Genomic DNA, 57,671 nt, shown 5'->3' with positions numbered 1-57,671 from the left:
CGTGCGCGCGGAGCCCGTCGACGCGGAGTGGACGGCCCAGAGCCCGGCGCGTGCGCGGATGGTGGCCGCGCAGATCCCTCCGATCTCCCTCGCGAGAACGTGCTCGTTCAAACCTGGGATTCTCGGGGCGGGCGCTCGGGTCGAGGTCTATTGGAGACTCCCTGCGGGCTACCAGGTCTCGGACGTGCAGGTCGAGGCGTCGACCAAAGGACTGGGATCCGTGCTCGCCCCGATCACCGGGTTCAGCACCGCGAACAACACTGAGCGTGGATCCGACGGCGTCTACACCACGACCGTGCGCTCCAATCTCCTGGGCGGTCTGTTGGGACTCGGCAGCGAGCTCGAGCTCGCCTTCCTCGTGAAGGATGCGAGCGGGTGGACCTCGCAGACCCGGTCCGTGGCGACGAACGCAGGCCTCCTGGCCGGCATCGGCGGGACCTGCCGGAACCTCGACTGATCCCTCACGGCGGAAGGGACACAGGGCTCGGGCTGGTGCATCCCGGACCGGCCCCGCCGGGCACCCCTCGGGAGCGCTCGTGAAGAGCTCGGACGTGCTCTTCTGCTGCACTATGCGAGCTCGTCGTCAGGAGGTGGAGTCGTCTCCGTGTTCGCCGCGCTCACGCCTCTCACGGCGGATGTCCTCGTCCAGCTTGCGAAGGAAGTCCGGATCCTCGTCGGGAGCGAGTGGACGCGGCCGGGGCGAGCTGCCCGCTCCGCCCTGCCCGGGCTGCCATCCGCGAGGGCCGAACGGACCCGCGGTCCCGTCCTCGCGGTCCTTGCCGACCAGCAGCCAGGTGAGCGGCCCCACCCAGGGCAGCAGCACGATGAGCACGATCCAGGCCCACTTGGGCAGACCGCGCAGCTGCGCGTTCTCGCACTGGACGCAGTCGGCGAGAGCGAAGATCGTCAGCCCGATCGAGGCGATGGCGAGGACACCCTTCAACATCCCCCGAGTCTACGGAACCTCGCGGGCCGGCGGGCCGGGCGCCCTTTTGCGCCTCAGGACGCGAGGACCCGGCGCAGCTCCGCCATCTGCTCGTCGAGCTCCCGCGTGGTCTCGGCGATCTGGGACATGCGCCGGGAGTGCACCTCGGGCACGTCGCCGTCGAACTTGTAGCGCAGCGAGTGCTCGGTGCTCGCCCAGAAGTCCATGGCGATGGTGCGCAGCTGGATCTCGACGGGGATCTCGACGGTGCGGTCGGCGAGGAACACGGGGACCTGGACGATCAGGTGCAGGGAGCGGTAGCCGTTGGGCTTGGGATCGGCGATGTAGTCCTTGACCTGCAGGACCTCGAGGTCCTCCTGGCGGCGGATCGCGTCGCTCACGAGGTAGACGTCAGCCACGTACGGGCAGGTGATCCGCAGGCCGGCGATGTCGAAGATCTGGGCGCGGATCGCGTCGAGGTCCGCCGGGACGCCGCGGGCGACGATCTTCTGGGTGAGGGACTCGGCGGACTTCAGGCGGGTCTTCACGTGCTCGATGGGGGAGTGGTCGTGCTGGGCGTCGAACTGCTCGCGCAGGATGCCGACCTTCGTGGAGACCTCGTCGAGCCCGAACTTGTACTCCATGAGGAAGCCGCGCATGCGCTGCTGCATGCGGCGCAGCATGGTCTCGGCGTCCGCATGCTCGGCGTCGGGACCGGCCAGGCGGCGCAGGAAGTCCAGCGCCCGGGGGTCGATCCCGTGCCCGGAGAACGACGGGACGGCGTCGGACGCTCGCTCAGCACTCATGCGCCGGATCCTCCCACCGATCTCTGGAGGTTCGGTGCGAGGTCCCGGCACGGAATCCTCACGCGCGCTGTGGTCCGCGACTCGGCCCGCACGGTCCGTCCAGGCGGGCGCACTACCCTGGCACCCATGCGAGACGTCCTGCTCTATACGGTGATCCGGCTGGTGGTGCTGGCCGCTTCCTGGTGGCTGATGGTGCAGATCGGCGTGGGCTTCTACCTCGCCGGGATCATCGCCGTGCTGATCGCGTTCCTGGTCTCGGTGCTGTTCCTTCGCGCGCCCCGCGAGCGGCTCGCGGGGAGGCTGCAGTCGGCCGACGCGCGCCGCCGCGAGCGCCGCGGCCCCGTCCGCGACGAGGACGCCGACGAGGAGGACGCCCTCCTCGACGAGGACGACGACGAGCGCTGAGCGGCGACGCCCCGGGGACCGCTCAGACCGCGAGGCCCACGAGCAGCAGCAGCGAGAAGACGAGCTCGAGCCGACCCGCCTGGGCCAGCACGGGGATGAGCGCGCGCCCCTGGATGCCGGCGAGGACCGTGCGCAGGGGGCCGACGGCGAGCACGAGGGCGAGCAGCACCACGAGCACCGGCGGATGGACCACCATGACCGGCACCATCAGCACGAAGGGGACGGCGAGGCACGCCGTCAGCAGCATGCGCGTGCCCCGGTCCCCGAGGCGCACCGCGAGGGTGTGCTTGCCGGCGACGGCGTCGGTGGGCAGGTCCCGCAGGTTGTTGGTGAGCATGATGACCACGGCCAGCAGACCGATCGCGCAGGCGGCGAGGATCGCCACCCAGCTCACGCGGAGCGTGATCGCATAGGCGGTGCCGCCCACGGCGACCAGCCCGAAGAAGATGAACACGAACAGCTCGCCCAGGCCCAGGTAGCCGTAGGGCCGCTTCCCGCCGGTGTAGAACCAGGCCGCGGCGATGGCGGCGGCCCCCACGACCACGGTCCACCAGATGCCGGCGATCGCGATGAGCACCAGGCCGAGCACGCCGCCGAGCCCGAGCGCGAGGAACGCCGCGCGCTTCACGGTGCCGGGGGCCGCTGATCGGGAGCCGGTGAGCCGGAACGGCCCCACGCGGTCGTCGTCCGTGCCGCGCACGCCGTCCGAGTAGTCGTTGGCATAGTTCACGCCGACCTGCAGGCACAGGGCCACGCCGAGGGCGAGCAGCGCACGCGGGATCACCACGGCGGCGTCGAAGCCGACGTCCCAGAGCGCCGCCCCGGTGCCGGCGGCGACCGGGGAGATCGCGGCGGGCAGGGTGCGGGGGCGCGCGGCCTCGACCCACTGGGCGAACGTGGCCATGATGCTCCTCGAGGCAGGTCTGCGGTGGCGGGACCGCAGTTCACGGCCCCATCAAGGATACGTCCGCCGGGGCGGCGCCCGGGGTGCGCCCCGTGGTGGCGTGGGTCGCGCCGCAGGGCCCCGGGACGTCCTCAGGCGTGCGCGGAGGCCGTGCGGGCCGCCGCGGCGCGGTCGATCTTGCCGATGCCGAGCCTCGGCAGCGCCTCGACGACGTGCACCCGCCGCGGCACGGCGTGGGAGGGGACGCCAGTGGTCCGCAGCGCGGAGCGCACGAGGGCGGGCAGGTCGTCGGGATCGGTCGGTGCACCCTCGGCGGGGACGACGAGCGCTTCGACGCGTCGGCCCCATTCGAGATCCGGCACGCCCACGACGACCCATTCGGCGAGGAGCCCCCGCAGCATCAAGGAGCGGTCGATCGCGCGCTCGACGTCCTGCGGGACGACCTTGAGGCCGCCGGTGGTGATGACGTCGTCCGCGCGGCCCAGGATCCGCAGTCGCCCGTCGTCGATCCGGGCGAGATCGCTGGTGACGAAGGCGCGCTCGCCGTCGGGGCCGACGACGGGGAAGTCCTCCGTCGCCGCGCTGCCGTCCTCGAGCACGTAGCCGTGGGCGAGGGTGGGGGAACGCAGCCGCAGGCGGCCCTCCTCCTCGCCGTCCTCCGCCCCCACCAGCTCGAGCACCACGCCGGGGAGCGGCACGCCGTCGTAGACGCAGCCGCCCGCGGTCTCGGAGGACCCGTACGTGGTGCGCGCGGCGATGCGAGCCCCCTTGGCGCGCGCGAGCAGGTCTGGCGGCGTGGCCGCCCCGCCCACGAGCACCGCGGAGAAGCGTGCGAGCAGGGCGCGCGCTCGCGCCCCGTCGGCCGACGCCTCGCCGAGCAGCCGGGTGAGCTGGGTGGGCACGAGCGAGGTGAAGGCCGGGAGGTCGGCCGCCGCGGCCTCCTCGAGGGCCGGCTCGGCGAGGGCGACGAAGCGGGCGGCGTCGAAGTGGACGGAGAGGTCCGGCAGGGGATCCGGGAGCGGGACGCTGTCGAGTCCCAGCACCTGGGCCGTGCGGTGGGCCCGGGCGATGACCTGGATGCCGGCGATGTGGGTGGGCGGCAGCAGCGGCAGCCAGTGCCCGTGGCCCGCGTGCGCGGTCCGGTCGGCGTCCGTGCCCGGGGTGCCGTCGCCGTCCGCGAAGAGCCGCGCGGTCGCGTCCTGCGAGGCGAGCAGCGAGCGCAGGGGATGGGCGACGGCCTTGGCTCGGCCCGTCGAGCCGGAGGTCGGGACCACCAGCACGGTGTCCTCGAAGCCTGCGGGCATCGCCGTCGGCGGATCGAACGGTCCCAGCCACAGCCGCCCGCGGCCGGCCATGACCTCGCCGATCGCGCGGGCGTGCTCGGCGAGCGAGGCCGCGGATCCCTCGAAAGGGGCGGGACGGATCCAGGGAGCGGACGCTGCCGGAGGGAGCTCGACCACGGCGCTCAGCCCTGCGGGTGGGGGAAGGACGACCAGTCGGGGTCGCGGTGCTCGAGGAAGGCGTCGCGGCCCTCGACCGCCTCGTCCGTCATGTACGCCAGGCGCGTCGCCTCGCCCGAGAAGACCTGCTGGCCCATGAGGCCGTCATCGGCCAGGTTGAAGGCGAACTTGAGCATGCGCACCGCCTGCGGGGACTTCGTGGCGATCGTCGCGGCCATCGCGAGCGCCGCGTCCTCGAGGTCCGTGTGGTCGACGACCCGGTTGACCGCGCCCCAGTCGTAGGCGTCCTGGGCCGAGTACTCCTCGGCGAGGAAGAAGATCTCGCGGGCTCGCTTCTGCCCCACCTGCTTGGCGAGGTACGCGGAGCCGTAGCCGCCGTCGAAGGAGCCCACGTTCGCGTCGGTCTGCATGAAGCGCGCGTGCTCCCGCGAGGCGATCGAGAGGTCGGCGACCACGTGCAGGGAGTGCCCGCCCCCGGCGGCCCAGCCGTTGACCACGGCGATCACGACCTTGCCCATGGTGCGGATCAGGCGCTGGACCTCGAGGATGTGCAGGCGGCCTCCCTGCCCGGCGGTGACGGTCTCCGCGGTCTCGCCGCCCGCGTACTGATAGCCGGAGCGCCCGCGGATGCGCTGGTCCCCGCCCGAGCAGAACGCGAAGCCGCCGTCCTTGGGGGAGGGGCCGTTCCCGGTGAGGAGGATGACGCCGACGCCGGTGTCCAGCCGCGCGTGGTCGAGCGCCCGGTAGAGCTCGTCGACCGTGTGCGGGCGGAAGGCGTTGCGCACCTCGGGCCGGTCGAAGGCGATCCGCACGCACGGCAGGTCCCTCGGCGCCGCGGGATCCGAGCGGTCCACGGCGCGGTGGTAGGTCACGTCCGTGAGCGCGGGACCGGCCAGCTCATCAGGGCCGACGTCCCTCCAGCGCTCGGGATCGAAGGTGTCGGAGACATCGCGGGGCAGCTCGAAGCGGGGCATGCTCGCCAGGGTATCCCCGGCGCGCGCGGGGCTCGGCCCGCTCACGAGTGATCCGGCCGACGAGGAGCGGCCGAGGATCGGACGGGGTTCTCAGGTTTCCTCGGCCCAAGGCAGCAGCACGGTGGGCGGAGCGGGATCGGTCACGAGTCGGCCGTAGGCGAGGACGTCCACGCGCTCGCCGCCGATGAGGAACTTCTCGCGCTCCGTGCCCTCGTGCAGGAAGCCGGCGGCGCGGGCGACGGAGCCGGAGGCGGGATTGTCGATGCGGTGTCCGAGCTCGAGGCGCTCGAGCCCCCACCCGCCCCGGTCGACGGGCCGCAGCGCGCGCTCGGCGAGGGCGGCCGCCGCCCGCGAGGCAAGGCCGCGTCCGCGATGCGCGGGATGCAGCCAGTAGAAGAACCAGCCGTTGCGATTGCCCTCGTCGACGCTCACGGCGACCAGGCCGACCATGCGGCCGTGCGCGCCCTGCACGGCATCCGGCTCGTCGTCGACGATCGCGAAGGCGTGCCGGTCCGTGCCGCGCAGCCAGGTGCAGTACTCCTCGGCCGATGCCGCGTCGTGCACGTCGCCCTGGCGGGACATGTCGGGGGAGGACGTGAAGGCCTCGAGGATCGCCTCGGCGTCGCCCGCTCGCACCGGGCGGAGTCGAGGGCCCGACGGTGCGGGGAGCGGGCGCTCGACGGCGGCCGACGTGGGGTGATGGACCATGCGAGCAGGCTACGGCGTCTCCCCCTGTCGATCGACCCGTCGGCCGGGCAATCCCCTCCGCGCGTCGCCGCACGGATCCACCCGCCGATGGGTAAGGTCCCGCGGGTGACTCACTCCCCATCCTCCACGACATCGACGTCGACCGGCTCGGATGCCCCGGGCCCGCGCGCCCCCGACGCCCCGCACCTCGAGCGCTCGCTCGGCAACCGCCACATCCAGCTGATCGCGATCGGCGGCGCCATCGGCACGGGCCTCTTCATGGGGTCGGGCAAGACGATCTCGGTGGCGGGCCCCTCCGTGCTGCTCGTCTACGTGGTCATCGGCTTCATGCTCTACTTCGTGATGCGCGCGATGGGCGAGATCCTGCTCTCGCGCCGCGAGTACCGGAACTTCGCCGATTTCACCGGCGACCTGCTCGGTCCCTGGGCGGCGTTCTTCACCGGCTGGACCTATTGGTTCTGCTGGGTGGTCACCGCGGTGGCCGACGTCATCGTGATCGCCTCGGTCTACCTCCGGGACCTGGTGCCGATGCTGCCGGGCTGGGCCACACCCGTCCTCGCGATCGTGGTGATCGCCCTGCTCATCGGCCTGAACCTGCCGACGGTGCGCGCCTTCGGCGAGGCCGAGTTCTGGTTCGCCATGGTCAAGATCGTCGCGATCCTCGCGCTCATCGTCCTGGGGCTCGTGCTCGTGCTCACGGGCTTCGAGACCTCGGCCGGCCCCTCGAGCTTCACCCATCTGTGGGCCGACGGCGGCTTCTTCCCGCGCGGCTTCACCGGCTTCGTCGCCGCCTTCCAGATCGCCACCTTCGCCTTCGTGGGCATCGAGCTCGTGGGCACCACGGCCGCCGAGACCCGCGACCCCGAGAAGAACCTGCCGCGCGCGGTGCGCTCGATCCCCGTGCGCATCCTGCTGTTCTACGTGGGCGCCCTCGTGATCCTCATGTCTGTGATGCCGTGGACGGTGTACAGCGCCGACGACTCCCCGTTCATCCAGGTCTTCGCGACCGCGGGGCTGCCCGCGGCCGCCGCGATCGTGAACCTCGTGGTGCTGACCTCCGCCATGTCCTCGGCGAACTCCGGGATCTACTCGACCTCCCGGATGGTGTTCGGCCTCGCCACCCAGAACGACGCGCCGCGCCTGTTCGCACGCGTCTCGCGCCGCCACGTCCCGCAGAACGCCCTGTTCCTCACGGGAGTGATGCTGCTGGCCTCGGTGGTGCTGCTCGTCTTCGGCCTGGGGGAGTCGACCGCGTTCTCCGTGGTCACCACCGTCTCCTCGCTGTGCTTCATGTTCGTGTGGACGATGATCCTGCTGAGCTACCTGGCCTACCGCCGCCGGCGCCCGCAGGACCACGCCGCGAGCCGCTTCCGGATGCCGCTGGGCGGCGTGATGCCCTTCGTCGTGATGGCGTTCTTCGCCTTCCTGCTGTGGGCGTTCACGGGCGCGTCGGACACCCTCGCGGGTCTCCTCGCGACCCCCGTCTGGTTCCTGCTGGTCGCGATCGGCTACGTGCTGATCCGACGGGACGGCGCGCATGCCGCCCAGCGCGAGGAGTTCCGGGCGCGGGCCGCCCGCGAGAAGGACGAGGCGGCCCGCTGGCGGACCGAGCCCGTCGAGCGGGTCTAGCCTGGACGGGCGCGGCGCCGCCGCACCCACCCGTCCCGCAAGGAGCCCCCATGACCACGCTTCACGACTTCACCGTGCGCACCGCCGAGGGCGCCTCCACTGACCTCTCGCAGTACGCGGGGCAGGCCGTCCTCGTGGTGAACGTCGCCTCGAAGTGCGGGCTCACCCCGCAGCTCGACGGCCTCCAGCACCTGCAGGAGCAGTACCGCGAGCAGGGCCTGGTGGTCCTCGGCTTCCCCTGCGACCAGTTCGCCGGCCAGATGCCCGGGAGCGACGAGGACGCCGTCACCTTCTGCCGCACCGCCTACGGCGTCGACTTCCCGATCTTCGCGAAGATCGATGTCAATGGCGAGGACGCCGACCCGCTCTACCGATGGCTGCGCTCGCAGCGCTCCGGCAAGGACGGAGCGGACATCGAGTGGAACTTCGCGAAGTTCCTCATCGGGCCCGACGGCGCGGTCGTGGACCGCTTCGACCCGACCGTCGAGCCCGCCGACCTGCGCGGTCCCATCGACGCCGTGCTGGCCGCGGCGTGAGCCGCATGCGCATCCCCGCCGCCCTGCGCGAGCAGGGCATCGAGGACGCCCGCTGCTGGTCGATCCCGATGACCACCCGCTTCCGCGGGATCACCGTGCGCGACGGCGTGGTGCTGCGCGGTCCCGAGGGCTGGGCCGAGTTCTCCCCGTTCTGGGACTACGACCCGGCGGAATCGGCCGCCTGGCTGCGCTGCGCGCTCGCCGACGCGACCGCGCCGCGCCCTGCGCCCCTGCGCGAGAGCATCGAGGTGAACGTGACGATCCCCGTCGTCCCGCCCGCTCTCGCGCACCATCTGGCGAGGGTGGGCGGCGCCCGGACCGCGAAGGTGAAGGTCGCGGACGTCGCCTCGAGCCTGCCCGAGGACCTCGAGCGCCTGGAGGCCGTGCGCGACGCCCTGGGGCCGGACGCCCGCATCCGCGTGGACGCGAACGCCCGCTGGGACCGCGACGAGGCGATCGCCGCGATCCCGCAGCTGGACCGCGCCGCGGGCGGCCTCGAATACGTCGAGCAGCCCGTCGCCTCGCTCGAGGACCTCGTGGCCGTGCGCCGCGCCGTCGACGTGCCGATCGCGGCCGACGAGCTCGTGCGCCGCGCCGAGGACCCTCTGCGCGTGGCCCGCGCGGGGGCGGCGGACGTGCTCGTGATGAAGGTGCAGCCCCTCGGGGGCGCCGCACGCTGCCTCGAGCTCGCCGCCGAGGCGGACCTCCCCGTGGTCGTCTCGAGCGCCCTGGAGTCGAGCGTCGGACTGAGCGCGGGCCTCGCCTTCGCCGCCGCCCTGCCCGAGCTGACCCACGCCTGCGGGCTCGCGACCGGAGTCCTGCTCACGGGCGACCTCGTCGCCGCACCGCTGCGCGCCGACGGCGGCACGATCCCGGTCGAGCGCCCGCGGCTCGAGCCCGAGCTGCTCGAGTCCCACGGCGCGCCGCGCGAGCTCACCGCCCGTTGGGAGCAGCGCCTCGAGGCGTGCACGCAGCTGCTGTGACCACCGGCGCGAACGGACCCGAGCCGGGATCGGCGCGGGCGCCGGATCATGAGGGCGTATCCGACAGTGGTGATCAGTCGCCGGTGGGGTCAACGCTCGTGAGCTGGTCGATGACCCGGTGGAGACGTTGTGCCCCCGAGAGCCCTCGTGCTGTGACGGCGGCCGCGTCCACGGAGACCTTGCGCATGGCGCTTTCGAACAGGTCCATGTCCAGGGTCTCCACGGCACTGAGGTGATCGACGGTGGCAGCGGTGATCATGGTCCCGAACAGTCCCAGTGCGGCGCTGTTCCCGCTTCCGAGGCGCATGGCTTCCACGGTCGTGCCGGGGTCGGCTCCAGCCCGCTCAGCGAGGTCCAGGATGTCGGCGATCGCGGCTTGGTTGAGCATGAGCAGCGCGTTGTTGCACAGCTTCGCGAGTTGGCCGGCTCCCGTCCCGCCGAGATGGACCATGTTCGTCGAGTAGGAGCGGAGCACTCGTTCTGCGCGCCGCAGCGCATCCTCTGGGCCGCCTGCGAACACGGTGAGGGTGCGGGCGCGTGCAGCCGGGCGCCCGCCGCTGACCGGGGCGTCGAGCGTCTTGACGTCCCGGTCGGCGACACGCTCCTCGATCCGGCGGGCCGCCTCGGGTGTACCGGTGCCGTGGTTGATGAGGATCGTCCCGGGCCGCAACGCCGGCATCATCTGATCGACGAGGGCCAGGACGTCTTCATCGGTGGCGACGCACAGCGCGATGATGTCGCAGGAGGCCGCCAGGTCGGTGACGCCGTTCGCTGCGACATGGGGTGTGTCGTCGAGGGCGTGCAGGCTGATGGGTCGACGTGCCCACACGTGCAGTTCGAAGCCTGCTTCGGCGATGGCTGTGGCCATCGGCAGTCCTTGGTCGCCCAGGCCGATGAACCCGACGACGGACCCGTCCTCGCGGTGGTTCGTCATGCGGCGACGGCCTCCAGCGCGGCGAGAGCGTCGGCGGGCAGACTGAGCGCGGCCGCGGCGAGGTTCTCACGCAGGTGCGTGACCTTCGAGGTCCCGGGGATCACGAGGATGTTCGGGGCCCGGTGCAGGAGCCAGGCGATCGCGACGGCCTTGGGAGTCGTCCCGAGCTTCTGGGCGACCTGGTCCAGTGCGCCGGACTGCAGGGGGCTGAAGCCACCGAGCGGCCAGAACGCCGTGTACGCGATGCCCTGCTCGGCGAGGGACCTGATGAGGTCCTCGTCACCGCGGTGGGCCACGTTGTACCAGTTCTGCACGGTCACGATCGGTGCGATCGCCTGCGCTTCTGCGACCTGCTCAGCGTCCACGACGGAAAGGCCGAGGTGCCGGATCTTGCCTTCCCGGCGCAGCTCGGCCAGCGCCCCGAAGGGCTCGGCCAGCGACCCGGGCACGGGCGAGTGCCCGTCAGGACCGCCCCCGACGCGGAGGTTGACCACGTCGAGGACGTCCACGCCGAGGGTCTCCAGGTTGGATTCGACCTGCTCGCGCAGCTGCTGCGGGCTTCGGGCGTGCGGCCATCCCCCGTTCCCGTCGCGAATGGACCCGACCTTGGTGACGATCTGGATCTCGTCGTACGGGTGGAGTGCCTCTCGGATGATCTCGTTGGTGACGTGCGGGCCGTAGAAGTCGGCGGTGTCGATGTGGTTCGCGCCGGCCTCGACCGCGGCACGCAGGACAGCGACCGCCTCCTCGCGGTTCTTCGGGGGGCCCCACACTCCGGGGCCGGCGAGCTGCATGGCCCCGTACCCCATCCGGGAGAACGGAGTCCCGTCCGCTGTCGTGAAGATCCCTCCGGGTGCGTTGTTCGCAGTCATTTCGCGCTGTGTCCTTTCCGGTCACCCCTGCTGGAGTGCAGGGGACGCGATGACCACTGTTCGCCGATGGTGGGGGGCCCGCCAGGTTCCCCGTGTTCCTGGGAGTATCAGGGCCACCCATCGGCATGACGGTGGTTCCTAGAGTGGCGACATGGCAGACACCGTGAACCTGCTCGGGCAGTACCTGCGTGCCCGACGCGACCTGGTCACTCCAGCGCAGGCGGGGATACCTCAGATCGGGATGCGTCGCGTGCCGGGGCTGCGCCGCGAGGAGGTCGCGATGCTGGCGGGGATCAGCTCGGACTACTACCTCCGGCTCGAGCAGGGCCGTGACCACTCCCCCTCACGGCAGGTCCTGGAGGCTCTGGCCCGCGTGCTGCAGCTCGACGAGGACGGCGCCGTCTATCTGTTGTCCCTTGCGGGGGACCGGCCGCGCCCGACTCGCCGACGCGTCCGCAGGGAGGTCGTGCCGGCGGGGGTGAGCACACTGGTGGACACGATCGGGTTCCCCGCGTTCGTCGAGGGCCGCTACTTCGATGTGCTTGCCGCGAACCCGATGGCCGCGGCCCTCTCACCTCGGCTCACCGTGGGCGCGAACCGTCTGCGGGATGTGTTCCTCGACCCGGCGGAGCGTGACCTCTACCCGGACTGGGACGCGGTCACGAGGCAGCTGATCGCCGGGTTCCGGGAGTCGGTCGGCACGGACGTCGAGAACCAGCGTTTCGTGGAGCTCGTCGGCAGCCTGTCCCTGGCAAGCCCACGGTTCCGTGAGCTCTGGGGCCGGCACGACGTCACGCGCCGCGAGGGTGCCACCATCACTCTCGATCACCCCCAGGTGGGGGCGCTCACGCTGTACAGGGAGAAGCTCCCGATCACGGGGACGGCGGGCCAGATGCTCGTCCTGTACCACCCGGAGCCGGGCGGGAAGGATGCGGATGCTCTGACGCTGCTGTCTGCCTCTGCTCTTCCGGTGCGGGATCCCGCCCACAGCGACAGGTGACCTGTTCAGTGTCTATGCGTGTGGGCGAGATGTGCCAGGGACGTGGGCAGTGGGTGGGACGGCGCTCGAGCGGTGCGTGCCGGGGAATGGTGTGCTGGAGATGGATTCCGCGAGAACTCGCTACTCGATACGACGAACTTGTGGTCGGGTATCGAGCCGGAGATTTCTCGAACTGCGTGGTCGCCCGGCGCAACCATTCCAGAGACACGCCATAGCCTGGGACCATGACCGAGCACCCCGCGCCCGCCCGCCGCCCTCTCCGGGCGAATCCGGAGCCGATGACCATCCCCGTGCCCGCGCCCCTGGGCTCCGGTGCGGTCGAGGAGGCCGTGGCGATCTGGCGCACCCTGGTCGCGCTCGGCGTGCGGCACGCGGCGATCAGCCCGGGCTCGCGCTCGGCGCCGCTCGTCTACGCGCTCGAGGATCCGGAGATCGCGGGCCGTCTCGAGGCGCACGTGCGGATCGACGAGCGCGCCGCCGCGTTCACGGCCCTCGGCATCTCCCGGCGCGATCCGGCATCCCCGGGCGTCGTGGTGACCACCTCGGGCACCGCGACGGCGCATCTGCACGCCGCCGTCCTCGAGGCCCACCACTCCCGCACTCCGCTGATCGTGCTCACCGCCGACCGGCCCATCGAGCTGCGCGACGTCGGCGCGAACCAGGCCACCCACCAGGTCGGCATCTACGGGGACGCGGTGCGCTTCGCGACCGACCTCCCGGCGCCCTCGCGGGACGGGGCGACGGAGGTCGAGCTGCGCACCGCCGTGAGCACCCTCGCGCGGGCCGTCGCCGCCGCGACCGGACCGCATCCCGGCCCCGTCCACGTGAACCTCTGCCTGCGCGATCCGCTCGTGCCCCGCGCCGGGACGGTCGACGGTCCCGCTGCCGCGGCGTCGGGGACGGAGCCGGAGCCGGAGCGCGGCGATCGCCTGGTCGTCACCCGTCGGATCCCTCCTCGCGAGCCCGCACCGGTCGCGCTCACGCCCGATCCGCGCGCCGTCGTCGTCGCCGGGGACGGCGCGGGGCCCGCGGCCCGCGCGTTCGCCGAGGCCCACCGGCTGCCCCTGCTCGCCGAGCCGAGCTCCGGATCCCGCGGCGGACCCAGCATGGTCACGGGCTACCCGCAGCTGCTCGCGCAGGTCATGGCCGACCCCGACCACTCGCTGCGCCCCTCGCAGGCGATCGTCTTCGGTCACCCGACGCTCTCGCGGCCCGTGGTCGGCGCACTGCTGGGCGCCGCCGACGTCGAGACGATCATCGTTGACCCGACCTCCTCCTGGACCGACGCCTCCCGCACCGCCTCCCTCGTGGTGCCCGCCCTCGCCCTGCCCGACGCTGACGACCGCGAGGACAGCGCCCCGCGGCTCGAGGACTGGCGCCGTGAGGGCGCGCTCCTCGTGGAGGCGTCCGAGCCGACGTGGCAGCAGCGCGCGGCGCTCGCCGTCTGGGAGGCGACGGGGGAGGACGACACCCTCGTGCTGGGCTCCTCATCCCTGGTGAGGGATCTCGAGCAGCTCGCCCCGGCCGCACGCGGCAGGGTGCTCGCCGGCCGCGGTCTGGCCGGGATCGACGGGATGGCCTCGACCGCGGGCGGATACGCGCTCGCCGCCGAGCACGCCGATGCAGGGTCCGCCGACGCCGGGCGCGTGCGTCTGCTCGTGGGCGACGTGACGGCGCTGCACGACCTCACGGGCCTGATCGTCGGCCCCCTCGAGCGCCGCCCCGCGCTGGACGTGATCGTGGTCGACGACTCCGGCGGCCGCATCTTCTCCGGGCTCGAGCACTGGCGCGCGCATCCCGAGCTCCTCGAGCGCTTCTTCACGACCCCGCACGGCGCCGACATCGCCGCCGCGGCGCGCGCGCTCGGCGTCGACGCGGTGCGGTGCGAGGGCCCGCAGGCCCTCGAATCCCTGGTCAGTGGCCTCGGGCAGTCGGGCGACGGGCTCCGCATGATCGTCGTCGGCCCCTGAGCACGGTCCCCGGGATCGGCCCCTGAACCCGGACCCCGAGCCGCATCCCGCGCCGCGCCCCGACCCCCGCCGGGCGACGCACGACACAGCAAGCGCACAGCTCGGTCGCAAGGACTTCAAGGCACGGAGGGATGGAATGACTGGCATGTCATCCGAGGAATCGAACGCCCCGCAGGGCACCGGAGCCCAGGACGGGTCCGGCCCCCGCCGCCCGTCCGACGACACCGCAGAGCAGCCGACCGCCACCGATCCCACCGAGCAGCTCGGTCGGGTCGAGGAGACCCAGCGCCTCGACGGCCTCGGGGCCGACGGGTACGGCCCCGCATCGTCGGGCGGCGATCCCTACGGCGGCGCGTCCCCGGCACCCGCCGCCTACGGATGGAGCGATCCGCAGAGCCCTCACAGCGCCCAGAGCGCGCACAGCGCGCAGGGCCCGTCTGCCTCCCCGAGCTGGGGAGCGCCCGCGAACGGCGCGGCCGGCGCTGCGGCGCCCGCCGGCGTCCCCGCCGCGCAGGGCCCGGAGCCCGCGATCCAGGGCTCGGCACCTGCGACCCGGCGCCGCGGTCCGGGCTGGGTGGGCGTCGCGGGCCTGGTGATGGCCGGCATGCTGCTCAGCAGCGGGCTCACCCTGGGCGGCGTCATCGCCTACGACCAGGTCGACGGGCAGGGTGCGCGCTCCGCCTCGTCGTCGACGTCGTCGAGCAGCGCGAAGACGGCGGACGCGAGCCCCGTCGCCCAGGACGGCGACAACCCGAACTGGGAGAACGTCTCGGAGAAGGTCTCGCCGAGCACGGTCGCGATCTCCGTGAGCACGGCCTCGGGGCAGGCCGAGGGGACCGGCGTGATCTACCGCGAGGACGGCACGATCATCACGAACAACCACGTGGTCTCCGGTGCGCAGAAGGTCGAGGTGTCCCTCACCGACGGCCGCACGTACACCGCCCGGGTGATCGGCACCGACGCGACCACCGACCTCGCCGCGATCAAGCTCGAGGACCCCCCGGACGACCTCACCCCGGCCTCCTTCGGGGAGTCCGACGACGTCGCGGTCGGCGAGGACGTGATGGCCGTCGGCACCCCGCTCGGACTCGAGAACACCGTGACCACGGGCATCATCTCCGCCGTGCATCGTCCCGTGACCACGCAGGGCGAGGCTGTCGACGGCTCCGACTCGACCTACTCGTCGGCCCTGCAGACCGATGCCGCGATCAACCCCGGCAACTCCGGCGGCCCGCTGGTGGACGCGAGCGGGGCGGTCGTCGGCATCAACTCCTCGATCGCGACCTTCTCCCAGGAGGGGGAGTCCTCGTCCTCGCAGTCCGGGAGTATCGGCCTGGGATTCGCGATCCCCTCGGACACCGTCACCCTGATCGTCGACCAGCTCATCGAGAGCGGGAGCGCGAAGCACGCCCTGCTGGGCGTCACCGCGCAGGACAGCAGCCAGGAGGTCTCCGGCGCCAGCTACCGCGGGGCGCTCGTGCGCTCGGTCGAGCGCAGCTCGGGGGCCTCGGACGCCGGCCTGAAGGAGGGCGACCTCGTCACCCAGGTCGACGGCGTGCCCGTGAACGGCGCGGCGGCGCTGACCGGCATGGTGCGCGGCCTCGAGGTCGGCTCCTCCCACAAGCTCACGATCGTGCGCGACCAGAAGGAGATCACCAAGGACGTGACCCTCACCGAGGCCGGCTGACCGATGCCGGGGTGACCGCCCGGGACCGAGGCCCGGCGGGCGCTCAGTCCTCGGGGCGGCCGATGGCGCGCAGCACGGGCCGGGACTTCGCGAGCGCCTCGGCGTGCTCGAGCACCGGGTCAGATCCCGCGACGAGACCGCCGCCGGATTGCACGCGCACCCGCGTCGGCGTCTCCAGGTGGGCCATGCGCAGGGCGATCGCCCACTGCCCGTCGCCCTCGGCGTCCATCCAGCCCACGGGGGAGGCGTAGCCGCCGCGGTCCCGGACCTCGAGCTCGGCGATCGCGGCGTCGGCCGCCTCCCGCGGGGTGCCGCTCACGGCGGCCGACGGGTGCAGACGGCCCGCCACGTCCAGGCTCGTGACTCCCTCGCGCAGCTCTCCCGCGACGTCCGAGGCGAGATGCTCGAGGCCGGGAAGGCGCAGCACGAACGGCTCGGCGGAGGCGGTGATCTCCGTGGTGAGGTCCGCCAGGCGCGAGGTCACCGAGTCGATCGCGAAGGCGTGCTCGGCCAGCTCCTTGGCGTCGCTGCGGAAGGCCCGACGGTCCTGCTCGGCGAGCTCCGAGCCCTCGGCGACCGGCCGGCTGCCGGCGAGGACGCGGCTGAAGAGCCGCCCGTGTTCGGTGTCTGCCAGCATCTCCGGGGTCGCGCCGATGACGTCGGACAGGTGGTAGACCCAGGTGGTCGGGTAGGACTCGGCGAGGCGGCTGAGCAGGGTCGCCACCGGCTGCGCCTGCTCGAGGTGCACGGTCGAGGACTCCGAGAGCACGATCTTCTGCGCGCGGCCCTCCTCGATCATCCCGAGCGCGCGGCGCACCAGCTCCTGGTACTCGTCGGGCGTGTGGTCCGGGTCGATCTGCACGCGCGTGCGCTCGGCCCGCGGGGTCGAGGGGAACATGTCCCGCCAGTCCGTCGGGGCGGCGCCGGCCGCGTCCGGCGCGTCCTCCTGCTCGTCGAGCACGTCGACGAGGGTGAGGAACGGATCGTTGTCGAGCACTCCGAGGATCGCGCGCGGCACCAGCAGCGTGGAGGGGCGCGGGGAGCTCGCGGAGTAGGAGAAGCTGCCGAAGGCGATGAGTCCGCTGCCGCGCGTGCCGACCTCGTCGTCGATGCGGGCCGCGGCGGCGAGCTCGCGGAAGCGCGCGGAGGCGTCCTCGAAGCGGTCCGGGCCGCTCGTGGTGCAGGTCCAGGCGGTGCCGATGCCCACCATGCCCTGACCGTGGCGCAGCCAGGCGGCGGTGAGGTCGCGCGGCAGGTGCGCGGGCAGGTCGATCTCGTCCTCGAGGCGCAGGGTGCGCACGCGCAGCGCGGGCGTCGCGGCGGACCCGGCGTGTGCGCGGGGCGCACCCGGCGCGGAGTGCGCGGCGACGGCGGACGGATCGGGGACGGGCTCTGAGGTGGACATCAGCACGATTATGCGACACGGACCCTGCGCGCTGGACTTGCCGCGCTCTGCGGGTCACAGTGGAGCGCGCCCGCGGTGGACGGGGCGACCCGACCGGGACCGGACCAGGACAGAGGTGGACGTGGCAGGCAACGGCGGAGGCGGCGGCAGGGCTCGCGAGGACCGGGCCCGCACGGACCGGGGCGACGTGCGGCTGGACTCCCCGGTGCTCGCGGGGGCGCTCGCGGCGCTCAGCGCGCTCGCCACGGGCCTCGCGATCACCGTGGTCCCGGCGCTCGTCGCCCAGCTCTCCTCCGCCCAGGGATCCCTCGGCGTGCTCGGCGCGATCCTGCTGGCCCTGGACGCGCTCGTCCTGGGGCACGGCGGCAGCCTGCTGCTGCAGGCGGGCTCGGTCACCGGCTCGATCGCCGTGATGCCCTTCGGACTCACGATCGTGCTGCTCGTGGTCGTCGCCCTCGCGGCCCGGCGCGCGGTGCGTCGCCTCCGCCCGATCTCGGCAGACGGCGCCCTGCGGGCTCGAGCCCTGCGCGACGGCGGCATGTGCCTGGGCGCCCTCGTGGTCGTCTACACCGTCGGGCTGGGCGTGCTCGCCGCGATCGCCCGCAGCACGCTCGTGCACGCGGTGGTGCCCTCCGCGGTGGTCTCCGGGGCGCTGGTCTCCGTGGTCGGAGGCATCGCCGGCGCGCTGCTCGCCCTGCGCCGGCGCGGCGGCGGTGGCGTGCCCGAGGTGCGCATCCTCTCGCTCCTCCCCGCCCCCTACGGCTCCGTCGCCCGGGCGGTGCTCCTCGCGCTCGCCGGCCTCGCCGCCTCCGCGGCGCTCGTGTGCACGGCGATGATCGCCGTGCGCTTCGGCGCCGTGGCCTCGCTCCATGAGTCCCTGCACGCGGGCTTCTGGGGATCCGTGGTGCTCCTGCTGCTGCAGCTCGCCCTGTTCCCGCTGATCGTCGTGTGGGTGCTCGTGGTCATTTTCGGCGGCTCGGTCACGCTCGGGGCGGGCAGCGTGATCAGCCTGGCGGGCGCCGAGACCACGGTCATGCCGGCCCTCCCGCTGCTGGGCATCGTGCCGGATCCGGGCACCGCGCCGTGGTGGACGCGCCTGCTGCTCGTGCTGCCCGTGATCGCGGTCGCGCTCGGCGCGATCCGCCTGTGCCGCGACCTGGTGGGGGAGGAGACCGACGGCGCCTCCGCGGAGCCGGTGCTGCGCGAGCGCGTGATCGCCCTCGTCGCCTACGCGGTCGCCCTGCTGCTGCTCGTGCTGCTCGTCGCGGGCCTCGCCACCGGCGGCATCGGCGACGGCTCGCTGGAGGCGCTGGGGCCGCGGATCGGCTCCCTGCTGCTGCCGCTGCTGGGGATCGTCGTGGTGCCCACCGCCGCCGTCGCCGCGGTATGCCTCACGCCGGCCCTGCCCTGGGCGCGCGCCCGGTGGGCGGGGCTGCGCGGTCGCGTCGAGGCGGCCGAGTCCCGCGAGAACGGGAGCGAGAGCTCCCATGAGCACCGGGCCGAGGGATCCCGCGGGAGCTCCCGCGCGGATCGCGCCGACGACGAGTCCGCCGGCGTCCGGGATGCCGACGCCGCGGTCAGGACCCCGTCAGATCCTCCATCCAGCTGAGCACCGAGCTCTGCACCTCGTCCCGGCACGCGTCCTGCGCCTGCTGGGTGAGCGCCTCGTCCCGGCACTGCTCGAGCTGCGACATCGGGCCGTAGAAGATCGCCCCGGTCACCGAGCCGAGCACGATCATGAACACCGCGGGGACGCCCACCACCGCGGACACCACGGCCATCGCCGGCCGGCGATCCTTCCAGGCGGCGATCACGAGCCGTACCAGCAGCACGCCCGTGACGATCCCCGCGACGCCGGCGAGCAGCGACCACGGCAGCGGCAGCATCATCAGCACCCACGAGGCCAGCAGGGACACGAGCAGCCGGGTCAGGATCCGGCGGTAGCGCAGGGTCGACTCGGACGGGGCGGGGGGCTCTGGCGCGGGACTGCTCACCCGACCATTGTGCCCGCTGCGCGCCCTCGCCCCCTGCACATGCCCTCCCGGACGCCCGCGCTCGCCCCGGCCCTCTCCCCGTAGGGTTGCCCCGTGGCTCCAGCACGCATCGTCGTCCTCATCTCCGGCACCGGCAGCAATCTCGCCGCGCTCCTCGCCGCGCAGCAGGAGCGGGAGTGCCCCTTCGAGATCGTCGGCGTGATCGCCGACCGCGCCGCCTCCGGCCTCGCGCATGCGCAGAGCGCGGGCGTGCCGACGGCCGTCGTCCGGAAGGGCGACCACCCTGATCGCGCGGCCTGGGACGAGGCCCTGGCCCGCGAGGTCGCCGCCCTCTCGCCGGATCTCGTGGTGCTCGCCGGCTTCATGAAGCTCATCGGCCCGCCGCTCCTCGAGTCCCGGCCCGGGCGCATCATCAACACGCATCCCGCCCTGCTGCCGTCCTTCCCCGGCGCCCACGGGGTGCGCGACGCCCTCGCCCACGGGGTGAAGGTGAGCGGGGCCAGCGTCATCGAGGTCGACCCGGGCGTCGACACCGGGCGGATCCTCGCCCAGCGCGCCGTGGACGTCCTGCCCGAGGACACCGAGGAGACCCTCCACGAGCGCATCAAGGTCGTCGAGCGCGAGATGCTCGTCGACGTGGTGTGCGAGCTCTCGCGCACGCTCGCCTCCTGACCCCGGCCGCTCCTCCCGTCGGCCCCCGATACACTGTTCCCACACGACTGGCGCAGGTGGGCGGACCACCGGGGAGTGACGATCGTGGGCATCGACCGCCTGGGTGCCCGCATGTGATGGCGGCGACCGCGTCCGCGCGACCGTCGCACCGACCGCACCGCACCGATCCGCGAGGAGAACGCTCCGTGAGCTCCACCGACCGCCGTCCCATCCGCCGCGCCCTGGTCTCCGTCTTCGACAAGACGGGTCTGACGGACCTGGCCCGCGCCCTCTCCGAGGCCGACGTCGAGATCGTCTCGACCGGCTCCACCGCCAGCACCATCCGCGAGGCCGGCTTCGCCGTCACCGACGTCGCCGAGGTGACCGGCAGCCCCGAGATGCTCGACGGGCGCGTGAAGACGCTCCACCCGCGAATCCACGGCGGGATCCTCGCCGACCTGCGGCTCGAGGACCATCGTTCCCAGCTCGAGGACCAGCAGATCCAGCCCTTCGACCTCGTCGTCGTGAACCTGTACCCCTTCGAGGAGACCGTCGCCGCGGGCGGCGCCTTCGACGAGATCATCGAGAAGATCGACATCGGCGGTCCGTCGATGGTGCGCGGCGCGGCGAAGAACTTCGCCTCCGTCGCCGTGGTCGTCGACCCCGAGGACTACGCGCGCGCCGGCCGCGCCGCCACGCGCGGCGGCTTCACCCTCGACGAGCGCCAGGAGCTCGCGACCATCGCCTTCGGCCGCACCAGCGAGTACGACACAGCGATCAGCGACTGGATGCTCGGCCAGCTCGACGGGCCCGACGCCGACGACGCCGCCTCCGCCCTCGGCGCCGGGACCCTCCGCGGGGCCGACGGTGGAGTCTCCGACGCCGTGGACGCCGATCCCGCCGACGACGACTCCGACTCCCCGGCCTATCTCCTGGAGATGGACGACGAGGAGGCCGACGAGGCGGGCCTGCGCACCCTGCGCTACGGCGAGAACCCGCACCAGCGCGCCCGCGTCGCCGTCATCGACGACGAGAACCCCGGCCTGGCCGGTGCCGAGCAGCTCGGCGGCAAGGCCATGAGCTTCAACAACTACGTGGACGCCGACGCCGCCACCCGCGCCGCCTACGACCACGACCAGCCCTGCGTGGTCGTCATGAAGCACAACAACCCCTGCGGCATCGCCGTCGCGACCGAGGACGAGGACCTGGCCGCCGCGCACGCACGCGCCCACGGCACCGACCCGCTGTCCGCCTACGGCGGCGTGATCGCGACCAACCGCCCCGTGACCCTTGCGATGGCCAAGCAGGTCAAGCCCGTGTTCACCGAGGTCATCCTGGCTCCCGCATACGAGGACGAGGCCCTCGAGCTGCTGCGCACGAAGAAGAACCTTCGCATCCTGCGGATCGCCGACCGTCCCCGCGGCGGCGTCGAGATCCGGCAGATCTGGGGCGGCTCCCTGATCCAGGAGTCCGACGCGTACCAGGCGGAGGGCGACGAGGCCGCCGCCTGGACCCTCGCCGCTGGGGAGGCGGCCGACGAGAAGACCCTCGCCGACCTCGTCTTCGCGTGGCGCTCGATGCGCGCGGTGAAGTCCAACGCGATCCTGCTGGCCAAGGACCTCGCGGCCGTCGGCATCGGCATGGGGCAGGTCAACCGCCTCGACTCGTGCCGTCTGGCCGTGCAGCGCGCCAACACGCTGGGAGAGCACCTCGAGGGCGAGCGGGCGCCGGAGCGGGCCCACGGAGCGGTCGCGGCGTCCGACGCCTTTTTCCCCTTCGCCGACGGCGCCCAGATCCTCATCGACGCGGGCGTGAGCGCGATCGTGCAGCCCGGCGGCTCGATCCGCGACGAGGAGGTCATCGAGGCCTGCCGCGCGGCGGGAGTGACCCTCTACCTCACGGAGACCCGCCACTTCGCGCACTGATCCGCACGGGGCCACCGCCTTCGCGCGGTGGCCCCGCCGCGTCCGACTCCGGTCGAGTTCACCCGCCGGACAGATGCGCCGCATACCCTGGGGAGCAAGCCGATCCCGGCCGCCCTGCGAGAGCGTCCGGATGTCCGAAGGAGAGTCGCGTGAAGGTCCCCGACAACCAGAACCTCAGGGAGTACATCGAGCATCTGAGGGACGAGGGGTACACCGTGGCCGACGGGCACACGCCCGATCCGGACCTCATCGACCCGCAGGGCAACCCGGTGTACACCTGGCAGGAGGGGTACCCGTACGACACGCGCATGGACCGCGACGAGTACGAGCTCGAGAAGTACCGCCTGCAGGTCGAGCTGCTGAAGTACCAGTACTGGCTCGAGGACAACGACCAGAAGTCCATCATCATCTTCGAGGGCCGGGACGCCGCCGGCAAGGGCGGCACGATCAAGCGCTTCACCGAGCACCTGAACCCGCGCACCGCGCGCGTGGTCGCGCTGAACAAGCCCAGCGACCGCGAGAAGGGCCAGTGGTACTTCCAGCGCTACATCCAGCACCTCCCCACCGAGGGCGAGATGGTGCTGTTCGACCGCTCCTGGTACAACCGCGCCGGCGTCGAGCGCGTGATGGGCTTCTGCACCGATGAGGAGTACGAGGGGTTCATGAACCAGGCGCCGCTGTTCGAGCGCATGCTCGTGGACTCCGGCATCCACCTCACCAAGCTCTGGTTCTCCGTCTCCCAGCGCGAGCAGCGCACCCGCTTCGCGATCCGTCAGCTGGACCCGGTGCGGCGCTGGAAGCTCTCCCCGATGGACCTGGAGTCGCTGGACCGCTGGGAGGCCTACACGGAGGCCAAGGAGGAGATGTTCCGCCGCACCGACAAGAAGTACGCGCCGTGGACGATCATCCGCTCCAACGACAAGAAGCGCGCGCGCCTCAACGCGATGCGCTACTTCCTCTCCCAGTTCGAGTACGAGGGCAAGGACCACGAGGTCGTGGGGGAGCCCGATCCCAAGCTCGTCATGCGCGGCAAGAAGGAGGAGGCCGACGAGTAGTCGGCGTCCGCCTGCGGCCAGGATGCGCGAGGCCCCGAGGAGCACTGCTCCTCGGGGCCTCGCGCATCCGGCAGGGGTGCGGTCAGCGACCCGTCTCGGTCACCGCGTTGTCGTCGGCCACCATGCGCGGCACCTCGCCGGAGTCCGTGGCGGGGTCGACCACGGGGATGGTGCCGGTCGGCGTCGGACGGTGGGGGCGGGTCATCATGGTCGGGGAGAGCAGGGCGCTCAGATGCGCCTCGTCCAGCAGGCCCGCCTCGAGCACCAGGTCGCGGACGGGCCGGCCCGTCTCGAGGGCGGTGCGCGCGACGTCGGTCGCGGCGGCGTAGCCGATCACCGGCACGAGCGCGGTGACCACGCCGATCGAGCGCTCCACGTAGTCCTCGAGCACCTCGTGGTTGGGCTCGATGCCGCGCACGCAGCGGTCGGCGAGGGTCGACATCGCATGGGTCATCGAGAGCATCGACTCGAGGATGTTGAAGGCGATCACGGGCTCGAAGGCGTTCAGCTGCAGCTGCCCGGCCTCGGCGGCGAAGGTCACGGTGAGGTCGTTGCCGATGACCTCGAAGGCGACCTGGTTGACGACCTCCGGGATCACAGGATTCACCTTGCCGGGCATGATCGAGCTGCCGGGCTGCACCGCGGGCAGGCGGATCTCGGCGAGCCCCGCGCGCGGGCCGGAGCTCAGCAGGCGCAGGTCGTTGCAGATCTTGGAGATCTTCACCGCGATGCGCTTGAGCACGCCGGAGAAGGTGACGAAGGCGCCCGTGTCGCTCGTGGCCTCCACGAGGTCGTCGGCGACCACGAAGTCCACGCCGGAGATCTCGGAGAGGTCCTCCGCCGCGAGCTGCGCGTAGCGGGGGTCGGTGGTGATGCCGGTGCCGATCGCCGTCGCGCCGAGGTTGATCTCCTTGAACAGGCGGCCGGTGCGGGTCAGGCGCTCGATGTCCTCGGAGATCGTGGTGGCCCAGGCATGGAACTCCTGGCCGAGCGTCATCGGCACGGCGTCCTGCATCTGCGTGCGGCCCATCTTCAGGACGTCCGCGAACTCGTCGCCCTTCTCGCGCAGTGCGACGATGAGGCCGTCCATGGCATCGGCGAGCTTCGGGAAGCTCAGCAGCAGTGCGAGGCGCACGGCCGTCGGGTACACGTCGTTGGTGGACTGGGCGAGGTTCACGTGGTTGTTGGGGTGCAGGTGCTCGTACTCGCCCTTGGCATGCCCCATGATCTCCAGGGCGCGGTTCGCGATGACCTCGTTGGCGTTCATGTTGGTGCTCGTGCCGGCGCCGCCCTGGATCACGTCGACCACGAACTCCTCGTGCAGCTGGCCGTCCGCGATCTCCTGGCAGGCCTGCTCGATCGCGGCGGCGCGCTCGTCGTCGAGCGCCCCCAGCTCGTGGTTCGCGCGGGCGGCCGCGCGCTTGACGTGGGCGAGGGCGACGATGAGCTCCGGGAAGTGGGAGACCGGCACGCCGGTGATGCGGAAGTTCTCCTGCGCCCGCAGGGTCTGGATGCCGTAGTAGGCGTCACCGGGGACCTCGCGGTCTCCCAGCAGGTCGTGCTCCAGCCGACCGGGTACGGCGGTCTCGGGCGCAGACGGGGTGGTCATCGGGATGCTTCTCCTCGGATCGCGGCTCGGGCCGACGTCCTCGACGGCCCGTCTCCACCCTAGACGGGCGGGGGAGCGACGCGCCGGGTGCGGCGCGGACGGTGCGGGGCCGATGCGCAGATCGTCCCGCCGACGGGACAGGCGTCCGCCGCACTCCGCGGGACGTCGCCCGACGGACCCCTCGGCACCGCCTGCCTCGGATCCCGTGCCCATCCCCAGCCCGTACGATGGCGCGCATGTCGCCGAGCACGTCCCCGGGCCCCGGCGTCGGCCCCGAGGCGGGCGCCGACGCGGGGCGCGAAGCACACGCCGACGCGGGGCACGACGCCCACGCCGATGCCGTCGGCTCCGCCCCGCGGGGCCCGCGCCGGGTGCCGTTGGGCGAGGGGCTGCGCCGTCAGACCCTCCTGCTGCTCGCGCTCATCGCGCTCGTGGCGGTCCTCGGGTTCGGCGCGTTCACCAATGCCGTCGTGGCCGGTCGCTCGCTCGCCGCGCTGCTGCTCGTGGTCGCCCTGCTGAGGGCGTGCCTGCCGACCTCGCTGCTCGGGGCGCTCGTGGTGCGCTCGCGGGGGCTGGACGTGCTCGTGATGCTCGTGCTCGCGGGCGGCCTCGCGGTGCTCTCCGCGGCGCCCAACCTCTGAGCGCCCCGGTCGCCGGGCGCTCGATGTCGGGCCCGACGGGCCGAGCCCCGTCGGACCGCGGCCTCAGGCCTCCGGTCCGCTGACCACGCGCACGGTGCCGCCGGTGAGCCCGTAGACGGCGCCCGCGAGCACGATCTCCCCGCGCTCCTCGGCCTCCCGCACGATGCTCGAGCGCTCGCGCAGCTCGTCGAGGGTGCCCAGCACGTGGGCCTCGACGGCGTGCGCGGCGGGGTCCTCGGGATCGAGGTGGTCGCGCACGTGCTCGACGAGGATCGGCATCTCACCGGGCAGCTGCGTGCCCTCCTGGATCGCTTCGACGGTCGCGCCGACGGCGCCGCAGGACTCGTGGCCCAGCACCAGCACGACCCGCACGCCCAGGACGGCGACGGCGAACTCGACCGAGGCCTGCATCGAGCGTCCCAGGACGTGACCCGCGTTGCGGGAGACGAACACGTCGCCGAAGCCTTGGTCGAACAGCAGCTCGACGGGCACGCGGGAGTCCGAGCACCCCAGCACCGTGGCGTAGGGGGCCTGGCCGGTCTCGAGCAGGCGCCTGCGCGCCTCGTCCTGGTGCGGGTGCAGCACATCGCCGTCCACGAATCGCCGATTGCCCTCGAGCAGCGCGGTGAACGCCTGCTCCGGGGTCGAGGAGGGGGAGGGGGTGGAGGACGCAGGGTTCGCGCCGGTCACGTCGGAGTCGTTCACAGATGTCTTCCTTCCGGGGTGCCGTGCGCACAGGGTCGCCCGCTGGAGGGGTGGCGCGCAGGCGCCCGTCAGTGTGACACGATTCGGGCCGTGCCCACCGACATCGTCCGCCTGCACTCCGTCTTCGACCTCGCCATGCGCGTCGGCGAGGGTCTGCTGACCAACGGAGCCGCCGCCTCCGAGGTCACGGCGACCGTGCTCAGGATCATCAGCTCCTCGGGTCTCCGTGATGTCGTGGTGGAGGTCACCTTCAACCAGGTGTCGCTGTCCTACCTCCCCGACGACTACTCGACGCCGTTCACGAGGATCCGCGCGACCGGCAGCCGCGTGCAGGACTTCGCGCGGCTCTCGGCCTTCGAGGAGGTGACCGAGCACTACATCCTGGGCACCGTGAGCCTCGAGGAGGCGCTCGTCCAGGTGCGCTCGATCCCGCAGCAGAGACCGCACTATCCGCGGTGGCTGGCGTTCCTGGGGTTCGCGGTGATGGGCGGTGCGGCGGCCTTCAGCTTCGGCGGGACGATCCTGGTGGTGCTCACCGCGACCCTCGCCAGCGGCGCCCTGGTCGCCCTCACCGAGGTGATGGCGGCGCGCCAGATCCCCATGTTCTTCGGACAGGCCGCGGGCGGCCTCATCGGGGTGGTCGTGGCCGTGGTGCTGCACGCCCTCGCGCCCGCCCAGAACTCGGCCATCGTGGTGGTGGCCTGCATCATCGTGCTGCTCGCAGGTCTCGCCTCGATCGGGTCCATGCAGGACGCGATCACCGGCTGGTACGTCACCGCGTCGGCCCGCATCCTGGAGACGCTCATGCTCACCGTGGGCATCGTGGTGGGCGTGCGCGCCGGGCTCCTGGGGGCCGAGCTGCTCGGGCTCCACATCTCGGTCGAGGCGACCGCCCCCGTCACCCTCGCCTCCCTGGTCGCGGCCGCCGTCTCCGGTGCCGTGATGGGTCTCGGATTCGCCGTCGGCACCTTCACCCCGGCCCGGGTGCTGGGCTGGATGGCCATGGTCTCCTCGGTCTCCGCGGTCGTCGTCTACCTGCTCACCGAGTTCGTGTTCGACCGCGTCTGGGCCTCCGCGTGCGCGGCGTTCGTGGTCGGCGTGCTCGCCGTGCTCGTGGCCCGACGGGTGCGCGCCCCCGCGCTCGCCCTGATGATGGGCGGGATCATCCCGCTGGTGCCCGGCAGCCGCATCTACCGCGGGCTGCTCGCGCTGAGCGAGGACATCGGCCGCGGCGGCGCCGAGCTGTTCAGCGCGGCGGAGATCGCCGTGGCGATCGCCGCGGGCGCCGTGCTCGGCCAGCTGCTCGCGACCCGTGTGCTGAGCCGTCGCGGCGCGGCGGGCTGGGCGTTCACGCCCGTCGTCGCGACGCCCTTCCAGACGCCTCGCCGTCGCCGTCTGACGCTCCCTCGGCGCCGTCGGCGCGACGCGGGCCGCATCGAACCCTCTACGATGACCGGAGAGATGTCGGCCCTGCCGCCGTCGGTCCTCCACGACCTCCAGCAGGAGCTCGATCTCGATGCTCCCGCAGGGGCCGTGGGCGGTCCGGGCGGCCACGCCGGATCCGGCACCACCGACGGCGCGCGACGGAGCGACGCCCCCACCCAGGAGGACCGATGACCACCACACTCCTCGCCACGGGCTGCTACTCGACCTCCGGGTCCGGCCGGGGCAGCGGCATCGAGCTGCTGCGATGGTCACCGGACCCGGGGAGCGGCGCATCGACCGTGTCCGACGACTCGACCGCGCCCGACGGCGCCGTCGGGGGCGTCGAGGTCCTCGCCCGCGCCGAGGTCCCGGACCCCTCGTTCGTCATCTGGAGCGAGGACGGAGCGCTGCTGTACGCGGTCACCGAGACCAGCCCCACCCACGTGCTCGCCCTGCGCCCCAGCGAGGACCTCGCCTCCCTCGAGACCGTCGCCGACATCGCCCTGCGCGGGGAGGGCGGCTGCCATCTCGCGCTCGGGCCCGACGGCCGCACCCTCATCGTCGCCCAGTACGGCTCGGGCAGCGTCGAGACGCTCGCGCTCGACGAGGACGGCGTGCCCGTCTCCCTCATCGACGAGGACGACCACGGCGACTTCGGAGAGGGGCGCACAGCCCATCCCCATCAGGTCGTCCTCCTGCCCGGCACCGACCTCGTCGCCGTGCCCGATCTGGGCCTGGACCGCGTGATGCTCTACCGGCAGGACATCGACGGGCACATCGACCTGGCCGCCGAGATCGCGCTCGAGCGGGGGAGCGGGCCCCGGCACCTCGCCGCCGATCACGAGAGCTCCGAGCTGCACGTCTCCTGCGAGCTCAGCGGCCGCATCGCGACCGCCGTGCGCGCCCGGCCGGGCAGCACCGAACGGCAGTTCGTGGGCGACGGCTCCTCGATCGAGGCGAGCTGGAAGGTGTCCTCGAGCGTCCCGTCGAGCGGCGTCGAGGGGGAGAACGCGATCTCCCATCTCGAGCTGACGGACGACGAGCATCATCTGCTGGTCGCCAACCGCGGCCCGAACACCCTGAGCGTGCTCGACCGCGGCCAGATCGCCCCGCAGCTGATCGCCGAGACCGGCGTTGGCGCCCACCCGCGCCACTTCACCCAGGCGCAGGGGCATATCCTGGTCGCCGCGCAGGAGGCGGACCGCATCGATGTCCTGCGCTTCGACGGCCGGGACCTGACGATCGCCTCCGATCCGATCCCCTCGCCGTCCGTCAGCTGCCTCGCCCCGCGACCCTGAGCTCCGCCGCTCGCGAGGGCGAATCCAGAGACCGGCCCGCCCGGGCCGCCCCCGACCAGAAGGAACCGCACCCCCATGTCGAGCGACGCCGTCATCCTCGAGGCCCCCGATCGCGGCGAGACCGTGGACGCCACCGCCCGCGCCTTCGCCGAAGCCTTCGGATACGAGCCCGACGGCGTGTGGTCCGCCCCGGGCCGCGTGAACATCATCGGTGAGCACGTGGACTACCAGGACGGCCTGTGCCTGCCGATGGCGATCTCCCACCGCTGCTTCGTCGCCGCGGCCCGCACGCCCACGGATCTGGTGCGCGTGCGCTCCGCCCAGAGCGACGTCGTCTTCGAGGGGCAGGCCGGGGATCTCGCCCCGGGCGCCGTCGAGGGCTGGCCCGCCTACGTCACCGGCGTGCTGTGGGCCCTGCGCCCGTTCATCAGCGGCGCCGTCCAGCAGGGCGTGGACATCTACCTCGACGGCCATGTGCCGCTGGGATCCGGGCTCTCCTCGAGCGCGTCCGTCGAGTGCGCGAGCGCCGAGGCCCTCGAGTCGCTGCTGAGCCTGGGCACGACGCCCCTCGACCGCGTGCGCGCGTGCATCGCCGCGGAGAACGACTTCGTGGGCGCCTCGACCGGCGGCCTTGACCAGTCCGCCTCGGTGCTCGCCCGCGAGGGCCGCGCGCTGCTGCTGGACTGCCGCGACTTCTCGACCACCCCGGTGGCCTGGGACCTCGCCGGCCAGGGTCTCGCCCTGCTCATCACCGACACCCGCGCCGAGCACTCCCACGCCGGAGGGGAGTACGCCGACCGCCGCCGCGACAGCGAGCGCGCGGCGGAGATCCTGGGCGTGGAGACCCTGCGCGACATCGACCCGGCGGGTCTCGACGAGGCCCTCGGCCGGATCGACGACGAGGTGGTCCGCCGCCGCGCGCGCCACGTGATCACGGAGATCCAGCGCGTGCGGGACTTCGACGCGCTGCTCGAGCGCGGCAGCGTCCGCGAGGGCGTCGCGCAGCTGGGCGCCCTGCTGAACGCCTCCCACGACTCGCTGCGCGACGACTACGAGGTCACCGTCCCCGCGCTCGACGTCGCCGTGGACGCCGCCCGTGCGGCCGGAGCGCACGGCTCCCGCATGACCGGCGGCGGATTCGGCGGCTCGACGATCGCCCTGGTGGAGGCGGACTCCGCCCAGGACGTCGCCCAGGCGATCGCCGACGCCTTCGCCCGCGAGGGCCTCGGCTCCCCGGCGTTCTTCCTCGCCCTCCCGGAGGACGGCTCCGGCCAGGACCGCTGAGGCTCAGCCGCGGGAGGGAACCGTCGGTTCCGCGTCGAGCCACGCGGCGACCCCGGCGAGCAGGCGCTCGCGCGTCTCCGCGTCGGCCCGTGAGAGGCGGATCGAGTCGGCCGCGAGGCCCGCGAGCTCGGCGTCGGTGAAGCCCGCCTCGCGTGCGATCTCGTACTGCGCGAGCAGCCGCGAGCCGAACAGGAGCGGGTCGTCGGCGCCCAGCGCGATCCGTGCTCCCGCCTCCCGCAGACGCCGCAGGGGCACGTCCCCCGCGGAGGGGTACACCCCGAGTGCCGCGTTCGAGGCGGGGCACACCTCGAGCCCCACGCCCTGAGCGGCGAGGCGCTCGAGCAGGCGCGGGTCGTCGGCCGATCGCACCCCGTGGCCCAGCCGATCGGGATGCAGATGGTCGACGACCTCGCGGAGATGGTCGGGCCCCAGCAGCTCGCCGCCGTGCGGCACCGAGGCCAGCCCCGCCTCGCGGGCGATGCGGAAGGCCGGTGCGAACTCCGAGGTCGCGCCGCGGCGCTCGTCGTTCGAGAGGCCGAAGCCGACCACGCGATCGGCGTTGCGCGCGGCCAGCCGCGCGAGGGTCCGTGCGTCCAGCGGGTGGCGGGTGCGGGAGGCGGCGACCACGATCCCGATGCTCAGCCCCAGGGCGCGCTCGGTGCGCTCGGCCTCGTCGAGGACGATCTCGAGCGCGGGGGTGATCCCGCCGACGTGCCCCGCGTAGCCCGTGGGGTCGACCTGCAGCTCGAGCCGGCCGGAGCCCTCCGCGAGGTCGTCCTCGGCGGCCTCGCGCACGATCCGGCGCATCGCCTCCTCGCCGTCGACGACGTGGCGCGCGGCGTCGTACTGGCGCTGGAAGCGGAACCAGCCGCGACGCGTGGCGTCCACGTGCAGCGCCTCGTCGGCGTGCAGGATCCGCGGCAGGCGGATGCCGCGATCGGCGGCCATCGACACGAGCGTGTCCCGGCGCATCGACCCCGTGAAGTGCAGGTGCAGGTGCGCCTTGGGGAGGGTCCGGAGGTCGCGCCGGGCGGGCGTGCTCACTCGGCGAGCAGTACGGCCAGGCGCTCCATGCCCTCGGCGAGGTCCTCGTCGGCCAGGGCGTAGGAGAAGCGCAGGTGCCCGGGGGCGCCGAAGGCCTCGCCCGGGACGGCCGCGACCTCGGCGTGCTCGAGGACGACCTCGGCGAGCTGGGCGCTGGTCTCCACGTGCGTGCCGCGGATCGTGCGGCCCAGCACCGCTGTCACGTCCGGGAAGGCGTAGAAGGCGCCCTTCGGGGTGGGCACGCGGAATCCGTCGATGCTCGAGAGCGCCTCGACGATGGTGCGACGACGGCGGTCGAAGGCCTCGCGCATCCTCTCCACGTCGTCCATCGGCCCGGTGAGCGCGACGAGCGCCGCCCGCTGCGCGACGTTGTTGACGTTGCTGGTGAGGTGGGACTGCAGGTTCGATGCGCCCTTGACGATGTCCTTCGGGCCGATCATCCAGCCCACGCGCCAGCCGGTCATCGCGAAGGTCTTGGCGACGCCGTTGAGGAGCACCGTGGTCTCGGCGAGCTCGGGCACGGCGTCCAGGATCGAGACGAAGGGGACACCGTCGTAGGTGAGGTGCTGGTAGATCTCGTCGGAGATCACCCAGATCCCGTGCTCGAGCGCCCAGCGGCCGATCTCCTCGAGCTGCGCCCGGCTCATCACGGAGCCCGTCGGGTTCGACGGCGAGCACAGCAGGATCGCGCGGGTCGCGGGTGTGCGCGCGGCCTCGAGCTGCGCGAGCGTGGGCAGGTAGTCCTGGTCAGCGCCGGAGAGCACCTCGACCTCGCGGGCGCCGGCGAGGCGGATCGCCTCGGGGTAGGTGGTCCAGTAGGGGGCGGGCAGGATGACCTCGTCGCCCGGGTCCAGCAGGCTCGCGAAGGCCTCGTAGACGGCCTGCTTGCCGCCGTTGGTGACGAGCACCTGCGCGGGATCGACCTCGATGCCGTCGGTGCGCAGCGTCGCCTCGGCGATCGCCCGGCGCAGCTCGGGAAGGCCCGCGGCGGGGCTGTACCGGTGGTTGCGCGGGTCGGCGGCGGCGTCCTGGGCGGCGGCGACGACGTGCGCGGGGGTCGGGAAGTCCGGCTCGCCCGCGCCGAAGCCGATGACCGGTCGCCCGGCGGCCTTGAGCGCCTTCGCCTTCGCGTCCACCGCGAGGGTCGCGGACTCGGCGATCGCCCCGATGCGCGCGGAGAGGCGCCGCGCGGACGCTCCTGCTCCGGGGTCGCCGACGGTCGACGGCGAGGCGGTCTGGGAGGGCTGGGAGGCTGCGGAGGGCGTGTTCTCGTTCACCCTCCACATCCTGGCAGAGCGCAGGTGAACGTGCCAGATCACGCGCCGGCCCGGGCCCCGTCTGCCGCTCGCCCGGGCCCCGGCGTGCGCCCGCGCAGGTCCACGGTGTGATCCGGGACGCGGGGGATTCGCCCGTGCGCCGGGTCATGGGTATGCTGTTCGTCGGTCCTCAGGGTCCGGCGGACTCGCGCCGCCCGGAACCACCCCACCAGGGAGGACCTCGCAGGAGAGATCCTGCGAAGGGCAGTGGCGCAATTGGTAGCGCAGCGGTCTCCAAAACCGCAGGTTGCAGGTTCGAGTCCTGTCTGCCCTGCTCGTCCGATCGGACCAGACGTCCGGACGGACGCGGATGCACCCGACGAGATCGGACAGACCAGAGTGAGCTCCAGCCACACCTCCCCGGCGACTCCCCACGAGGGGCGTCGCAAGGACGACGGGTCCAGGAACCCGTTCGTGGCGATCGGCCTGTTCGTCCGCCAGGTCATCGCTGAGCTCAAGAAGGTCGTCATCCCGACGCGCAAGGAGCTCGCCGTGTACGCGGTGACCGTCCTCATGTTCGTCTTCGTGATGATCCTTCTGGTGTTCGGCCTCGATTTCGTCTTCGGCTGGCTGTCCCGGACCACCTTCGTGGTCCCCGACTCCGGGCTCTGAGTCCGCGCCGAGCGCGTGCGGGGCCGAAGCGCCCGACCCGATCCACAGCCGGTAGGAAAGCAGGTTCACGGTGGCGAACGACCAGTCCGACTCCTTCGAGGACACCTACGAGGGCGTCGACTCCTCTCTCGCGTTCTCCGCGTCCCCCGAGTCCGGCCGTCCCGATGACTCCGCGTCCCCCGAGGCCGCCGACGGCGAGGACGCCGCCGCAGCCGCCGAGGGCGAGCAGGGCAGCACGGACGACGCCAGCGCCGAGGGCGCTTCCGACGAGGCTCCGGCCGACGTGCCCGCGGACGGCGAGGCCCCCGCGGAGGAGGTCTCCTCCGACGACGACGCCCCTGAGGGCGCGGACGCCTCCGACGAGGGCCCGAGCGCCGAGGAGCAGATCGCCGCGCTCAAGCGCCAGCTGCGCTCGGCACTGGGCGAGTGGTACGTCGTCCACTCCTACTCCGGTCATGAGAACCGCGTGAAGACGCAGCTCACGACCCGCATCGAGACCCAGAACATGGAGGACTTCATCTTCCAGATCGAGGTCCCCATGGAGGATGCGACCGAGATCAAGAACGGCCAGAAGAAGGTCGTCCGCCGCGTGCGGGTCCCCGGGTACGTCCTGGTGCGCATGGACCTGACCGACGAGTCCTGGCGGGTCGTGCGCGACACCCCCGGTGTCACCGGGTTCGTGGGCAACGCGACCGACCCGACCCCGCTGACCTTCGACGAGATCTTCTCGCTGCTCGAGCCGAGCATCGGGCTGCCCGAGAAGAAGCGCGCCTCCTCCGCGGGCGGCTCCTCGCGCGCCGCCGCCGCGCAGAAGGTCCCCGCCTTCGCCGTCGGCGAGTCCGTGACCGTCATGGACGGTCCGTTCGAGACCATGCCCGCCACGATCTCCGAGATCGACGGCGAGCACCAGAAGCTCCAGGTCCTCGTGTCCATCTTCGGACGCGAGACCCCGGTGGAGCTGGCCTTCGACCAGGTCGCCAAGATCTGATCCGAGTCCGGCTCGGCGCCGCCCCTCGAGCCCCGCGCTCGAGTCACGCGCCAACGGCGTCCCGACCCGTCGGGATGCCATCGGCGTCCTGACCCGTCGGGACGCCGCAGGCACCCCGGTCCGCCGGGATGCCGCCGGCCCCCGGCCCGTCCGGGGAGCCGCAGGTGGGAGGAGCTTGATGAGCTCCGCCCGGACCACGACCACAGAAGGAAGAGCAATGGCTCCCAAGAAGAAGATCGCGAGCATCATCAAGCTCCAGATCCAGGCCGGCCAGGCCACCCCTGCGCCGCCCGTGGGTCCCGCGCTCGGCGCCGCCGGCGTGAACATGATGGAGTTCGTCAAGGCGTACAACGACCGGACGGCCGACCAGCGCGGCAACATCATCCCGGTCGAGATCACCGTGTACGAGGACCGCTCGTTCACGTTCGTGACCAAGACGCCGCCGGCCGCCGAGCTGATCAAGAAGGCCGCCGGTCTGCAGAAGGGCTCTGCGACCCCGCACACCGACAAGGTCGGCAAGATCTCGATGGACCAGGTCCGCGAGATCGCGGAGACGAAGATGCCGGACCTGAACGCGAACGACATCGACGCGGCCGCGAAGATCGTGGCCGGGACCGCTCGGTCCATGGGCATCACGGTGGAGGGCTGATCACGATGGCATTCAAGAGCAAGTCGTACAAGGACGCAGCGGCCAAGATCGACGAGGGCCGCTACTACTCGCCGCTGGACGCGATCCGTCTGGCGCAGAAGACCTCCCCGGCGAAGTTCGACGCTTCCGTCGAGGTCGCCATGCGCCTGGGCGTGGATCCGCGCCAGGCCGACCAGATGGTGCGCGGCACCGTCAACCTGCCCAACGGCACCGGCAAGACCGCCCGCGTGATCGTCTTCGCGACGGGTGCGCAGGCCGAGGCCGCTCTGGCGGCGGGCGCCGACGAGGTCGGCGACGACGACCTCGTCGAGAAGGTCGCCGGCGGCTGGACCGACTTCGACGCGGCCGTGGCCACGCCGAACCTCATGGGCAAGGTCGGAAAGCTGGGCCGCGTGCTCGGCCCGCGCGGCCTCATGCCGAACCCGAAGACCGGCACCGTCACGATGGACACCGCCAAGGCCGTGTCCGACATCAAGGGCGGCAAGATCGAGTTCCGCGTGGACCGTGCGGCGAACCTGCACTTCATCATCGGGAAGGTCTCCTTCTCCGATGCGCAGCTCACCGAGAACTACGTGGCAGCGCTCGAGGAGATCCTGCGACTGAAGCCGTCCTCCTCGAAGGGCCGCTACATCAGCAAGATCACCGTGTCCACCACCATGGGCCCGGGCGTCCCGGTCGACGTGAACCGCACGCGCAACCTCACCGAGGACACCGACGAGGCCGCCTGAGCCGAGTCGTCCCTCGACGCCGTTCCGCGTCGGGCGCCTGAGCCCGCGCGCAGGACGCGCACCGAAGCCCCCGCACCGATCCCTCGGTGCGGGGGCTTCTCCGTCGATGCGGGGCTTCCGCGCGGCGGGGCGGGACGGAGAGCGTCGCGGATGTGAGCGAGGTCGCCGCCATCCGGATGGCGCCGCCGCATGCGCCTCGGCTAGTCTGGACCTACCGAAGACCGCCGGTCGTCGTGCCCGCCACCGGGCTCGACCGAAGGAATCCCCACGGGGACGGCCTGCGCAGGTGAACCGAACGACCGCTGCACGGTCGCTCGCGCCCCGGGAGACCGGGTGCGGCAGCGGAGGATCTCGATCCTCCCGCACGCCGCGCAGAGCGAGCTGAGTGCGTCCGGGCCTCGACACCTGCGTGTCGAGGCCTTTTCCGTGTCCGCTGCAGATCGGTCCGCCCCCGTGCGGACCCGTCGGGCGGGCCCTTCAGCCGTCGGCCCGAGACCTCTGGAAGGAGGGCCATGGCGAAGCCCGAGAAGGTGGACGCCGTCGCCGAGCTCACGCAGCTGTTCCGTGAGTCCGACGCCGCCGTTCTCACCGAGTACCGCGGCCTCAGCGTCACGCAGCTCCAGCAGCTGCGCCGCTCGCTGGGTGCTGACACCACCTACGCCGTGGTGAAGAACACGCTCACGGAGATCGCCGCCCGCGAGGCCGGCATCGACGCGTTCGAGGGCAAGCTGGCCGGCCCCACCGCCATCGCCTTCATCAAGGGTGAGCCGGTCGCTCCGGCCAAGGCCCTGCGTGACTTCGCCAAGGGCAACGAGAATCTCGTCGTCAAGTCCGGTTTCTTCGAGGGCAAGGCCCTCTCGGAGGACGACGTGAAGACCCTCGCGGACCTCGAGTCCCGCGAGGTGCTGCTGGCCAAGGCAGCAGGCGCCTTCAAGGCGAACCTGTCCAAGGCCGCTGCCGTGTTCCAGGCGCCGCTGTCGAAGGCGGCGCGCACTGTGGACGCGCTGCGTGCGAAGCAGGAGGCCTGAGCCCCACGGCTCATGCCCTCGGCACCGCACACCTCAGCGCGTCGGCGCTGACCTCGACCTCCCGTCGGCCGCATCGGCGGAGGTCCGCTTGACCAGGCGCGAGAGCGCCGCCCCACGCACGGAGCCCCACGGCTCCTGAACAGGAAGGAACGCCCATCATGGCGAAGCTCAGCAACGACGAGCTCATCGAGGCTTTCAAGGAGATGTCCCTCATCGAGCTCTCCGAGTTCGTGAAGCAGTTCGAGGAGATCTTCGACGTCACCGCCGCAGCCCCCGTGGCCGTCGCCGCGGCCGGCGGCGCCGCCGGTGGCGAGGCCCCCGTCGAGGAGGAGAAGGACGAGTTCGACGTCGTCCTCGAGGGCGCCGGCTCCGCGAAGATCGCCGTCATCAAGGAGGTGCGCGCTCTGACCGGTCTCGGCCTGAAGGAGGCCAAGGACCTCGTCGACGGCGCCCCCAAGTCGGTTCTCGAGAAGGCGACCAAGGACGCCGCCGAGAAGGCCAAGGAGCAGCTCGAGGGCGCTGGCGCCTCCGTCACCGTCAAGTGATGACGGCGCCCGGGCGCCCGGAGCCGGAGACGGACTGAGTCCGGATCCGCGCTGCGGCGCCCACGGCGCACATCTGCTGGCAAGGGCCGTCCCGCTTCGGCGGGGCGGCCCTTGCGCATGCCCGGACGCGGGCAGGATGGGCCCATGACCACCGTGCGCTGCCTGTCACTGTCCGGCACGACCGACGACGGGTGGTCCCTGTCCGAGGTCGACGTCCCCCTCGCGGAGCTGCGCTCGCGCCTCTCCCGGACCGACGGCCCGACCCTCTGGCTCGACCTCGTGCAGGACGACGGCCCAGTCGACGGAGCCGGCATCGCCGACGGGGCCGGACCCGTCGGCGGGGGAGCGGCGTCCGAGGTCGCCGAGGCGCTCGGCCTGCGCAGGACCGAGATCGAGGGCATCCTCGGACGGCACGCGCGCGCCAAGGCCGTGCACCACGCGGATCATCTCGCCTTCATCGTGTATGCGCCGGTCCCCGTCGGCGAGGCCGTCCGCGCCGCGCTCGGAGGGGACCCGGAGGCGCCCGAGGAGGAGGCGCCCCAGCCGCGGCGCGGGGAGGACCAGTTCCGCGCGACGCGGATCGCCGGCTTCGTGCATCCGGGGGGAGTGGTCACCGTCCGGTCCGACGACGCCTTCGACCTCTCCGCCGTGCGCGAGGCCTGGGCCGAGGACGAGGGGGCGCCGCTGGGAGCCTCGGGCCTCGCCCATCTCGTGCTCGACGACGTGGTCGACGCGCAGTTCTGGGCTGCGCAGTGGATGGACGACCGCCTGGACGACCTCGAGGACGACGTCTTCGAGGCGGCGGGCAGGAGTGCGGGCATCGAGACCGTCGCCGCGGCGCTGCGGGGCGAGCTGACGCGCCTGCGACGCTGGATCCAGCCGATGGCCTCGGTGATAGATCGCCTGCGGCCCGAGACGTCCGAGGGCCGGGGGAGCACGGCCGCCGCGCCCGGCCCCGAGCGGACCCCGCCGCCCGCTCACCCGGGGGCCCTCGAGCTGCGCTCGCTCCACGCGGAGCTCGCGGACCACGCCGCGCGCACCGAGGAATGGCTCGACTCGCAGCACGAGACCCTCACCTCCGTCGTCCAGACCCATCTCGCGCTCCAGGACCAGCGCCTGAACGTCGTGATGCGCAAGCTCGCCGGCTGGGCCGCGGTGGTGTCGATCCCGACGCTGGTCACGGGATGGTTCGGGATCAACGTCCCCTACCCGGGCTTCGGATCGCCGGTGGGGCTCGCGATCGCCGCCGTGCTCGTGCTGGTGCCCACGCTCGCGGTCGGCGTCCTCATGCGCCGCGCCCGCTGGATCTGAGCGCCCCGAGCCCTCGTGGCCCCGCCGCACGGCCGCTCGGTCGGACGCGGCGCCGTCGTACGACGGGGCCGACGCACCTGTGCATCCTGCGCGCCTGCTTGACTCGCGGGCGAGCACGGCGCATTCTGTTCCCTGATCGAGAGCTGTTCCTGTCGACTGCTCCCGTCGGCGATACCGCACCGATGGTGCGACGTGAGAGGCCGGGCCCGGTGCCCGCCCCGCCGCTGGGGCCCGACGCCGCGAGGCGCCGGGTGACGAGAACCAGACAGGAGGCTCCGCCCTCCGCGCCAGGCATATGGCGGCCGACGCGGATGGACCCTCCGCGCTCGCGGTGTTGCGTCCATCCGTGATCTTCTGTATGCTCTCTCTTTGCGCTGTGTCGTCTTCGATCGTCAGCCCGCCGAACCCCCCGGAGCCCTTGCGGGCACCGCTGGGTCCATGCGAGGCGCAGAGCCGCTGACCCTCTGCTCGACCTGGGAGGACGCCGCCGCGCGGTCCACTGTCACCGGCCTGTGGAAGGACCACCCTTGGCTGCCTCGAGCACCGATCGAACCCCTGACATCGCCCTGCGCACGGCGTCGCCGCGCGTCACCTTCGCCAAGCTCGGCGATCCGCTCCAGGTCCCCGACCTGCTGAGCCTCCAGACCACCTCCTTCGACTGGCTGCTCGGCAACGAGCTCTGGCAGGAGCGCGCCGCCGAGGCGGCGTCCGCGGGACGCGAGGACGTCCCGCAGACCTCCGGTCTGGCCGACATCTTCGAGGAGATCTCCCCGATCGAGGACTTCGCCGGCAACATGGCGCTGTCCTTCCGCGACCACACCTTCGACGACCCGAAGTACACGGTCGAGGAGTGCAAGGAGAAGGACCTCACCTACTCCGCTCCGCTGTACGTGATCGCCGAGTTCATGAACAACGAGACCGGCGAGATCAAGACCCAGACGGTCTTCATGGGCGACTTCCCGCTCATGACCGACAAGGGCACCTTCATCATCAACGGCACCGAGCGCGTGGTCGTCTCGCAGCTCGTGCGCTCGCCCGGCGTCTACTTCGACGAGAGCGTCGACAAGACCAGCGACAAGCACATCTTCAGCGCGAAGATGATCCCGTCGCGCGGCGCCTGGCTCGAGTTCGAGGTCGACAAGCGCGATCAGGTCGGCGTGCGCATCGACCGCAAGCGCAAGCAGTCCGTCACCACGCTGCTGCAGGCGCTCGGCATGTCCCAGAGCGAGATCCTCGACGAGTTCGGCGAGTTCGAGTCCATGCGCTCGACCCTCGAGAAGGACCGCACGACCTCGCAGGACGAGGCCCTGCTGGACATCTACCGCAAGCAGCGCCCGGGCGAGCCGCCCACGCGCGATGCCGGCGAGGCGATGCTCAACAACCTCTACTTCAACGACAAGCGCTACGACCTCGCGAAGGTCGGCCGCTACAAGATCGGCAAGAAGCTCGGCGTCGAGGGCCCCCTCTCGCAGTCCACGCTGACCCTCGAGGACATCGTCGCGACCATCAAGTACCTGGTGGCCCTGCACGACGGCCTCGGCGAGACCACGAGCGCCGACGGCAAGACCCTCCGGGTCGAGACCGACGACATCGACCACTTCGGCAACCGTCGCATCCGCGCGGTGGGCGAGCTGATCCAGAACCAGGTCCGCACGGGCCTGTCGCGCATGGAGCGCGTCGTGCGCGAGCGCATGACGACGCAGGACGTCGAGGCGATCACCCCGCTGACCCTGATCAACATCCGCCCGGTGACGGCGGCGATCAAGGAGTTCTTCGGGACCTCGCAGCTCTCGCAGTTCATGGACCAGAACAACCCGCTGTCGGGCCTGACCCACAAGCGCCGCCTCTCGGCGCTGGGCCCGGGCGGCCTCTCGCGCGACCGCGCGGGCATGGAGGTCCGCGACGTCCACCCGAGCCACTACGGCCGCATGTGCCCGATCGAGACCCCTGAGGGCCCGAACATCGGCCTCATCGGCTCGCTCGCGACCTTCGCGCGCATCAACCCGTTCGGCTTCGTCGAGACCCCGTACCGCAAGGTCACCAACGGCGAGGTCACCGACGAGATCGTCTACCTCACGGCCGACGACGAGGACCGTCACGTCATCGCGCAGGCCAACGCCCCGCTGAACGAGGACGGCACCTTCGTCGAGGAGACCGTGCTCTCGCGCCTCACCGGCGGCGAGCCCGAGCTGGTCCCCGCCGACGAGGTGGACTACATGGACGTCTCGGCCCGCCAGATGGTGTCGGTCGCGACCGCCATGATCCCGTTCCTCGAGCACGACGACGCCAACCGCGCCCTCATGGGCTCGAACATGCAGCGCCAGGCCGTGCCGCTCATGCGCACCGAGATGCCGCTGGTCGGCACCGGCATGGAGCGTCGCGCCGCGGTCGACGCGGGCGATGTGATCGTCGCCGAGAAGCCCGGTGTGATCGAGGACCTCTCGGCCGACCTGATCTCGGTGATGGCCGACGACGGCACCCGTCAGACCTACCCGATCGGCAAGTTCGACCGCTCCAACGCGGGCAACTGCTACAACCACCGCGTGCTGTGGAACGAGGGCGACCGCGTCGAGACCGGATCGGTCCTGGCCGACGGCCCGTCGACCGAGGAGGGCGAGCTCGCGCTCGGCAAGAACCTCCTGGTCGCGTTCATGTCGTGGGAGGGCCACAACTACGAGGACGGCATCATCCTGTCCTCGCGCATGGTCCAGGACGACGTCCTCACCTCGATCCACATCGAGGAGCACGAGGTCGACGCCCGTGACACCAAGCTCGGCCGCGAGGAGATCACCCGCGACATCCCCAACGTCGGCGACGACGTCCTGGCGGACCTCGACGAGCGCGGCATCATCCGCATCGGCGCCGAGGTCGAGGCCGGCGACATCCTGGTCGGTAAGGTCACCCCGAAGGGCGAGACCGAGCTGACCCCCGAGGAGCGCCTGCTGCGCGCGATCTTCGGCGAGAAGGCCCGCGAGGTGCGCGACACCTCGCTGCGGGTCCCCCACGGCGAGTCCGGCACCGTCATCGGCGTCCGGGTGTTCACCGAGGAGGACGAGTCCGAGATCCTCCCCACCGGCGTCAACGAGATGGTCCGCGTCTACGTGGCCCAGAAGCGCAAGATCACCGACGGCGACAAGCTCTCGGGCCGCCACGGCAACAAGGGCGTCATCGCCAAGATCCTGCCCGTGGAGGACATGCCCTTCCTCGAGGACGGCACCCCGGTCGACATCATCCTCAACCCGATGGGCGTGCCCGGTCGCATGAACATCGGCCAGGTGATGGAGGTCCACCTGGGCTGGGTCGCGAAGAACGGCTGGTCCCTGGACCCGAAGTCCGACGCCGCCAAGGACCTGCCCGACGCGGCGCTGACCGGCGAGCCGGGAACCCCCGTCGCCGTGCCGGTGTTCGACGGACTCTCGGGCACCGAGCTCGAGGGCCTGATCGCGAACCACACCCCGAACCGGGACGGCGAGCGGATGGTCAAGGAGGACGGCAAGGCGCAGCTGTACGACGGCCGCTCCGGCGAGCCGTTCCCCAAGCCGATCTCCGTGGGCTACATGTACATCCTGAAGCTCCACCACCTGGTCGACGACAAGCTGCACGCCCGCTCGACCGGCCCCTACTCGATGATCACGCAGCAGCCGCTGGGCGGTAAGGCCCAGTTCGGCGGCCAGCGCTTCGGCGAGATGGAGGTCTGGGCGATGGAGGCGTACGGCGCCGCCTACGCCCTCCAGGAGCTGCTGACCATCAAGTCGGACGACATCCCCGGCCGTGTGAAGGTCTACGAGTCCATCGTCAAGGGCGAGAACGTCCCCGAGCCGGGCATCCCGGAGTCCTTCCGCGTGCTCCTCAAGGAGATGCAGTCCCTGTGCCTGAACGTGGAGGTGCTGTCCAGCGACGGCACCGCCCAGGAGGTGCAGGAGAACGACGAGGAGGTGTTCCGGGCCGCGGAGGAGCTCGGCATCGACCTGTCCCGCCGTCCCCACGAGGGCGTCGGCTCCATCGAAGAGGTCTGAGGCCCGGGCCCCGGGGGAGCGCGGCCGCTGAGGCCGCCCTCCCGGGCCAGCCCCCGACCCTCAGACAGCGATTCGACCCGACTTCAGATTCGAGAGAAGGACACCTGTGCTCGACGTCAACACCTTCGACGAGCTGCGCATCGGCCTCGCGACCGCGGACGATATCCGCACCTGGTCCCATGGCGAGGTCAAGAAGCCCGAGACCATCAACTACCGCACCCTCAAGCCCGAGATGGACGGCCTGTTCTGTGAGCGCATCTTCGGTCCCACCCGGGACTGGGAGTGCTACTGCGGGAAGTACAAGCGCGTCCGCTTCAAGGGCATCGTCTGCGAGCGCTGCGGCGTGGAGGTCACCAAGTCCTCCGTGCGCCGTGAGCGCATGGGCCACGTGGAGCTCGCCGCCCCGGTGACCCACATCTGGTACTTCAAGGGCGTGCCGAGCCGCCTCGGCTACCTGCTGGACCTGGCCCCCAAGGACCTCGAGAAGGTCATCTACTTCGCCGCGTACATGATCACCGCGGTCGACGAGGACGCCCGTCACGAGGACCTGCCCGACCTGCAGGCCCGCTACGACCTCGAGGTCAAGGAGCTCGCGAACGAGCGCGACGCGGCCATCAACGACCGCGCCGTCTCCGCCGAGCAGGACCTCGCCAAGCTCGAGGAGGAGGGTGCCAAGGCCGACGCGAAGCGCAAGGTCCGCGACTCCTCCGAGCGCGAGCAGGCGCAGATCCGCAAGAAGTACGACGCCGAGATCGCCCGCGTCACCGCGATCTGGGACCGCTTCAAGAGCCTCAAGGTCGCCGACCTCGAGGGCGACGAGCAGCTGTACCGCGCCATGAAGCTGCGCTACGGCACGTACTTCGAGGGCGGCATGGGCGCCGAGGCGATCCAGCAGCGCCTGCGCGACTTCGACCTCGAGGCCGAGGCGGCCTCGCTGCGCGAGATCATCGCCAACGGCAAGGGCCAGAAGAAGGCTCGTGCGCTCAAGCGCCTCAAGGTCGTCACCGCGTTCCGGTCCACCACCAACTCGCCCGAGGGCATGGTGCTCGACTGCGTCCCGGTGATCCCCCCGGACCTGCGTCCGATGGTGCAGCTGGACGGCGGCCGCTTCGCGACCTCCGACCTCAACGACCTGTACCGCCGCGTGATCAACCGCAACAACCGTCTCAAGCGGCTGCTCGATCTCGGTGCGCCCGAGATCATCGTGAACAACGAGAAGCGCATGCTGCAGGAGTCGGTGGACTCGCTGTTCGACAACGGCCGCCGCGGGCGTCCGGTGACCGGCCCGGGCAACCGTCCGCTGAAGTCGCTCTCCGACATGCTCAAGGGCAAGCAGGGCCGCTTCCGCCAGAACCTGCTGGGCAAGCGCGTGGACTACTCGGGCCGCTCGGTCATCGTGAACGGTCCGCAGCTCCACCTGCACCAGTGCGGTCTGCCCAAGGGCATGGCCCTCGAGCTGTTCAAGCCCTTCGTCATGAAGCGCCTCGTGGACCTCTCCCACGCGCAGAACGTGAAGGCCGCGAAGCGGATGGTCGAGCGCGCGCGCCCCGAGGTCTGGGACGTGCTCGAGGAGGTCATCACCGAGCACCCGGTGCTGCTGAACCGTGCGCCCACCCTGCACCGCCTGGGCATCCAGGCCTTCGAGCCGCAGCTCGTCGAGGGCAAGGCCATCCACCTGCACCCGCTCGTGTGCGCCGCCTTCAACGCGGACTTCGACGGCGACCAGATGGCGGTCCACCTGCCCCTGAGCGCCGAGGCGCAGGCCGAGGCCCGCATCCTCATGCTCTCGAGCAACAACATCCTCAAGCCCTCGGACGGCCGTCCGGTGACCATGCCCGCGCAGGACATGATCATCGGTCTGTACCACCTGACGACGGTCCGCGAGGACGCCGAGGGCGCCGGCCGCAGCTTCTCCTCGATCGCCGAGGCGATCATGGCGAACGACGGCGGCGACCTCGAGCTCAACGCGCCCGTGCGCATCCGCTTCGAGGACGTCGTGCCGCCGCGCGGCTGGGAGGCCCCCGAGGGCTGGACCGAGGGTGACCCGATCACGCTCGAGACCACGCTCGGCACGGTCTACTTCAACGAGACCCTGCCCGTGGACTTCCCCTACGTGGAGGGCCAGGTCGGCAAGAAGCGCCTGGGCGGGATCGTCAACGAGCTCGCCGAGCGTTACGAGAAGGGGCAGGTCGCCGCGTCGCTCGACGCGCTCAAGTCCTACGGCTTCTCGTGGTCGACCCGCAGCGGCGTCTCCTTCGCCTTCTCCGACGTCATCGCGCCGGAGGACAAGCAGGAGATCCTCTCGAAGTACGAGGAGCAGGCCGCCCGCATCCAGGAGAACCGCGACCTCGGTCTGGTCTCCGAGGCGGAGCGCAACGCCGAGCTGATCGACGTCTGGTCCAAGGCGACCAACGAGGTCGACGCCTCCATGCAGAAGAACTTCGAGGAGACCCCGACCAACTCCATCTACCGGATGGTGAACTCGGGCGCTCGAGGCAACTGGATGCAGATCCGACAGATCGCCGGCATGCGCGGTCTGGTGACGAACCCGAAGGGCGAGATCATCCCGCGCCCGATCCTCTCCAACTACAAGGAGGGGCTCTCGGTCCTGGAGTACTTCATCGCCTCGCACGGCTCCCGCAAGGGCCTCGCGGACACGGCGCTGAAGACCGCCCAGTCGGGCTACCTCACGCGTCGTCTGGTCGACGTCTCGCAGGACGTCATCGTCCGCGAGTCCGACTGCGGCACGTCCAAGGGCCTGACCCTGCAGATCGCCTCGGAGGAGGCCGGTGCGCTGGTCCCCGACGAGAACATCGAGACCACGGCGTACGGGCGGACCCTGGCGACCGCGGCCCTCGACCCCGAGGGCATCGAGGTCGCCGCGGCGGGCTCGGACGTGGGCGACGTGCTCATCGGCCAGCTGGTCGCCGCCGGCGTCCGGGAGATCAAGGTGCGCTCCGTGCTCACCTGCGATTCCGCGGTCGGCACCTGCGCCCTGTGCTACGGCCGCTCGCTCGCGACCGGCCAGCTCGTGGACATCGGCGAGGCCGTCGGCATCGTCGCGGCCCAGTCGATCGGCGAGCCCGGCACGCAGCTGACCATGCGCACCTTCCACACCGGTGGTGTGGCCAGCGCCGACGGCGACATCACGCACGGTCTTCCGCGTGTGCAGGAGCTCTTCGAGGCCAGGACCCCGGCCGGCTTCGCGCCGATCACCGAGTCCGCGGGCCGCGTGGAGATCGAGGAGAACGAGAAGCAGCGTCGTCTGACGGTCACCCCCGACGACGGCACCGACCCGGTCACCTACAACGTGCCGCGTCGCGTCAGCCTGCTGGTCGCCGACGGCGACCACGTCGAGGTCGGCCAGCAGCTCTCCCAGGGCTCGGTCGATCCCAAGCAGGTGCTGCGCATCCTCGGCCCCCGTGCGGTGCAGAAGCACCTCGTGGACGAGGTCCAGAAGGTGTACATCAGCCAGGGCGTGGACATCCACGCCAAGCACATCGAGGTCATCGTGCGCCAGATGCTGCGTCGCGTGACGATCATCGAGTCGGGCGACACGGATCTGCTGCCCGGCGACTTCGCGGACCGCATCACCTTCGAGCGCGAGAACCGTCGTGTGCTCTCCGAGGGTGGGCAGCCGGCATCCGGCCGTCCCGAGCTCATGGGCATCACGAAGGCATCCCTCGCGACGGACTCGTGGCTCTCGGCCGCCTCCTTCCAGGAGACGACCCGCGTGCTCACCGAGGCCGCCCTGAACCGCAAGAGCGACCAGCTCATGGGGCTCAAGGAGAACGTGATCATCGGCAAGCTGATCCCCGCCGGCACCGGGCTGCCCCGGTTCCGTCGGATCTCAGTCGAGCCGACGGACGAGGCGAAGGCGCAGATGTACCAGGTGCCGGGCTACGACGAGCTGGACTTCTCCGGCTACGGCGCGGGCGCGGTCAACCTCGACGACATCGACTACTCGGATCCCTTCCGCAGCGACTTCCGCTGAGGAGGCCCGGCCGGGTCGACGCGCTGATCGCGCCGTCGGCCCGCCGGTTCCGAGACCACCGCAGGGCGGTCCCACCACACGGTGGGGCCGCCCTGCGGCGTGTCAGGAGGGCATCGCCCGGCGTGCCCGCACCGGGCGCCGTCCTGCCCCCGTCCCACGCCCCGGCCGCCCGCCCCGTCCCGCACTCCGTCGTGGCACCCGCCACGTCCCGGAGCGTCGACGGGGCCCGCCCGGGTGACCGGCATGACGCCCACGGTCATGGGCCGGTAAAGGGAGGCTCCGAACGCTCTCAAGTTCCGTTCAGACCCCTCGCATACTCCTCGCGCGCCCGGGAACATGGATACCGGACGGTCCGGCAGGCCCCAGGGCCCCGTCGTCCTCTTCACCCCCACCGCGCGGTCGTCGCGCACTTCCCCAGGGGGAGCGCACGACGAATCGACGAGACACAGGTGGGTAGAACGACGTGAAGAAGACTCCGTGGATCATCTCTGCGGCCGTGGCAGGGCTGCTGGTCGTCGGCGGCGGCGGCACCGCCTACGCGGTCTCCAACGAGGCCGGCGTGGACGTGTACGGCGAGCACAGCACCGTGCGCACCTTCAGCCCGACCGTGGGCGCCCTGCTCGAGGCGCAGGGCGTCACCGTGCGCTCGACGGACCTCGTGATCCCCTCCATCGACTCCGTCGTCACCGACGGCATCGATATCCAGGTCGTCCACCGCAACCCCGTCACCGTCACGGTCGACGGGAAGGCGCACGAGGTGCTCACGACCGGCGACACCGTGGCCGACGCCCTCGAGGAGGTCGACGTCGACACGAAGAAGGCGCACGTGAGCCCCGACCCGGAGACCTCGCTGAGCGCCGAGGGCACCTCGGTCGAGGTGCAGACCGCGAAGTCCGTGACCTTCAAGGGCCAGTACGGCCACAAGACCTTCACCGTCTACTCCGACACCGTCGGCGAGGGCATGGAGGAGGTCCTGAAGAACATCGAGGACACCGACACCGCGAAGCCCGGTCGCGACGAGGAGCTGACCGACGGCATGACCGTCACGGTCCAGCGCGTGCGCGAGAAGGAGTCGACGAAGAAGGAGTCCGTCGACTTCGAGACCACGACCAAGAAGTCCGACGAGCTCACCGAGGGCACCACGAAGGTGGAGACCGAGGGCCGGAAGGGCACCAAGGAGACGAAGGTCCGCGAGACCATAGTCGACGGCGAGGTCACCAAGACGAAGGTCCTGGACGAGGAGGTCACGAAGGAGCCGGTCGACGAGGTCGTCCTCGAGGGCACCAAGAAGGCCCCCGAGCCCGAGGACACCTCGAGCGACGCGGACGACTCCTCGAGCTCCGCCGCGAAGGACGACGACTCCTCGAGCGACAGCGACTCCTCGTCGTCGAAGTCCTCGTCGTCGAAGACGACGTCCGCGAAGACCTCGGAGAAGAAGTCCCAGGCCTCCTCCGACTCGAAGAAGTCCACGAGCTCCTCGAAGTCCTCCTCGAGCGCGAAGGCCCCCTCGGTCTCCGACGGCTCCGTCTGGGACACGATCGCCCAGTGCGAGTCGGGCGGCAACTGGTCCATCAACACCGGCAACGGGTTCAAGGGCGGTCTGCAGTTCACCGATCAGTCCTGGAAGGCGTTCGGCGGCGGCGCCTACGCCTCCTCGGCCGACCAGGCATCCCGCGCGCAGCAGATCGCGGTCGCCAAGAAGGTCCAGGCCGCGCAGGGCTGGGGCGCATGGCCCGGCTGCACTTCGAAGCTCGGCATCGGCTGAGCCGATGCCCGGGGCCCGACCGGGCGGACGACGCCCCATCGCGCGTCGTGCAGGCATCGCGAGCGCATCACGGAGACCCGTGGTGCGCTCGCCGCGTCCCCGGGCCCCGTCGCGCTCCGTCGGGCATGTGATGTGCATCCGAAGGCACCCAGTCCTTTGACCCTCTGCACGCGGCGTCAGTAGACTGTCAAGAGCGTCCGGAGTGCCCTCTGGTCGTGATCGGGACTTCTCCCGGGCGCTCGACTCGAACGCCCGGGTGTCCCCCGCGAGGAGCGGATCCTCGTGGCATGCCCGAATCCGGGCGACGGGCGCATCCCCGCCCTCGTCCGCGGCGCGCGATCACGGTGCTCCGACGCACGGACGGCGCACGTCGTCCGCGCGGGTCGCCGTGCCCACTCCCGGGATGCAGGGGAGCGCACGACGGGTCGCCGGCCGCACCCGCGGCCACAAGATGGAGATCCGAGGGGACCAACACTCCCGTCGGCAGAACAGGAAGAGTCGAAGTGCCCACTATTCAGCAGTTGGTGCGCAAGGGGCGGACGGTCAAGTCCTCCGCTTCGAAGACCCCGGCGCTCAAGGGTTCGCCCCAGCGCCGCGGCGTCTGCACGCGCGTCTACACCCAGACCCCCAAGAAGCCGAACTCGGCGCTGCGCAAGATCGCGCGCGTGCGTCTGTCCACCGGCATCGAGGTGACGGCGTACATCCCCGGCGTCGGCCACAACCTGCAGGAGCACTCGATCGTGCTCGTGCGCGGCGGCCGTGTGAAGGACCTCCCGGGTGTCCGCTACAAGATCGTCCGCGGCTCCCTGGACACCCAGGGCGTCAAGGGTCGCCAGCAGGCCCGCTCGCGGTACGGCGCGAAGAAGGAGAAGAAGTAATGCCTCGTAAGGGAGCAGCTCCCAAGCGCCAGCTCGTGGTGGACCCGGTCTACGGCTCCCCGCTGGTCACCCAGCTCATCAACAAGGTCCTCCTCGACGGCAAGAAGACCGTCGCCGAGTCGATCGTCTACGGCGCCCTCGAGGGCTGCCGCGAGAAGAACGGCCAGGACCCGGTCGCGACCCTCAAGAAGGCCCTGGACAACGTCAAGCCCAGCCTCGAGGTGCGGTCGCGCCGCGTCGGCGGTGCGACCTACCAGGTCCCCGTCGAGGTCAAGCCCGGTCGTTCGACGACGCTGGCCCTGCGCTGGCTCGTCAGCTACTCGCGCGCCCGCCGCGAGCACACGATGACCGAGCGGCTCATGAACGAGCTGCTCGACGCGTCCAACGGTCTCGGCGCCGCGGTCAAGCGCCGGGAGGACACGCACAAGATGGCCGAGGCCAACAAGGCCTTCGCGCACTACCGCTGGTGAGACGGCAGGGCCCGCCCGCCGGATCCACGGATCCGCGGCGGGCGGGCCCCGCCTCCCACCGCACTCCAGACCAGCAGCCCTCCAGAAAGGCCCAAGTCAGTGGCACTCGCAGTGCTCAGCGACCTCACCAAGGTCCGAAACATCGGCATCATGGCCCACATCGATGCCGGTAAGACCACCACGACCGAGCGCATCCTCTACTACACCGGTGTCAACTACAAGATCGGCGAGACGCACGACGGCGCCGGCACGATGGACTGGATGGAGCAGGAGAAGGAGCGCGGCATCACCATCACGTCGGCCGCGACGACCTGCTACTGGCACGACAGCCAGATCAACATCATCGACACCCCCGGTCACGTCGACTTCACCGTCGAGGTGGAGCGCTCGCTGCGCGTCCTCGACGGCGCCGTCGCCGTGTTCGACGGCAAGGAGGGCGTGGAGCCCCAGTCCGAGACGGTGTGGCGCCAGGCCGACAAGTACGACGTGCCGCGCATCTGCTTCGTCAACAAGATGGACAAGCTGGGCGCGGACTTCTTCTTCACCGTGCGCACCATCGTCGAGCGCCTCGGCGCCAAGCCGCTGGTGATGCAGGTCCCGATCGGCGCGGAGAACGACTTCCGCGGCGTCGTCGACCTCGTCGAGATGAAGGCCTACGAGTGGCCGGAGACGTTCCCCGAGGACGCTCCCGAGTTCGGCAAGAAGAAGGGCGATGCTGCACTCGGCCAGTACCAGGCCGAGGTCCCGATCCCCGAGGAGCTCCAGGACACCGTCGACGAGTACCGGGCCAAGCTCGTCGAGGACGTCGCCGAGAGCACCGAGGAGCTCATGGAGGCCTACCTCGAGGAGGGCGACCTCACCGTCGACCAGCTCAAGGCCGGCATCCGCCACCTCACGGTGAACTCCGAGGCCTACCCGGTCTTCGCCGGCTCCGCGTACAAGAACAAGGGCGTGCAGCCCATGCTCGACGCGGTCGTGGACTACCTCCCCTCGCCCCTCGACGTCCCGCCGATGGTCGGCCACGACGTCAAGGACGAGACCAAGGAGCTCACCCGCCGTCCGTCGACCGACGAGCCCTTCTCGGCCCTGGCCTTCAAGCTCGCGACCCACCCGTTCTTCGGCACGCTCACCTACGTGCGCGTGTACTCCGGTCACGTCAAGAGCGGCGACCAGGTCATGAACTCGACCTCGGGCAAGAAGGAGCGCGTCGGGAAGCTCTTCCAGATGCACTCCAACCAGGAGAACCCCGTGGACGAGGCCTTCGCCGGCCACATCTACGCGTTCATCGGCCTGAAGGACACCACCACCGGCGACACCCTGAGCGATCTGCAGAACCCGATCGCCCTGGAGTCGATGACCTTCCCCGAGCCCGTGATCTCCGTGGCCATCGAGCCCAAGACCAAGGGCGACCAGGAGAAGCTCTCCGCGGCGCTCCAGAAGTTCCTCAAGGAGGACCCGACCTACCAGGTCGAGCTGGACGACGAGACCGGCCAGACCGTCATCCGCGGCATGGGCGAGCTGCACCTCGACATCCTCGTGGACCGCATGCGCCGCGAGTTCAAGGTGGAGGCGAACATCGGCAAGCCGCAGGTCGCGTACCGCGAGACCATCAAGCGGACGGTCGAGAAGTTCGACTACACGCACAAGAAGCAGACCGGCGGCTCCGGCCAGTTCGGCAAGGTGCAGATCACCTACGGGCCCCTCGAGGACGCGGAGGAGGGCGTGTTCTACGAGTTCGAGAACCTCGTCACCGGTGGTCGCATCCCGCGTGAGTACATCCCGTCCATCGACGCGGGCATCCAGGACGCGCTGCAGTCCGGCGTCCTCGCCGGCTACCCGGTCGTGAACGTCCGGGCGCAGCTGATCGACGGCGCGTACCACGACGTCGACTCCTCGGAGATGGCCTTCAAGATCGCCGGCTCCATGGCGACCAAGGAGGCCCTGCGCCTCGCGAACCCGGTCATCCTCGAGCCGCTCATGGCGGTCGAGGTCCGGACTCCCGAGGAGTACATGGGAGATGTCATCGGCGACCTGAACTCGCGTCGCGGGCAGGTCCAGTCGATGGAGGACGCGAGCGGGGTCAAGATCGTCCGTGCTCTCGTCCCGCTGTCGGAGATGTTCGGATACGTCGGCGACCTGCGGTCCAAGACCCAGGGTCGTGCGGTGTACTCGATGCAGTTCGACAGCTACGCGGAGGTCCCGAAGACCATCTCGGACGAGATCGTCGCGAAGACCCGGGGCGAGTGAGGCAGCGGAGGGGAGACGGGTACACTCGATCCGCCTCTCCTCCGACCCCGCGGCGGAGGCCCGCAGGCCGGGCGCCCGCCGTCCCGAACCAGTAGTACCCAGATGAGACAGTCCTAGGAGGACACCACAATGGCCAAGGCCAAGTTCGAGCGGACCAAGCCGCACGTCAACATCGGCACCATCGGTCACGTCGACCATGGCAAGACCACGCTGACCGCTGCGATCTCGAAGGTCCTGTACGACCAGTACCCGGATCTCAACGAGAAGCGGGACTTCGACCAGATCGACAACGCGCCGGAGGAGAAGCAGCGCGGCATCACGATCAACATCTCGCACATCGAGTACGAGACCGAGAAGCGCCACTACGCGCACGTCGACGCCCCCGGCCACGCCGACTACATCAAGAACATGATCACCGGTGCGGCCCAGATGGACGGCGCGATCCTCGTGGTCGCGGCGACCGACGGCCCCATGGCCCAGACCCGCGAGCACGTGCTGCTCGCCCGTCAGGTCGGCGTCCCCTACCTGCTGGTCGCGCTCAACAAGTCCGACATGGTCGACGACGAGGAGATCCTCGAGCTCGTCGAGATGGAGGTCCGTGAGCTGCTCGGCTCGCAGGAGTTCGACGAGGACGCCCCCGTCATCCGCGTGTCCGCTCTCAAGGCCCTCGAGGGCGACGAGAAGTGGGTCAAGTCCGTCCAGGACCTGATGGCCGCGGCCGACGACAACATCCCGGACCCGGTCCGCGATCTCGACAAGCCCTTCCTCATGCCCGTCGAGGACGTCTTCACCATCCAGGGCCGCGGCACCGTCGTGACCGGCAAGGTGGAGCGCGGCAAGCTGCCGATCAACTCCGAGGTCGAGATCGTCGGCATCCGCCCGGCGCAGAAGACCACGGTCACCGGCATCGAGATGTTCCACAAGCAGATGGACGAGGCGTGGGCCGGCGAGAACTGCGGCCTGCTCCTTCGCGGCACCAAGCGCGAGGACGTCGAGCGCGGCCAGGTCGTCGTGAAGCCGGGTTCGATCACCCCGCACACCAACTTCGAGGCGCAGGTCTACATCCTGTCCAAGGACGAGGGCGGCCGTCACAACCCGTTCTACTCGAACTACCGTCCGCAGTTCTACTTCCGCACCACGGACGTCACCGGCGTCATCACGCTGCCCGAGGGCACCGAGATGGTCATGCCCGGCGATAACACCGAGATGTCGGTGGAGCTCATCCAGCCCATCGCCATGGAGGACGGCCTCGGCTTCGCCATCCGCGAGGGTGGCCGCACCGTCGGCTCCGGCCGCGTCACCAAGATCATCAAGTGATGATCGCGGGCGCGAGCCCGCAGACGTGAGCTGATCCCCCAGGGGAGAGCTCGAAGGCCCCGGATCCATCCGCCGCACGGCGGGAGGATCCGGGGCCTTCGTCATGCCCGGCCGCCCCGAGCCTCCGCAGGGGGAGCGGAGGCCGGGACGCCGACGCGAGGGCAGCCGGTCGCTCTCGCGTCCAGGCCGGCGCGTCGGGATCGGGTCCACCTCACTGCGAGACCGTCCCCGCGACGGAGGTCGTGCCGTGCCCGGAGCTGCGCCCGGAGCCGCACCCACCTGTGCGTCTGCGCCCGCGCACGTAGGCCCGCCCACCGCGTGGTGCAGCGGTGGGCGGGCCTGCGTCGTGGGGGAGCGGTGCGCGCGATGCGCCCGGAGGAGCTCAGCGGCTCAGGGGCGCGGATCCCGGTGGGGCGCGTCGGCGCCGTCGTCGTCGGTCTGCTCCGGATCCGCGGTCGGGGCAGACGCGGGCCTGCCGTACTGCGGCCGGGACGGGCTCGCGGCGGAGGCGCTGCGGGTGGGCGCGGGCGCCGCGGGCCTTCCGTACTGCGGGCGATTCCCCGCGGAGGGGGAGGCGTCGGCGCCGGTGGCGACCGACGACGCGTCGTCGCTCCGGGTGCCCTCCGCGCCGTACGCGGACGAAGGGGCGGAGGCGTCCTGGAGCCGCTGGGGACCGGTGCCGCCCGCCGGTCCGGCGGCGCTCTGCGCACCGTAGTCGCCGTGCGGCGGGCGTGCGGGCTGCGGGGAGCCTGCTGCGGCGGGCACGACGGGCGCGCCGTTCGCGCCGCGGCCGGCGCCCTGCGGTGCGGCGGGACCGGGCGGGGTCGCGCCCGCCGCGAGCAGGATGCTGCGGGCGGCCTGCGCGTGGCTGTGCTCGACCATGAGCTCGTACTGCATGGGGATGGTCGCGGTCATCGAGGTGAAGTCGCGGTTGCCGCCCGTGGCGGCGTAGCCGATCGCCGACCAGATGGTGAAGAAGACGACGCCGAACAGCACGCCCGAGATCACCGTCTGCAGCAGATGGCCGGAGAACAGGGCGAGCAGCAGCCCGATGAACAGACCCATCCAGACGCCGCTCAGCGCGCCGTTCAGCAGGACCTTGCGCCACGTGCGGCGTCCCGTGACCCGCTCCATGAGCTTGAGGTCGGTGCCCACGATCATCGTGTTCTCCACCGGGAACTCGGCATCCGCGAGCGCATCCACCACGGCCTGCACCTCGGCATAGGTGCTGTACGTGCCGAGCGAGCGCGGATACTCGAGCTTGTAGAGCCGCGCCGTCAGAGGTGAGGGCTGCTGCTGAGGCTGTGTCATGCACGCGAGCCTAGAGGACGGATCAGGGCGGCACCGAGGTATCGCCTGGACGTCCGCTGGATGTCGACGGGGTGCGCGCCCCGCACGGCCGCCCGGCGACGACCGACGGCCGGGCCCGTTACGTGTTCGTGACCGACTGGGTGCGCAATCGATCAGATTTACGCAAGGTGCGCATTATGATCGTGGCACGAGGAACGCCGACGACGACGTCGCGGCACCTCGCCTCGACGGTCCGACGACACCCTGTCCACTCAATGACGAAAGCAGGAGACCATGGACTCCTCTCAGGACTCTTCCGACATGATGACACCTCTCGAGCGCCTCGCGTCCTCGCGGCGGAGCTTCCTCGCCCTCGCGGGGGCCGGCAGCGGCGCGGTCGCGCTCTCGGCCTGCGCGGGCGGCGGGGGAGGGGACGACTCCTCGTCCGGCGGCGATGCGGCCGACGGCGGCGGCGACAAGTCCGACGACAACCCGTTCGGCGTGAAGTCCGGATCGAGCGTGGACGTCGTCATCTTCGACGGCGGCTACGGCGACGACTACGCGAAGGACGCCGGCAAGGCGTTCGAGAAGCTCCACTCGGACATCACCCCCAAGGTCTCCTCGACGGTGAACATCCAGCCCGAGCTGCAGCCGCGCTTCGTCGGCGGCAACCCGCCCGATCTCTTCGACAACTCCGGCGCCCAGTCCATGAACGTCTCCGCGCTCATCAACCAGGGCGAGCTCGCCGATCTCCAGCCCCTGCTGGATGTGAAGGGCGTGGACGGCACGGCCATCAAGGACACCCTGCTGCCGGGCTCCACGGATCCGGGCACCTACTCGGGCAAGTTCCTGGCGATGAACTACGTGTACACGGTGTACGCCCTGTGGTTCTCGAAGAAGCAGTTCGACGAGAAGGGCTGGTCGGCCCCGAAGACCTGGGACGACATGATGTCCCTCGGCGAGGAGATCAAGAAGACCAAGGCCTACCCGTTCTCCTACGGCGGCCAGAACGCGTCGAGCTACTACATGGAGCTCGCGCTCACCATGGCCATCAAGGAGGGCGGCGACGAGGTCCGCAAGAAGCTCGACTCCCTCGACGCCAAGGCCTTCGAGCAGGACGCCGTGGTCAAGGCGTACGCGGCCCTCGAGGACGCCGTGAAGGCGAAGTTCTTCGCCCCGGGCGGCGAGGGCATCAAGCACACCCAGGCCCAGACCGACTGGGTCACCGGCAAGTCGGTACTCTACCCGTCGGGCTCGTGGATCGAGAACGAGCAGCGCGGCGTGACTCCGAAGGACTACGAGATGACGGCCGCGCCCGCGCCCACGCTGAGCTCCGGGGGGAAGATGCCCTACGAGGCGATCCACGGCACGGCCGGGGAGCCCTTCGTCGTCCCCTCGAAGGGCAAGAACACCGCCGGGGGCATGGAGTTCCTCCGCGTGATGCTCTCGAAGGAGCAGGCCACGAACTTCACTACGCTGACGGGCTCGCCCACGGTCGTGAAGGATGCCGCCCCCTCGGACGAGGACGCCTCGACGGCTCTGCAGGCGACGCTGAAGATGATCAGCGACGCCGGGGAGAACGCGTTCACCTTCAACCTCATCGACTGGTACAACCTGGGTCCCGACACCGTGACGCAGTGGACCGAGTTCCTCTCGGGCAGGGTCGGCGCCGATGAGCTGCGCGAGAAGCAGCAGAAGATGATCGACAAGGTCCGGGAGGACGACTCCGTCGAGAAGTTCGACGTCAAGTGATGGTCGCAGTCCCGACGACGGCGCCGGCCTCGGAAGCTCCCCGCTCCCGAGGTCGGCGCCAGCGGCTCACGCTCGAGCGGGTGGTCTTCTTCGCGCTGTTCCTCGGCGTGCCCCTGCTCGTGTACGTGATGTTCGTGGTCTCGCCGTTCCTGCAGGCGTTCTACTACTCCCTGACCGACTGGCGGGGAGTCAGCGCGTCGCAGGAGTTCGTGGGCCTGAAGAACTACGTCACGCTGTTCGAGGACGAGAACTTCCGCACCGCGCTCTGGCACAACGCGATCCTGCTCGTCGTGCTGCCCCTGGTGACCATCACCCTGGCCTACGCGCTGGCCGTGCTGGTGACGATCGGCGGCGACAGCCGCGGGGAGGTCAAGGGGATCCGGGGAGCGACGGTCTACCGGGTCATCAGCTTCTTCCCCTACGTGATCCCCGCGGTCGTCATCGGCATCCTGTTCGCGTTCATCTACGCCCCGGGCGGCGGGCTCCTCAACGGCGTGCTGGGGCTCGTCGGCATCGACTCGCAGATCGCCTGGCTCGGCGACCCGCGCTTCGCGATGGCCGCGGTGATCATCGCCGTCGTGTGGAACATGGTCGGCTTCTACATGGTGCTGTTCGTGGCCGCGATCAAGGCCGTGCCCTCCGAGGTCATCGAGGCCGCGCGGCTCGACGGCGCGGGTCGCCTGCGCCTGTCGGTGCGGGTCGTGCTGCCGATGATCCGAGAGAACGTCTCCACCGCTCTGGTGTACATGGGGATTCTCGCCCTGGACATGTTCGTCTTCATCAACGTGATGACGCCCAACGGCGGCACGTCCAAGAGCACCGAGGTCGTCTCCCGGTACCTCTACGAGACGGCGTTCCAGAAGTCGAACTTCGGCCTCGCCTCGGCGATGGGCGTGGTGATGGCCGTGTTCACGATGATCATGGCCGTCATCGTGCTGCTGCTGAGCAGGAAGAAGGACTGATGAGCACGACGCAGACGACGCGCGACGCCCGGCCCGCCCTCGAGGACGGCGGCGCGGCCGCGCCGGCTCCCCGGCGCCGGAAGCGGTCATCGGGGGACAGGGCCTTCGGCGCCGTCTCCCACACGATCCTGGTGCTCTGGGCCCTGGTCGTGATCCTCCCGCTGATCTGGACCGTCTTCAGCTCCTTCAAGGACTCCCGTTCGATCCTCGCGTCACCGTTCTCGCTCCCGAAGACCTGGAACTTCGACAACTTCGTGCGGGCCTGGACGACGGCGGGCATCGGCCGCTACTTCCTCAACACGATCATCGTGGTCGGATGCTCGCTGATCCTGGTCATGATGCTGGGGGCGATGTGCGCGTACGTGCTCGCCCGCTTCCAGTTCCCCGGGCGGACGATCATCTACTACGCGCTGATCGCGGGGCTCACGTTCCCGCTCTTCCTCGCGGTGGTGCCGCTGTTCTTCGTGCTGAAGAACATGGGCCTGCAGGGCAACTACGCGGGACTGATCATCAGCTACGTGGGCTTCGCCCTGCCGTTCACGGTGTTCTTCCTCTACGCCTTCTTCCGGCAGTTGCCGGAGGAGATCGGCGAGGCGGCGCAGATCGACGGCGCGGGCGATTTCCGCACCTTCTTCCAGGTGATGCTGCCGATGGCGAAGCCGGGCCTGGTCTCGATCGCGATCTTCAACTTCCTGGGTCTGTGGAATCAGTTCCTGCTGCCGATCGTGCTGAACACCGATCCCGACAAGTACGTGCTGGCCCAGGGCCTGGCGAACATGCAGGCACAGCAGGGCTACCAGACGGACTGGTCCGCGATGTTCGCCTCCGTCACGATCACCATCATCCCGGTGCTGATCGTGTACGTGATCTTCCAGCGTCAGCTGCAGGGCGGCGTCGGGCCGAGCACGAACAAGTAGGAGCCCGACGCTCCGGGGCATGGGCGCCCTGTCCTGGACGGGCCGATGGTGGGGAGC

48 protein-coding genes and 1 tRNA gene (1 of these 49 running past the window's edge) are annotated in these 57,671 nt (G+C 71.1%); 34 read left to right on the top strand and 15 right to left on the bottom strand.

The window, feature by feature from the left end; all coding sequences use genetic code 11:
- Positions 1 to 457 carry the 3' portion of a hypothetical protein gene (locus tag ACFQ53_RS07905; RefSeq protein WP_377857772.1) on the top strand. 101 nt of this gene lie to the left of the window's left edge, so only the last 457 of its 558 coding nucleotides appear in the window; its start codon lies off the left edge, out of view; it ends in the stop codon at positions 455 to 457.
- A 126-nt stretch (positions 458 to 583) separates the two neighbouring features.
- Here ACFQ53_RS07905 and ACFQ53_RS07900 read toward each other — a convergent pair whose 3' ends face one another.
- Positions 584 to 946, bottom strand: coding sequence for a PLD nuclease N-terminal domain-containing protein (locus ACFQ53_RS07900; protein WP_377857769.1), 363 nt, complete (start codon positions 944 to 946; stop codon positions 584 to 586).
- A 53-nt stretch (positions 947 to 999) separates the two neighbouring features.
- Positions 1,000 to 1,731 carry a GTP pyrophosphokinase family protein gene (locus tag ACFQ53_RS07895; RefSeq protein WP_227487986.1) on the bottom strand — a complete coding sequence of 244 codons (732 nt, stop codon included), beginning with the start codon at positions 1,729 to 1,731 and terminating at the stop codon, positions 1,000 to 1,002.
- Positions 1,732 to 1,857: 126 nt separating this feature from the next.
- Here ACFQ53_RS07895 and ACFQ53_RS07890 point away from each other — a divergent pair, with 126 nt between their 5' ends.
- The gene (locus ACFQ53_RS07890) at positions 1,858 to 2,136 is read left to right on the top strand and encodes a DUF4229 domain-containing protein (protein WP_249478926.1); all 279 of its coding nucleotides are present in this window, start codon (positions 1,858 to 1,860) and stop codon (positions 2,134 to 2,136) included.
- A 22-nt stretch (positions 2,137 to 2,158) separates the two neighbouring features.
- Here the strand turns inward: ACFQ53_RS07890 and ACFQ53_RS07885 are convergent, their stop codons facing one another.
- From ACFQ53_RS07885 to ACFQ53_RS07870, 4 genes are all read right to left on the bottom strand, one after another.
- On the bottom strand, positions 2,159 to 3,040 hold the full coding sequence (locus ACFQ53_RS07885; RefSeq protein WP_377857765.1) for a 1,4-dihydroxy-2-naphthoate polyprenyltransferase: 882 nt from the start codon (positions 3,038 to 3,040) through the stop codon (positions 2,159 to 2,161).
- 131 nt (positions 3,041 to 3,171) lie between these two features.
- Positions 3,172 to 4,500 (bottom strand): AMP-binding protein, encoded by a 1,329-nt coding sequence (locus ACFQ53_RS07880; protein ID WP_377857762.1) that lies wholly within the window; start codon positions 4,498 to 4,500, stop codon positions 3,172 to 3,174.
- Positions 4,501 to 4,505: 5 nt separating this feature from the next.
- The gene (locus ACFQ53_RS07875; RefSeq protein ID WP_377857759.1) at positions 4,506 to 5,474 is read right to left on the bottom strand and encodes a 1,4-dihydroxy-2-naphthoyl-CoA synthase; all 969 of its coding nucleotides are present in this window, start codon (positions 5,472 to 5,474) and stop codon (positions 4,506 to 4,508) included.
- Positions 5,475 to 5,564: 90 nt separating this feature from the next.
- Complete coding sequence (locus ACFQ53_RS07870; RefSeq protein WP_377857756.1) at positions 5,565 to 6,182, bottom strand: GNAT family N-acetyltransferase; 618 nt, start codon at positions 6,180 to 6,182, stop codon at positions 5,565 to 5,567.
- Between the two features lie 87 nt (positions 6,183 to 6,269).
- On the opposite strand from ACFQ53_RS07870, the gene ACFQ53_RS07865 reads away from it, so the two are divergent.
- From ACFQ53_RS07865 to ACFQ53_RS07855, 3 genes are read left to right on the top strand one after another with little or no spacing between them, the layout of a single operon-like run.
- Positions 6,270 to 7,811 carry an amino acid permease gene (locus ACFQ53_RS07865; protein WP_377857754.1) on the top strand — a complete coding sequence of 514 codons (1,542 nt, stop codon included), beginning with the start codon at positions 6,270 to 6,272 and terminating at the stop codon, positions 7,809 to 7,811.
- Positions 7,812 to 7,861: 50 nt separating this feature from the next.
- A complete protein-coding gene (locus ACFQ53_RS07860; protein WP_377857751.1) occupies positions 7,862 to 8,347 on the top strand; it encodes a glutathione peroxidase in 486 nt (161 codons plus the stop codon).
- Positions 8,348 to 8,352: 5 nt separating this feature from the next.
- Positions 8,353 to 9,330 (top strand): o-succinylbenzoate synthase, encoded by a 978-nt coding sequence (locus ACFQ53_RS07855; protein ID WP_377857748.1) that lies wholly within the window; start codon positions 8,353 to 8,355, stop codon positions 9,328 to 9,330.
- A 73-nt stretch (positions 9,331 to 9,403) separates the two neighbouring features.
- Here the strand turns inward: ACFQ53_RS07855 and ACFQ53_RS07850 are convergent, their stop codons facing one another.
- Both ACFQ53_RS07850 and ACFQ53_RS07845 read right to left on the bottom strand, forming a co-directional pair.
- Positions 9,404 to 10,264 carry an NAD(P)-dependent oxidoreductase gene (locus tag ACFQ53_RS07850; RefSeq protein WP_377857746.1) on the bottom strand — a complete coding sequence of 287 codons (861 nt, stop codon included), beginning with the start codon at positions 10,262 to 10,264 and terminating at the stop codon, positions 9,404 to 9,406.
- A complete protein-coding gene (locus ACFQ53_RS07845; protein WP_377857744.1) occupies positions 10,261 to 11,136 on the bottom strand; it encodes an oxidoreductase in 876 nt (291 codons plus the stop codon). The genes ACFQ53_RS07850 and ACFQ53_RS07845 overlap by 4 nt, the downstream gene beginning before the upstream one ends.
- Before the next feature lie 151 nt (positions 11,137 to 11,287).
- Here ACFQ53_RS07845 and ACFQ53_RS07840 point away from each other — a divergent pair, with 151 nt between their 5' ends.
- From ACFQ53_RS07840 to ACFQ53_RS07830, 3 genes are all read left to right on the top strand, one after another.
- Positions 11,288 to 12,136: a helix-turn-helix domain-containing protein gene (locus tag ACFQ53_RS07840; protein WP_377857741.1), complete on the top strand. Its 849-nt coding sequence runs from the start codon at positions 11,288 to 11,290 to the stop codon at positions 12,134 to 12,136.
- Between the two features lie 224 nt (positions 12,137 to 12,360).
- Positions 12,361 to 14,106, top strand: coding sequence for a 2-succinyl-5-enolpyruvyl-6-hydroxy-3-cyclohexene-1-carboxylic-acid synthase (menD, locus tag ACFQ53_RS07835; RefSeq protein ID WP_377857740.1), 1,746 nt, complete (start codon positions 12,361 to 12,363; stop codon positions 14,104 to 14,106).
- Between the two features lie 145 nt (positions 14,107 to 14,251).
- Positions 14,252 to 15,793 (top strand): S1C family serine protease, encoded by a 1,542-nt coding sequence (locus ACFQ53_RS07830; protein ID WP_377857738.1) that lies wholly within the window; start codon positions 14,252 to 14,254, stop codon positions 15,791 to 15,793.
- A gap of 43 nt (positions 15,794 to 15,836) precedes the next feature.
- Here ACFQ53_RS07830 and ACFQ53_RS07825 read toward each other — a convergent pair whose 3' ends face one another.
- The gene (locus ACFQ53_RS07825; protein ID WP_377857736.1) at positions 15,837 to 17,198 is read right to left on the bottom strand and encodes an isochorismate synthase MenF; all 1,362 of its coding nucleotides are present in this window, start codon (positions 17,196 to 17,198) and stop codon (positions 15,837 to 15,839) included.
- Positions 17,199 to 17,319: 121 nt separating this feature from the next.
- Between ACFQ53_RS07825 and ACFQ53_RS07820 the strand changes: the two genes are divergently transcribed.
- Entirely contained in the window at positions 17,320 to 18,807 is a 1,488-nt protein-coding gene (locus tag ACFQ53_RS07820; RefSeq protein WP_377857734.1) for a DUF6350 family protein, read from the top strand.
- On the opposite strand, the gene ACFQ53_RS07815 is transcribed toward ACFQ53_RS07820, so the two are convergent.
- Positions 18,776 to 19,192, bottom strand: a complete 417-nt coding sequence (locus tag ACFQ53_RS07815; RefSeq protein ID WP_377857733.1) for a hypothetical protein — start codon at positions 19,190 to 19,192, stop codon at positions 18,776 to 18,778. The two genes, ACFQ53_RS07820 and ACFQ53_RS07815, sit on opposite strands and share 32 nt — an antisense overlap.
- Before the next feature lie 93 nt (positions 19,193 to 19,285).
- Between ACFQ53_RS07815 and purN the strand changes: the two genes are divergently transcribed.
- From purN to ppk2, 3 genes are all read left to right on the top strand, one after another.
- Complete coding sequence (purN, locus tag ACFQ53_RS07810) at positions 19,286 to 19,864, top strand: phosphoribosylglycinamide formyltransferase (RefSeq protein WP_377857731.1); 579 nt, start codon at positions 19,286 to 19,288, stop codon at positions 19,862 to 19,864.
- Positions 19,865 to 20,049: 185 nt separating this feature from the next.
- Complete coding sequence (gene purH, locus ACFQ53_RS07805) at positions 20,050 to 21,768, top strand: bifunctional phosphoribosylaminoimidazolecarboxamide formyltransferase/IMP cyclohydrolase (RefSeq protein WP_377857729.1); 1,719 nt, start codon at positions 20,050 to 20,052, stop codon at positions 21,766 to 21,768.
- Positions 21,769 to 21,917: 149 nt separating this feature from the next.
- A complete protein-coding gene (gene ppk2 / locus ACFQ53_RS07800; RefSeq protein ID WP_200501891.1) occupies positions 21,918 to 22,823 on the top strand; it encodes a polyphosphate kinase 2 in 906 nt (301 codons plus the stop codon).
- Positions 22,824 to 22,905: 82 nt separating this feature from the next.
- On the opposite strand, the gene aspA is transcribed toward ppk2, so the two are convergent.
- A complete protein-coding gene (gene aspA / locus ACFQ53_RS07795) occupies positions 22,906 to 24,432 on the bottom strand; it encodes an aspartate ammonia-lyase (RefSeq protein WP_377857726.1) in 1,527 nt (508 codons plus the stop codon).
- Between the two features lie 236 nt (positions 24,433 to 24,668).
- On the opposite strand from aspA, the gene ACFQ53_RS07790 reads away from it, so the two are divergent.
- Positions 24,669 to 25,073, top strand: coding sequence for a DUF3017 domain-containing protein (locus ACFQ53_RS07790; protein ID WP_377857723.1), 405 nt, complete (start codon positions 24,669 to 24,671; stop codon positions 25,071 to 25,073).
- Positions 25,074 to 25,136: 63 nt separating this feature from the next.
- Here the strand turns inward: ACFQ53_RS07790 and ACFQ53_RS07785 are convergent, their stop codons facing one another.
- On the bottom strand, positions 25,137 to 25,778 hold the full coding sequence (locus tag ACFQ53_RS07785) for a carbonic anhydrase (RefSeq protein WP_377857720.1): 642 nt from the start codon (positions 25,776 to 25,778) through the stop codon (positions 25,137 to 25,139).
- A 90-nt stretch (positions 25,779 to 25,868) separates the two neighbouring features.
- Here ACFQ53_RS07785 and ACFQ53_RS07780 point away from each other — a divergent pair, with 90 nt between their 5' ends.
- From ACFQ53_RS07780 to galK, 3 genes are all read left to right on the top strand, one after another.
- Positions 25,869 to 27,395, top strand: a complete 1,527-nt coding sequence (locus tag ACFQ53_RS07780; RefSeq protein WP_377857717.1) for a threonine/serine exporter ThrE family protein — start codon at positions 25,869 to 25,871, stop codon at positions 27,393 to 27,395.
- A complete protein-coding gene (locus ACFQ53_RS07775) occupies positions 27,392 to 28,501 on the top strand; it encodes a lactonase family protein (RefSeq protein ID WP_377857714.1) in 1,110 nt (369 codons plus the stop codon). The genes ACFQ53_RS07780 and ACFQ53_RS07775 overlap by 4 nt, the downstream gene beginning before the upstream one ends.
- A gap of 75 nt (positions 28,502 to 28,576) precedes the next feature.
- Positions 28,577 to 29,785: a galactokinase gene (gene galK, locus ACFQ53_RS07770; RefSeq protein ID WP_377857711.1), complete on the top strand. Its 1,209-nt coding sequence runs from the start codon at positions 28,577 to 28,579 to the stop codon at positions 29,783 to 29,785.
- A 3-nt stretch (positions 29,786 to 29,788) separates the two neighbouring features.
- Here galK and ACFQ53_RS07765 read toward each other — a convergent pair whose 3' ends face one another.
- Together ACFQ53_RS07765 and ACFQ53_RS07760 are read right to left on the bottom strand one after the other, a co-directional pair.
- The gene (locus tag ACFQ53_RS07765) at positions 29,789 to 30,829 is read right to left on the bottom strand and encodes an adenosine deaminase (RefSeq protein WP_377857708.1); all 1,041 of its coding nucleotides are present in this window, start codon (positions 30,827 to 30,829) and stop codon (positions 29,789 to 29,791) included.
- Positions 30,826 to 31,998 carry a pyridoxal phosphate-dependent aminotransferase gene (locus ACFQ53_RS07760; RefSeq protein WP_377857844.1) on the bottom strand — a complete coding sequence of 391 codons (1,173 nt, stop codon included), beginning with the start codon at positions 31,996 to 31,998 and terminating at the stop codon, positions 30,826 to 30,828. Before ACFQ53_RS07760 ends, ACFQ53_RS07765 begins: the two co-directional genes overlap by 4 nt.
- A 348-nt stretch (positions 31,999 to 32,346) precedes the next feature.
- Here ACFQ53_RS07760 and ACFQ53_RS07755 point away from each other — a divergent pair.
- The 15 genes from ACFQ53_RS07755 (at position 32,347) to tuf (ending at position 52,693) form a co-directional block, all read left to right on the top strand.
- Positions 32,347 to 32,419 (top strand) — tRNA-Trp (locus tag ACFQ53_RS07755).
- A gap of 65 nt (positions 32,420 to 32,484) precedes the next feature.
- Positions 32,485 to 32,757: a preprotein translocase subunit SecE gene (secE, locus tag ACFQ53_RS07750; RefSeq protein ID WP_377857705.1), complete on the top strand. Its 273-nt coding sequence runs from the start codon at positions 32,485 to 32,487 to the stop codon at positions 32,755 to 32,757.
- 70 nt (positions 32,758 to 32,827) lie between these two features.
- Positions 32,828 to 33,745, top strand: coding sequence for a transcription termination/antitermination protein NusG (gene nusG / locus ACFQ53_RS07745; RefSeq protein ID WP_377857702.1), 918 nt, complete (start codon positions 32,828 to 32,830; stop codon positions 33,743 to 33,745).
- Positions 33,746 to 33,962: 217 nt separating this feature from the next.
- Complete coding sequence (rplK, locus tag ACFQ53_RS07740; RefSeq protein WP_152351763.1) at positions 33,963 to 34,394, top strand: 50S ribosomal protein L11; 432 nt, start codon at positions 33,963 to 33,965, stop codon at positions 34,392 to 34,394.
- Positions 34,395 to 34,399: 5 nt separating this feature from the next.
- The gene (gene rplA / locus ACFQ53_RS07735; protein WP_377857698.1) at positions 34,400 to 35,122 is read left to right on the top strand and encodes a 50S ribosomal protein L1; all 723 of its coding nucleotides are present in this window, start codon (positions 34,400 to 34,402) and stop codon (positions 35,120 to 35,122) included.
- A gap of 512 nt (positions 35,123 to 35,634) precedes the next feature.
- On the top strand, positions 35,635 to 36,150 hold the full coding sequence (gene rplJ, locus ACFQ53_RS07730) for a 50S ribosomal protein L10 (protein ID WP_152351765.1): 516 nt from the start codon (positions 35,635 to 35,637) through the stop codon (positions 36,148 to 36,150).
- Between the two features lie 158 nt (positions 36,151 to 36,308).
- Complete coding sequence (rplL, locus tag ACFQ53_RS07725; protein WP_377857694.1) at positions 36,309 to 36,695, top strand: 50S ribosomal protein L7/L12; 387 nt, start codon at positions 36,309 to 36,311, stop codon at positions 36,693 to 36,695.
- Between the two features lie 144 nt (positions 36,696 to 36,839).
- Positions 36,840 to 38,006, top strand: a complete 1,167-nt coding sequence (locus tag ACFQ53_RS07720) for a CorA family divalent cation transporter (RefSeq protein WP_377857691.1) — start codon at positions 36,840 to 36,842, stop codon at positions 38,004 to 38,006.
- Positions 38,007 to 38,533: 527 nt separating this feature from the next.
- Positions 38,534 to 42,022 (top strand): DNA-directed RNA polymerase subunit beta, encoded by a 3,489-nt coding sequence (gene rpoB / locus ACFQ53_RS07715; RefSeq protein ID WP_377857688.1) that lies wholly within the window; start codon positions 38,534 to 38,536, stop codon positions 42,020 to 42,022.
- A 106-nt stretch (positions 42,023 to 42,128) separates the two neighbouring features.
- Entirely contained in the window at positions 42,129 to 46,016 is a 3,888-nt protein-coding gene (locus ACFQ53_RS07710; RefSeq protein ID WP_377857685.1) for a DNA-directed RNA polymerase subunit beta', read from the top strand.
- Positions 46,017 to 46,479: 463 nt separating this feature from the next.
- A complete protein-coding gene (locus tag ACFQ53_RS07705; protein WP_377857682.1) occupies positions 46,480 to 47,781 on the top strand; it encodes a transglycosylase family protein in 1,302 nt (433 codons plus the stop codon).
- A 503-nt stretch (positions 47,782 to 48,284) separates the two neighbouring features.
- The gene (rpsL, locus tag ACFQ53_RS07700) at positions 48,285 to 48,659 is read left to right on the top strand and encodes a 30S ribosomal protein S12 (protein ID WP_152351771.1); all 375 of its coding nucleotides are present in this window, start codon (positions 48,285 to 48,287) and stop codon (positions 48,657 to 48,659) included.
- Positions 48,659 to 49,129 carry a 30S ribosomal protein S7 gene (rpsG, locus tag ACFQ53_RS07695; protein ID WP_249478958.1) on the top strand — a complete coding sequence of 157 codons (471 nt, stop codon included), beginning with the start codon at positions 48,659 to 48,661 and terminating at the stop codon, positions 49,127 to 49,129. Before rpsL ends, rpsG begins: the two co-directional genes overlap by 1 nt.
- A 99-nt stretch (positions 49,130 to 49,228) precedes the next feature.
- Positions 49,229 to 51,376, top strand: a complete 2,148-nt coding sequence (fusA, locus tag ACFQ53_RS07690; RefSeq protein WP_377857677.1) for an elongation factor G — start codon at positions 49,229 to 49,231, stop codon at positions 51,374 to 51,376.
- Between the two features lie 129 nt (positions 51,377 to 51,505).
- A complete protein-coding gene (gene tuf, locus ACFQ53_RS07685) occupies positions 51,506 to 52,693 on the top strand; it encodes an elongation factor Tu (protein WP_200501874.1) in 1,188 nt (395 codons plus the stop codon).
- Between the two features lie 390 nt (positions 52,694 to 53,083).
- On the opposite strand, the gene ACFQ53_RS07680 is transcribed toward tuf, so the two are convergent.
- Positions 53,084 to 54,004, bottom strand: a complete 921-nt coding sequence (locus tag ACFQ53_RS07680) for a general stress protein (RefSeq protein WP_377857673.1) — start codon at positions 54,002 to 54,004, stop codon at positions 53,084 to 53,086.
- Positions 54,005 to 54,304: 300 nt separating this feature from the next.
- Between ACFQ53_RS07680 and ngcE the strand changes: the two genes are divergently transcribed.
- From ngcE to ACFQ53_RS07665, 3 genes are all read left to right on the top strand, one after another.
- Complete coding sequence (ngcE, locus tag ACFQ53_RS07675) at positions 54,305 to 55,735, top strand: N-acetylglucosamine/diacetylchitobiose ABC transporter substrate-binding protein (RefSeq protein ID WP_377857670.1); 1,431 nt, start codon at positions 54,305 to 54,307, stop codon at positions 55,733 to 55,735.
- Between the two features lie 80 nt (positions 55,736 to 55,815).
- On the top strand, positions 55,816 to 56,697 hold the full coding sequence (locus tag ACFQ53_RS07670) for a carbohydrate ABC transporter permease (protein WP_377857667.1): 882 nt from the start codon (positions 55,816 to 55,818) through the stop codon (positions 56,695 to 56,697).
- Positions 56,697 to 57,614: a carbohydrate ABC transporter permease gene (locus ACFQ53_RS07665; protein ID WP_377857664.1), complete on the top strand. Its 918-nt coding sequence runs from the start codon at positions 56,697 to 56,699 to the stop codon at positions 57,612 to 57,614. Before ACFQ53_RS07670 ends, ACFQ53_RS07665 begins: the two co-directional genes overlap by 1 nt.
- Positions 57,615 to 57,671: the final 57 nt, after the last annotated feature.

The sequence above is a fragment of the Brachybacterium sp. NPDC056505 genome (genome assembly GCF_042794925.1).
GTDB lineage: Bacteria > Actinomycetota > Actinomycetes > Actinomycetales > Dermabacteraceae > Brachybacterium > Brachybacterium kimchii.
The sequence above is the reverse complement of the archived record's forward strand: the minus strand, read 5'-3'. Positions and strand labels throughout refer to the sequence as shown.

Coding starts and splice junctions, on each gene's coding strand:
- ACFQ53_RS07900 (WP_377857769.1), bottom strand. CDS start 946: ATGTTGAAGGGTGTCCTCGCCATCGCCTCGATCGGGCTGACGATCTTC.
- ACFQ53_RS07895 (WP_227487986.1), bottom strand. CDS start 1,731: ATGAGTGCTGAGCGAGCGTCCGACGCCGTCCCGTCGTTCTCCGGGCAC.
- ACFQ53_RS07890 (WP_249478926.1), top strand. CDS start 1,858: ATGCGAGACGTCCTGCTCTATACGGTGATCCGGCTGGTGGTGCTGGCC.
- ACFQ53_RS07885 (WP_377857765.1), bottom strand. CDS start 3,040: ATGGCCACGTTCGCCCAGTGGGTCGAGGCCGCGCGCCCCCGCACCCTG.
- ACFQ53_RS07875 (WP_377857759.1), bottom strand. CDS start 5,474: ATGCCCCGCTTCGAGCTGCCCCGCGATGTCTCCGACACCTTCGATCCC.
- ACFQ53_RS07870 (WP_377857756.1), bottom strand. CDS start 6,182: ATGGTCCATCACCCCACGTCGGCCGCCGTCGAGCGCCCGCTCCCCGCA.
- ACFQ53_RS07865 (WP_377857754.1), top strand. CDS start 6,270: ATGGGTAAGGTCCCGCGGGTGACTCACTCCCCATCCTCCACGACATCG.
- ACFQ53_RS07860 (WP_377857751.1), top strand. CDS start 7,862: ATGACCACGCTTCACGACTTCACCGTGCGCACCGCCGAGGGCGCCTCC.
- ACFQ53_RS07855 (WP_377857748.1), top strand. CDS start 8,353: ATGCGCATCCCCGCCGCCCTGCGCGAGCAGGGCATCGAGGACGCCCGC.
- ACFQ53_RS07850 (WP_377857746.1), bottom strand. CDS start 10,264: ATGACGAACCACCGCGAGGACGGGTCCGTCGTCGGGTTCATCGGCCTG.
- ACFQ53_RS07845 (WP_377857744.1), bottom strand. CDS start 11,136: ATGACTGCGAACAACGCACCCGGAGGGATCTTCACGACAGCGGACGGG.
- ACFQ53_RS07840 (WP_377857741.1), top strand. CDS start 11,288: ATGGCAGACACCGTGAACCTGCTCGGGCAGTACCTGCGTGCCCGACGC.
- menD (WP_377857740.1), top strand. CDS start 12,361: ATGACCGAGCACCCCGCGCCCGCCCGCCGCCCTCTCCGGGCGAATCCG.
- ACFQ53_RS07830 (WP_377857738.1), top strand. CDS start 14,252: ATGTCATCCGAGGAATCGAACGCCCCGCAGGGCACCGGAGCCCAGGAC.
- ACFQ53_RS07825 (WP_377857736.1), bottom strand. CDS start 17,198: ATGTCCACCTCAGAGCCCGTCCCCGATCCGTCCGCCGTCGCCGCGCAC.
- aspA (WP_377857726.1), bottom strand. CDS start 24,432: ATGACCACCCCGTCTGCGCCCGAGACCGCCGTACCCGGTCGGCTGGAG.
- ACFQ53_RS07790 (WP_377857723.1), top strand. CDS start 24,669: ATGTCGCCGAGCACGTCCCCGGGCCCCGGCGTCGGCCCCGAGGCGGGC.
- ACFQ53_RS07775 (WP_377857714.1), top strand. CDS start 27,392: ATGACCACCACACTCCTCGCCACGGGCTGCTACTCGACCTCCGGGTCC.
- galK (WP_377857711.1), top strand. CDS start 28,577: ATGTCGAGCGACGCCGTCATCCTCGAGGCCCCCGATCGCGGCGAGACC.
- rplK (WP_152351763.1), top strand. CDS start 33,963: ATGGCTCCCAAGAAGAAGATCGCGAGCATCATCAAGCTCCAGATCCAG.
- rplA (WP_377857698.1), top strand. CDS start 34,400: ATGGCATTCAAGAGCAAGTCGTACAAGGACGCAGCGGCCAAGATCGAC.
- rplJ (WP_152351765.1), top strand. CDS start 35,635: ATGGCGAAGCCCGAGAAGGTGGACGCCGTCGCCGAGCTCACGCAGCTG.
- rplL (WP_377857694.1), top strand. CDS start 36,309: ATGGCGAAGCTCAGCAACGACGAGCTCATCGAGGCTTTCAAGGAGATG.
- ACFQ53_RS07720 (WP_377857691.1), top strand. CDS start 36,840: ATGACCACCGTGCGCTGCCTGTCACTGTCCGGCACGACCGACGACGGG.
- rpsG (WP_249478958.1), top strand. CDS start 48,659: ATGCCTCGTAAGGGAGCAGCTCCCAAGCGCCAGCTCGTGGTGGACCCG.
- tuf (WP_200501874.1), top strand. CDS start 51,506: ATGGCCAAGGCCAAGTTCGAGCGGACCAAGCCGCACGTCAACATCGGC.
- ACFQ53_RS07680 (WP_377857673.1), bottom strand. CDS start 54,004: ATGACACAGCCTCAGCAGCAGCCCTCACCTCTGACGGCGCGGCTCTAC.
- ngcE (WP_377857670.1), top strand. CDS start 54,305: ATGATGACACCTCTCGAGCGCCTCGCGTCCTCGCGGCGGAGCTTCCTC.
- ACFQ53_RS07665 (WP_377857664.1), top strand. CDS start 56,697: ATGAGCACGACGCAGACGACGCGCGACGCCCGGCCCGCCCTCGAGGAC.